Source organism: Arcobacter sp. ISO1, from assembly GCF_058105185.1.
In genome coordinates this window covers 980,287-1,037,957 of record NZ_CM176573.1, presented here as the reverse complement: position 1 = coordinate 1,037,957, position 57,671 = coordinate 980,287, and the positions used below count along the sequence as shown (strand labels likewise).

Genomic DNA, 57,671 nt, shown 5'->3' with positions numbered 1-57,671 from the left:
TTGTACCTTCTAGACTAATGATAAATATCTCAAATAATGCACATAGTTTAAGAAAATCTATATATTTTTCATACCTTTTTGAAACTATTGGTGAAGATGAAATATTAATGTTTATGGAAAACTATATGTTCTCAAATATGGAAGGTGAAAACTCATATAAAGATTTTCTATATTTACTTGAAGTTCCAATGTTAAAAGCAGCAACAAAAAAATACAAATCACAAGTGCAAATGGCAAAACATTTAGGGCTTAATAGAATCACTCTTCGAAAAAAATTAGACAGTCACAAGGAATTTTTAGATGGTTAGCGAACTTAATGTTGAAATTGAAGAACTTATATCTCAAGGAGCACAAGATTTTGAAATCTCAAAGATTTTTAGAAACTACTTTAAAAACTATGTAGACTCTATTGATACCACCCTTGAAACAACAGGGGGAAAAGACTTCTTTGTTCAACATACAAAACACACAGATAAATTTTTAATCGCTTTATACAAATACATATTAAGAAAACATTTTAAAAACTACCAACCAATGAGTACCTCAATACCTATTACCTTGATTGCCTTAGGAAGTTATGGAAGGGAACAATTATGTATTTACTCTGATGTAGATTTAATGCTTTTATATGAAGATATCCCAGGATATAATTTAAGAGCCATTATGGAAGACTTTATCACTTTAGCTTGGGATTGTGGATTAAAACTTGGTTCAAGGGTTCATGAACTAAAGGATATCGCAGAGGGAGTAAAAGAGGATATCACAATAAAGACCTCTATTATTGAATCAAGAATGATTTATGGATCAAAATATCTTTGGTATGGTTATGAAAATGTACTAAAAAAGATAAAAGAAACAGACCAAAAAGAGTTTGTGTTAGAAAAACTTGAAGAGCATAAACAAAGGCTTCTAAAATTCCCACTTAAAATGGAACCAAATATTAAAGATGGTTATGGGGGAATGAGAGAGGCTAATATGGTATTTTGGATGGCAACAGTTATCCATGGAGTTTATGATACAAAAGAGCTTATTGGCCAAGAGTTTACTGAAGATGAATATAAAAAATATAGAGCTGCTTTAGAGTATATTTTTCAAGTAAGAAACGCTTTACATAATATTTCAATGAAAAAACTTGATGTTGTAAATTTTGATGTATTACCAGAACTTAGTACAAAATTAGGTTTTAAACACACTCCACGTTTAACAAAAGAGCGTCAATGTATGTCTAGACTTACTGAGTGCTTACATAGAATCCATCATTTTTCATGCACCATGGTTAAAAAATTTACAAGACGAGTTTTATTTGAAAAAGAGAATATAAGTAAACTTAAAAAGTATCGATTTAAAAAGAATCTTTATATTATCAATGACAAACTATACTGCTCTTTTTCAAATAAGCCAAAAACTTTAAATACTTTAATTAAAGAGTTTATTGAACTACCAGATACAATAAAAACTTTTGATAGATCATATCTTTATTATGTAAGTAAAACTAAAATTCCAAGTAAACAAAGTAAAGAGTTAAAAAAGAATATAAAAACTTTATTACATAAACCAAATTTGTATCCACTAATAAAAATGATTTATAACGGTAGACTTTTCCAATCGATTTTACCAATTGGGAAAAAAATTGTAAATCAACCTCAGTTTGATGGTTACCACCAACACCCTGTTGATATCCACTCAATAAAAACACTAAAAAAACTAGAGGAGATAAAAGACCCTTATATTCAAGAAGTTTATGACTCAATGGATGAAAAGAATCGAGCTTTAGTTAGACTTGTTGCCTTATTACATGATGTTGGTAAAGGAAGGGTGGTAGACCATCATATTGTAGGTGAAAAACTATTTAAAAACATGACTAAAGCATTTGAATTTGACCCAATCCATATTCAAAGGGGTGCTTTACTAGTAAGATACCATAATATGATGAGTAAGTTTGCTACAAGTAAAGACATTTACTCTGAAAAAGTTATTCTTGCCTTTACTGCATTATTAAAAGATGAGATAACTCTAAAAATGCTTTATGTTGTAACCTATGCAGACATTTCTGCTGTTGGAGATAGTGTATATAAAAGTGCGACATCTTCACTTTTAAGACAATTATATCTTCAATCTTTACCTGCATTTGAAAATAAAAATCTATTAAATGAAAATGTAAGAAGACACAAAAAAGAAGAAACAATAAAAAAATCTAAAAGATATAAAGAGTTGTCTGCAATTAAAAAGAAAAAACTTATGTATATCTCTTCAAATCAGATTTTCTTACAACTTAGGGCAAGTGAAATTATGGATATTGCCCTTGATGCATATGCGGTTAAAGATTTCAAATATGAGATTGATAATACGACAAATCTAAGAATCAAGATTATTAGAGCGATACCTTTAAATCTAGGTTATATGCTTGGAAAACTAGAGTTTTTAAATATATCTACATTAAATATTTTCAAACTTTATGATGATAAAAAATACTTTGAAATCAGATTTGATGAAGGGGTTGATGAAGGCGATTTAATCTATATTGATAGTATTATTAGGGATTCATTTGATATGAGCAGAAAAACTAGACTTTTATCCCCTGAAATAAAAAAAGAAAATGTCACAATTGATTGTAATCACTCTGCATATCTTGCTTCTATGCATGTAGTGGCGAAGGATCAAAAAGGTCTTTTTGCTTACATTGCAAATGTATTTGATGAATTTGAAGTAGAAATTGAAAGTGCAAAATTAAGCTCTATGAAAAAAGTTGCAAAAGATTTATTTCTTATTGAAAAAGATGGAAACTTTTGTGCAAATCAAGATGAAATCATAGAATCCCTGTGTAGCAAATAATAATTTTAAAACAACTAAGTAAATAACTTAATTATTTATTAAGATTTATAGCATTATAATTTGATTAAAAGGTATCTAAGTATTATGATACCTTTTAAAAGGATTTGTGGTGAAGATGCAGCAAGCTTTTGGAGCAAAAGTAACTACTTTAAAGTTCGAAAATAGATTCGCAACATATGCTGTATTTTTAAAAAAGACAGCAAATAGGGATCAAAGAATATCACTATTTAACAATTTAAAAAAATTAGTATCAACTGAAATATGGACAAATGAAAATATTGATTTTATTATTATTGAATTGACTTTAGATAAAAAAAAGTATGTTCAAAATAATAATCTAATCTCTTATATTGGTGAAGTACAAATTGATTTAAAAAAATTAAATAGTCTAATGACAGGGGATTTCTCTTTAGCTGAAATGTAAAAAGGATATACAATGAGCGTAGGACAAGAACTCTTAGATGTACCATTACCACAGATGGTATCCGACTTAGCCATGGGTGTAGCTACAGCACAAGAAGCTTTAGACAAAAATTCACTACAAACAACACTAGAACTTGCAAAACCAGAAAATGCTATTAGTTTCGTACCAAAAATTGTAGGAACAATTAATCCTGATACAGGAGAATCAAACATAACACAAGTAGAGGCAAAAGATATTCCACTTATTGCATTTATACGACCTACTTGGTATCAATTTTCAGAAACATCCATTGAAGTTTCTATGGATATTAAAACTTCAATGCAAAGGGAAACTAATGTAAAAGTGGGCTTTAAAGCAAAAGCTGGATGGGGTCCATTTTCTGCTTCTATAAAAACAGATGTTGAACATAATAGAAAATTTGGTAAAGAGGTGCATGGAACAAGTAAACTTACAGTTAAAATGGTTCCAGTACCTCCACCACCTTTATTATTACCGGAGGTTGATATACAGGTTTTACAACCAGCTAATCCAACACCACCTGTTAATTAATAGTTTTATTATTCATAGTAGAGTTTTCTACTATGAATTAAAACCTTAACCATAGATATAAGGAATATATCATGCCTATACCAAAAGAATATAAAGAGATATCAGCAAGCTTATCTGATTTTGTGGAAGAGATGTCTTTAGCTATTGCTCAATCTAAAAAGAATTTAGATGAGACCTCATTAAATACATTAAAAGAACTAGCAAAAACTGATATTGAAATCCCCATTCTAAAACAAGAAGTAACTCAAAATGGAGTAAAAGACAAGATTTCATATGTAAAAGTTTCAGCTTTATCTTTAGGTATGAAACCAACTTTTTATGAATTTAGTGAAACTAAAATAGAGGTTTCGATGGATTTAAGTGTTGCAGAGGAAGTAACTTCAACTACAAATACTAAAAAGAAAAAATTGTTTGTTAATACAAAAGATATAAAAAATGAAAGGCGATTTGAATCAAATTTAAATGCTTTTAGTAAACTATCTATAACAATGGTTCCAGTACCAGCACCTAATAATATACCTGAGATAATCCAAGAATATGAAAACAAATGATTTCTTTGAAATAATTTCAGATTCTTTATTAGATGCCTATAAGATTAATAAAAAAATTGAAAAGGACAATCTTATAATAAAAGATATTGAACTAGAGATGAGTTTCTCTCCTGATTCTGAACTTAAGAATATATCTTTAGCAAAGTTGGAAAATAAATTCATGGATAAATATGAAGAAGTAAATTACTTTAATATTTATATAAAAGCATCTGCAAAAAGGAAATAAAATGCCAAATTTTGAAAGAATAACAGAAATAGAAAGAAAACTTAATACTATTGATAAAAAACAATTACAAAGTTTTAAAAAAAGTTATAAACTTCAGGAAACAAAGGCTACAAAATTAAATAATGAGAATAAAACTTTGAAAATGGAAGTTAGAAATATAGAAAAAGAAAAAACAAACCTTCAAAAACTTTTAGTAAAAAAAGAGATTCAATTAAAACAATTTGAAGAGTTAAAGAAAATCAAACCTCTATATCAAAATGATTTCAATAATTTCATAGCAAACTCAGTAAAAGCATTACAAAATAATCTAGAATCGGATGATGATAGTGATTATGAATTTATGATTAGAGATGTGCAGATTGAAGCTCTAGTTTCCACAGAAAATAGAAATGGTAAATTATCATATGTAATCCCAACTTCTACTCAACTAAAAGATATTGATGGAAATAAGTTACAGAAATTAAAATACTCTTTAAGTGTAGTACCCAAAACAAGATAGTTTTATAAAGGAGAAGACTAAAGATAAGATCTTCTCCAAGATAACTTGACTATTAACTTTCTAAAGCCATTTTAGAGGCTAATTTGAAATCTGTTTTTCCACTTCCTAGCTTTGGAACATTTTTAACAATTTTATAAATACTTGGTATCATTAATTTATTATCAAATTCATCTTTTATTTTCTTTTTCAAATTAAGTAATTCTTCTTCATTTATGTTTGAGATTAAAGCAACTATTTTTTCACCTTTTTTTTCATCTTTAATTGAGCTTGTAACAACATCTATCTCATCATTTGGCAAAACCCTTCTAATATTTTCTTCAACTGCTCCAAGACTAATCATTTCACCACCAAGTTTTGCGAATCTTGAATACCTATCAACAATTGTTAAAAAGCCATCTTCATCAAGTCTACCTTTATCTCCTGTTATATAATAGGTTTTACCATCTAATTTTTTTAATACCTCTTTTGTTTTTCCCTCATCTTTTAAATATCCTTTCATAACTTGAACACCAGAAACTAAAATCATCCCCTCTTCATTTGTTTCAAGTTCTTTAAATGTATCAGGGTTTACTATTTTAAATGTTGTTCCAGGAATTGGCATACCTACAGTTCCTACTTTTGCCCCAACTTGAATAGTTCCATCTTTTCCCTCCATCAAAGGTAGATTACAAGCTGCAACAGGAGTAGTTTCAGTAACACCATAACCTTCTAAAATCTCTTTTTCAAATTTTGTTTTAAAATCTTCCCTAACTTTTAATGATAACTTTTCAGCTCCAGCAACTGTAAGTCTTAAACTCTCAAACATTTGCTTTGTTACCTTTGTATTTCTTGTATAAAGTCTAAAAAAGGTGGAAGTTCCAAGCATAATTGTTCCTTTATATTTTGAAACTAAACTACCGATTGCATAACCATCAGTTGGGTCTGGATGTGATACACAACGAATCCCTTCTATAAGAGGTAAAAATAGAGTTACAACCGTGCCAAATGCATGGAAAAAGGGTAAGGAACCAACTATAATATCATCATCATTTACATTTAAAATTGCAGCGATTTGTTGAGAGTTTCCAACTATATTTTGATGAGTTAACTCAATCCCTTTAGGTATCCCTTCACTTCCACTAGAAAACATTATTAAAGCGGTATCATCTTTATCCTGTTTTTTAATATGCAGTTTTTTCAAAATAAAACTAGGGATTAATACTACACTTAAAAGTGTTACTAGCCCTTTTGATTTGGTAATTTTTTTCTTTAAATCTTCCACATATAAAACTTCACAACAAGCTAATACCTCATCAATAGCTACACCTTTTTCTTTTAGTTTTTCAACAAACTTTTTTGAGCTTATAATTGTTTTAATCTCCGCTTTCTCCACACTTCCTATTAATGCTTCAATAGAAGCAGTAAAATTTAAATTTACAGCAGTCTTCCCAAGCATAATAACGGAAGTATTAAAGAAAGCACCTCCCGCACTTGAAGGGAAAAGTAATCCAATATTTTGTCCTTTTATCTTATTTTTCAAAAGATTTTTAAAAAGAATTGATGTAGTTAAAAACTTATATCCAGATAACTCAACTCCTGTTGTATCTGCAAAAATCAAATCTCTTTTAATTTGTTTTAATCTATCAAATATCATTTCAGGAATAGTATCAAGAGTTTTAGTGTGTTCTTTCCATGATATTGTTGATAAGGTTTTAACAGCTTTTTTAACTGTAACTACATTTGCTTTTTCTTTTTTCATTGCCCTTGAAAAAGATACTGTAACACAATTCGTTCTTTTACTTTTTTTGTATTTTTTATTTGCTCTACTAAACATAGATTCCCATAATCCTCTAATATAAAAAACGATTACAGGTACATCTGTTTTTGTTTGTTTTAAAATTAGTTCAAAGCCTCTTTTAAATTCACCTAAATGTCCATTTCTAGTTATTCCACCTTCTGGGAAAAGTACTACTATACTTCCACTATCAAGCTCTTTTGCTACTGTTTTGATAGTCTCTTTACTGGCATCATTAGATATAGGAATTGCTTTAAAAAGTTTTAAAAGCCAATTTAAATACCATTTTTTATAGATTGGTTTATGCATTACAAATTTTACCTGTCTAGGACTACTCATTAAAATCACAGCCCAATCTATCCATGATACATGATTTCCTAAAAGTAAAGCTCCACCTGAAGATGGAATATGCTTAACCCCTTGAACCTCTAAATTATATTTTAATCCAACAACAAACTTCATAAATAATAAAACTAAAGATTGAGGCAATTTATAAATTGTATATGCCATTCCTACTATTGTTATAAAAAGTATTAAATATATTGTATTTAAAGGATCAAGATTGTTTAAAGATACAAAAGTTGTAATACTTAACATCAGAAACATTGCTAAAGAATGAAACCAATTGTTACCAGCTAAAATTGTCCCTAAGTTTTTCTTTCTGGCATTAAATTGAATCAAAGAGTTTAAAGGTACTACAAAGAGTCCACCAAAAATACCAAAAGTTAAAAAAACAAGAGCTAATAAGCTTGCACTATCAACCAATGTAGAAAGATACATCATACCAGCCATACCAATAGCTGCAAGAGGTATAGTTCCGGCTTCAATATAGTTTTTTGATAGTTTTGAATATATAATTGAACCAATTGCAATACCAATTCCTGAAGATGCTATTACACCATTTATTACAAATACATCTGTGATATTTAAATATTGTTTTGCAAAAGATGGGAAAACAGCCATAAGACCTTGAGATACTCCCCAAAAAACTGATAAACCAATAACCGATAAAAATATTACACTATTTGAATATATTGTTTTAATATTTTTCTTTAAAAGCTTCCCTTGTATAAGTGCCTTTCTATCAAAATCTAAACCTTCATTTTTAACATACAAAGTTTTTAATCTTCTCAAAACAACTAATGACACAGTCATCTCTAAAAAAGCAACGGGAACAATATAATAAGTTAATGGTAAAATTGCATCCATAAGTTGCTCTTTTGTTGTTAAAACTTGAAGATTATTTGCATTATAAAAAGATTCAAAAACAAAAGAACCACTTGCTATTGAAAATAAAATTGCTATTATCGATACTGCTTGTAAGCTAGCATTTCCTTTGGCTAAATTTTTCTTACCCCAAATATCTATAATAATACCAAATTTAGCAGGGGAATAAATTGCACTTTGTACTGCTAATAAAACAAGGTTTAACATAGCTATATAAAAGTTTCCACTTAAATAGGAAAATATCATTAAAATTGATAAAGAAAAAGATGAGATTGCACCATATATTAATATATTTTTTTTATTATATTTATCTGACAGATATCCACTTAGTGTAAAAAGAAGTAAAAAAGGGATAATTATCATGGCATTTATAATAGATATCCAAACAACTTGTGTACTTCCATCAAATATCTTAAATGCTATATTTTGTAAAAAAACTTTGTGTGCAACATCAACTATTACATTACAAAAGACTACAAATAAAAATGCTAATTTGATAAGTAGTAAATTACTTGATAATTTATTCATAATTAAACCTTCTTAAACTCAATAATAGTATGTCTGTTAAAAATATATGGCTTAAATGAATTTAAAATATTTAAAACTAAAACCTCTGGTAAGAAGCCTGTGTTTTCTAACACCTTTGTACTAAGTTCCCTTTCAAGCAAAGCTAATTTTTTACTTGTTTTTACATATTCATTTATAAGTTCACTAGCAATTTGATAATCTCTTAACTCTTCATACAACTTTAAAACTTCAACTTCTGTTTTAAAATATATATCTTTATCATCAAGCAAATCTAAGGCAATAGCCTCTTTTATAATCTCTTGATTTAAATCTTTTTTTGATATTGGGTTTTTAATCTGGCTTGATAGCATCTCAATTGATTGTAAAATAAGTTCAGACCTATCATTAAAATTTATATTATAGTAATCAAAAAGCTCTTTTATATAATCAATAGAAAAACTAAGATTATCTTTAAAATATTTAATCATATTTAAAACAGAAACTGTAATCTCAGGATAATACTTCATATTTTTTGAAGTATTTACTGTATTTGGAAGTAAACCTTTTTTACTATAAAAAGATATAGTATGATTAGAAAGATTAGTCTCTTCTACCAACTCACTCATTTTATAATATGGTTTTTCATCAATAATTTTCATCTTTAATCCCTAAAAGTGAAGAGTTATACTCCTTACTTTTGAAATTATAGAGAAATTTAAAATGAAAAACAAGAGTAAGACTCTTTACTTCTTAGTTTTGTAACTGTTTGGTAATTTATAAGTTTGAATTTTATGTAAATTTTACTATTATGCTAAGGCTTATATTTACTTAATAAATAGTGAATTAATATAAGAAAGGAAAAAGATGAAATTAAAAATGTTTCAAATAGATGCATTTACAGATACTATATTTAAAGGGAATTCTGCAGCAGTAATTATCTTAGAAGAATGGTTACCTGACGAAATCATGCAGTCAATTGCAATAGAAAACAATCTATCTGAAACTGCATTTGCAAAAAAATGTGATGATTCAACATATGAAATAAGATGGTTTTCACCTATTACAGAAATAGACTTTTGTGGACATGCTACTCTTGCTACTGCTTTTGTTTTATTTGAAGGAGATATAAAAGAAGTAACTTTTACAGCTAAAGCTGTGGGAAGTTTAAAAGTTACACAATTGGATGATGGTTATATAGAAATGGTATTTCCGAATAGAAAACCAAAAAAAGTTGATAATATTCCAAATGAATTGATAAAAGGCTTATCAATTAAACCTGAAGATGTTTTAGTAAATCAACAAGCATATTTTGTAGTTTACCCAAATGAAGAAGATATTTATAATATAGAAGTTGAATTAGATGAAATTAAAAAGCTAGGGCCTTTAGATGTTACAGTAACTTCAAAGTCAAGTAAATATGATTTTATAACAAGATATTTTTGGCCTGCAAATGGAGGGAAAGAAGATCCTGTAACTGGTTCAATGCATACTGGGGCAGCTCCTTTATGGGCAGAAAGACTAGATAAAAATAATTTACTTGCCTATCAAGCCTCAGAACGTGGTGGTGTTTTAAAATGTAAAGTTGAAGATTCTCAAGTTACTATTTTAGGAAAAGCTATTAAATATTTAGAAGGTTATATAACAATACCTTAGTAATGAAAGGATGCAAGTTCACATCCTTCTATTACAAAAAATGGTATTTTTCTTTTAACTTGCAAGATAGATTCTTTTTATAAATTATAGTCTTGAATTATCCCATTTAGTACTTTAATCTCCTTAATTAAATTAGCTTTTACTACTCTTACTAAACTCTTTTATCATTGCTAATATTTCCGATTCATTTGCGGCATCTTCCCTAGTAATAAGTCCTGATTTTAAAGTTTCTAATTTTGATAATGCATTATCTATTCTTTCTAAAAACTCTGTAGCTTCTGTTCCTTGAGTTTTTTTATCTTCTTGTTTTAAATTATCTCCTTCTGTTTTTACAATAGCTTGACCAGTAACTCTTTTTTCCATGGCAGCTATCTCTTTTTCTGTTTTACTTAATAATACTTCAATCTCTTTTTTTGAGTAGTTTCCATCTTCTATTTTCTCTTTTAGTTTTCGAAGAAGCTCTTGTAAAGATTCAAGTTCAGAAACTGTAAAACCAGTTTTCATTAAAGAGAAAATATCTTCAACCATAGCCCTTAACTTTTCTATATCTTCTTTTTCCCTTTTGTTAGAACTTGTGGTACTGTTTTTTTTGTTTTCATCATTATCACTAGCTTTATAATTGTCAAAAAAACTCAGAACACTATTTAAAAAATCTACCATTTCAGAAGGATCTCCCCCAAATTTTCTTGCACCCTCTTCAAGGTCATTGATTTCTTCTTTAAAATAATTTTTTATGCTTTCTAAAGATGCAAACTCTTTTTTAGGATTTTTCTCATGATTTCCTGGAACTATATTTCCATTTTCATCTTCCATAAGTCCACTTCCAAAAGAAGACCACAAATTAGCACTTAATTTCATATAGTCACTAACATCTAAATTTGATAAAAAGTTAACAAATTCATCTTTTAAATTTGCATCCTTTGAAAAAGCAGAATCTTCAAACCAGAAATCATTCCCTGTTTTAAAACTATTATATCTTTGTAAACCCGTGCTATATTTTTCATCTATTATAGAGCTATCATCTAAAGAGTTTTTATATGAAGTTAAAATATTTTTATAGGCATTTGCGTATGGCATTGCTTGTTCTTTACCCACCACACCTGAAAGTGATTCATGTGAATTAGACATTGTTGAGAAGAAAAAGTTAAACTCAGTTGCAGTCATATTTTTAAAATATTCCCTTGTATTAACATCATCTGAACCATGATTAATATAACCATTTTCAACATCAACACTATAACTTGCTTTTAACTCCTTACTCGAAAGATATCTATTGGCACTCATATGCATATCAAAAGAGAAAGTCAAAATTTCACTTTTTGACATAGTTGAAGTTGTTTCAAATACTGCTTTTTGCATATTTATATCTCCAAAATTAGCTGCCATCCCAAAAGCTATAGATTTTTCAAATCCAGACTCTTCACTAATAAATTTTAGATGGGCACTTTTTTCATCATCACTCAAACTATTGAAATACTCAAAATCATATAAATCAACTTCTTCAGAATTTGTAGACTTATCTTTTTTATTAGATGTATCAGCTAGTGTTTGTTGAAAACTATTTGTTTCATTTTCACTCTTAGAAACTTTTCTATAACTTATACTTTCATAGCGATTATATGATCCATGTGTTGATGAAATTGTCATGATTTCTCCTATATTAATTAGCGATTTCATATTTATAATCAAACTTTTTATTTATCCATATGAAATTATAACACTGATAAAACATCTAATCACTTTTTTTTTAACATAAAAAATTATATTTTTTTTAAATTTAAAAAAACACACTAAAAAAGCGTAGATAAAAGAATATAATAAAAATGTGTATTTTTAAAAAAGAGAACAATTTGTGACAGAGGGTGTGACAGATAAAAATTCTATTAAACTGATTATTTTAAAAAACAGGTGTTAATTTAAATCCTTGAGGAGGAACTGCTTCTATTAATTTGTGCTCTAATTTTGCTCTTAACCTATAAACTAGAGTTCTAATTGCACCATTTGTTACTTGTGAATGGGGCCAAATAATATACTCTATTTCGTAAAAAGAAACAGGACTTCCCTTTGCTTCGACAAGTATACTTAAAAGTTTTCTCTCTTTTACACTAAGTTTTATAGGTGTTGTTTTTAAAAAAAGTGATTGGGTTTCCATATCAAAATAATAATCAAACCCTAAGGGTGTACATCTTTTATCTATTATTACTTGATTTGATCTATTTATTTTGAATATTGCCAAAAGTAAAGCAGACTTTAGTTCATTTTTATTAATTGGTTTTAAAAGATAACTTATTGGATTGGTTTCAATTGCCCTTGTCATAGTTTCATCATCATCGCAAGAAGTAAGATAAATAATAGGTATATTCTTAAATTTCTGAACCTCTTTTGCAAGTTCAATTCCATCTTGACCATTTTCTAAATTTATGCCAATTGTTATAATATCAGGTAATTTTATATCTATAACTTTAAGAGCATCATTATATTTTGATACTACATCAATAACTTCATAACCAAATTCAAGAATAGTATTTTTTATATTAATAGCTTCTGCATTTTCTTTTTCAACAATTAAAATCTTTGTTTTATTCATATTAGACCTAAAAAAATATAATAAAATTATAGTAAAATAATCTTACTCTTTATACTTTAGATTCCTAAAATTCAAAAAATTCTAATCTAGGCACTTAAGAATAGAGTCTAAAAATTTAGAAAAATTAAAACCGTGACTGTACATGTGACACTCTTTTGGTATACTTTTCTTATAAGTAATATAAAAATGAAAAGGCTTTTTAAATGCAAATTAAATCATACCTTGATAGATTAAGTCAAAACTCCTTTAATACACAAGACATTAATAAAAAGGTAGAAAACACCTCTTTTAATACTATGCTAATAGAAGAAAGCTTAGATAAAACAACCAAAAGTAGTGTTCCTGTCCATTTAGAAAAGTATGATGATTCAACACTAAGCCAAGAGCAATTTGATAAGCTAATAGATAAACTTGATTTAAATGATTTATCACAAGAAGAAAAAGAACTTTATAAATCAATCATTGATAATGGGTATATCAGTAATGATGAAATTGAAGACTTATCTTATGAACAAATGAAAACCTTGGGTAAATTTGTTTTAAAAAAAGATGACTCAGGTGAATATATAGATGAAACCCTTTTAAATAGTGATATGAAAGCAGGAACTCTTTTAAGTACTGCTGTTATTAGCGATGATGATGATTTTAATAAATCAGTATTTAAAATGGTTGAAAACCTTGAAAAAGATGAGGATATAACAAACTTCATGTATCTAATTACTGGAACTTTTCATAGTAATAAGCTTATTGCATTTCCCCAATTACAAGAGATAGACTATGAGGGAAAAGATATTAAAGAGTTTTTAGAAGACAAAATCTCTACTTTTGAAGATATGCTTGAAGTTTCTGCAAGTAGTGAGCTAAGTAAAGTACTTACAGGTGTTATCAATCAATTTGATGATTTATTAAATCTTTTTAATAGTATCTCAAAAAATAAAGATGAACCAACTACAAAGAGTTCTTATGAAGTTGATATTACCCAAAAACTTATTGATGATTTATTCTCTTTAATGGAAACAGGATTAACTAAAACAGAACTTGAATCCATAGAAAAACTAATGAATCAAATAAAAGAAAAAATAGAAGATTCAAAAGAGAAAAAAGTATCAGAGGATAAAATAAGAGAACTTCTTAAAGAACTAGAAGACAAAATAAAAGAGATACAAAAAAGAGTAATAGGTAACGATAAGATTGAAATTGAAAAGGACTCAAAAAATATAAAAGATGATGAATTATCAGTAAATATGCAAGAGTTTAAATCTACTCTACAAAGTCTGAAAATTGCCCTTGAAGAAACAAAAGAAGAGGGTATAAATAAAACTAACTCTATTTCTAGTCATGAAGAGTTGAGCTTAAGAGAACAATTTAATCAAAACTAATAGTGGATAAGAGTTTACCCACTATATAGATATAGCTAATTCCCTCAAATTAAACAAATACTTTTCTAAGTGCTGAAACCCTAGACAAAATTAAAAAGTCAAAGGCTAAGACAGCTATTAAAGTAAGTCCTACTAGTGGGAAAAACAAAGATACTGCTAGCATTAAAAGCATTGCATTTTTCCAGTGGGGTAAATTTTTTGGCATTGGTGGAGCAACTAGTTTAAATCCTGCACCAGTTGGTCTTCTTTTCCACCACATTATAAGTCCTGTGATACTTAAAGCAATTACAGATAAACAGATTATAGTATTTATAAGTAGATTCCAAATAGTCACTAATCCCATATGTAAAGGAATAGATACAGCCATTGTCTTTCCAGCAAAAGAATAATCATCAAAGGTAACTTTTGCAAGAACTTTTCCCGTATACCTATCCACATGAACAGTTTTATCATCAAATGGATTTTTTGCTTCGCTATTCATAGTATCTTGATTTAAAGTCCATACTCCTGTTTCACCTTTAGGAAAAGAGACTCTATATCTTCCTTCAAAACCTAATCTTGAAGCTAATCTATCAATACTATCTATATTTAATTTTTCACCTTTTAAGGTTCCCTCTATTCCTTCTTTTGAACCTGAAGCTGGCAATGGGGTATGTTCAATCGCCCATGGCATACCTTCACTAGGACCATGATTTAAAGAGGCATGAGTTTTATTTGATAATGGAATTTTATCCCATTTTTCAGCAGGGAAAGTACTCCATGCTTGTACAATCTTAGCTCCCCATACTCCTGTCCATGACATACCAGAAAGTAAAAATAAAAAGAAAAAGATAGCAACATAAGTCCCTAAAACTGAGTGAAAGTTCTTAAAAAACTCCCTACCTTTTAAAGAAAAATCAAAAGCTAAAACCTTATTTACTTTTTTACCTCGAGGCCACCAAAGATATAAACCAGTAATAATTAAAATAATAGCAAAACCAGCAGCAATCTCTAATATCCTATCTCCAGTTTTACCTATGAGTAAGTCACTATGGATATTGTCTGCTAAGTCATACCAACCTTGCCTTCTTTTCCAATCATTTACAATCTCTCCTGTGTAAGGATTTACTGCAACCATTGTTTGAGAGTCATCTTTTAACTTTAATCTAAAAACATTTACTCTATCTTCACTTGGAGCTTTTATTAACTCAACAACATTTGAACCAAGAATAGAAGATTTTGCAATTTCTGATTGTTTTTCTAAACTAATTATTGTATTATCTTTAGGAACAGGGATTGTAATTCTTTCCCCATCTCGTCCATCAAAGAAACCTATATACATCATCATAATACCAGTTGTAGCCAAAATAAGCATAAAAGGGATTACAAAAACACCAGCATAAAAATGCCATCTCCATACCGCTTTATAGAAAATACTATCTTTGTTTTCTATAACTTTTTTTTGATTTAATTTCATCTGCACATCCAATTAAAAAAATAACTGGGAAGTTTATAAAGAAAGTGTTAATTATCTATTAATTAATACTTTTTTTATAGAATTATATGAAAAAAATATCAATGCAATCCAAATTAGAGTAAAGGTAATAAGTTTATCAATATTAAACTCCTCTTTATAAACAAAAACTGCAAGAAAAAAAGCTACTGTGGGTCCTATATACTGGAAGAAACCTAAAGTTGTAAGTTTCATTCTAGTTGCTGCTCCATTAAATAAAAGCAAAGGGATAATAGTGATTAGTCCTGCTAAAGTTAACATAAAAGAGGTATAAGAGTCACTATTTTGAATAAATGCTATTCCGCCATTAAAATAGTTATAAAAAAGATAAATAAATGCAAATGGGAGTAAAAGTAAAACCTCAACAAAAAGACCAACTATTGAACCTACTTCAATTTTCTTTCTAAGCATCCCATAGATTCCAAAACTAACTGCTAAAACCAAAGAAACAACAGGAATATATCCAAGTGAAATAAACTGATATAAAACAGCTAATAGTGCAAGAATAATAGCTATATATTGATTTTTATCCATTTTTTCATTGAATACTAAAAAGCCAAGTAATACATTAACAAGCGGATTTATATAATACCCCAAGGCTGTCTCGAGAATCTTTTCATTTGCAATTGCCCATATAAAAACTAGCCAATTTAATGAAATGAAAAATGTAGATATAAAAAGATAGTAGATTTTTCTTTTATCTTTTAAAACAAAAAATAGCTTTTGTGTCTCTTTTTTATAAAAAATCAATGGTATTAAAAAAATTACTGAAAAGATTACTCGATAAACCAAAACCTCAAAGGAGTTTACAGATGCAACTTCTTTAAAATATATTGGTGATAAACCTCCCCAAAATAGGAAGGCTAATACTGCATAAAATTGACCTAATTGCTCTTTATTCAAATATAACATCCTTAAAAAAGATGCTATAGTATCAAGATTTCAATTTAAAATATAGTAAAAAATTGCTTTTTTAAAAAAACTTTTTAATCTCTTCAGAATTTAGTAGTTTTCCTGTACTTTTTACTTCACCATTGATAACAAGACCTGGTGTACTCATCACTCCATATTCCATGATTTTTACCATATCTTCTACTTTTTCAACTTGTGCAAAAACTCCAGCTTCAGCTACTGCTTTTTTTGCATTTTCAGTTAAAGCTTGGCACTTTGAACAACCTGTTCCTAAAATTTCTATTTTCATTTTCTCTCCTTCTTTTATTATTCCCACTCAAGTTGGTTATAGTATGTTGTAATATTTAAACCATTTAATTGTTCAAAATAATTTAAATATTCAAATTCTTGAGTATTTACATGTTTTTTAATTTCAAAAATATCAATATCATTTTCATAAGCTCTTTTAACATCATCCCTTAAAATTCTAAGATACTCTAAACTAGGTTTATAGGAATCCTTATCAAAGTTTTTTCCATGACCTCCTAAAAAATACTTAGCTTGAATATTCGAAAGATTTTCAATAGCTTCAATCCAACCATCGATATTTGAACTTTTTTTATAACTTAACAATCTTCCATTAAATACAATATTCCCAACAAACAAAAAGCTATCATCTTTACTATAAATCGCTATGTCACTTTTCTCTTCACTTACTTCACTTGGTTTTACAATCTCTAAGATTTTTGTACTACCTTTAATCTTATAACCACCATCAACTAAAGTATCAGCATGAATAACTTCTGTATTTTTATAAACCTCTTTCTCTAAGATGTTTTTCATTCTTTCGAATTTACTTGGGTTTTCATCAATATCATCATTTATTGTTTTATGTCCTACAATCTTTGCACCTATTTCTTGAAAAAAAGATGCCCCTTGGATTCTATCATCATGATAGTTTGACAATATTACATGGGAAACATCAAGAGTTGGATACTCTTTTTTCATCAAATTATAAAACTCTTTTGCAAAGATATATGTAGGACCTGCATCGAGGACAACTAAGCTATCTCCCATATTTACATAACACATATTTGAAACAAAACCTTTGTTTTGTTTTGTTGGTGGATTTATATCTCCAATTACACAACTAATATCTTTTGTGATTTTTATAGGGTTTAAACCATAAAAATCTCCAAAAGCTAAAGAGCTTAAAAAAAATAAACTTATGAAAAATTTTCTAAACATAAAATCCCTTTTATAATATTGCATTAAATACAAATCCAACTAGTAAAATTGCAAACCCAACTATACCAAAAAATATACTAATTAATTTTATACTTAATACTCTTTTTAATATCATTGCTTCAGGAAGACTTAGTGCAACTACAGCCATCATAAAGGACAAGGCAGTTCCAAGCAACATTCCCTTTGAAGTTAAAACTTCAACAAGTGGTATCATCCCAGCAGCACTTGAATACATAGGTATTCCCATAATAACAGCCACAATTGGTGCATACCAAACATCACCACCTGCATATTTAACAATGGTTTCAGATGGAATATAACCATGAATAAATGCTCCAATTGCAATACCAACTATTACATATAAATATATCTTTTTTAGTATATCTAAACTATCAGCCCAAGCTTCATTTGCTCTTTGACTAAAACTTATTGTTTCAGTATTTGAAGGGTCTCCACAACAACTAACAGGTTTAACTTCTAATAAAATCTCTTTTTCTAAATTTAAACTTCCAATTACAAGCCCTGCAATAATTGCAATAATCAAAGCACACGCAATATATAGTAAAGTGATTTTAATCCCAAAAAGTGAAAAGAGTAATGCAATAACAACAGCATCACTAAGTGGTGCTGAAATTAAATATGAGAAGGTGACTCCAAGTGGAATTCTAGCTTGTAAAAAACCTAAAAATAAAGGAATTGCACTACATGAACAAAAAGGAGTTATTATTCCAAAAAGTGCAGCAAAGATATGACCTAAAAGTTTATGTTTTCCACTTAAATAATCTCTAATTTTTTCAACAGGGAAATAACTTCTTAAATAAGTTACAATATAAATAATTGCTACTAAAAGTATTAAAATCTTTACAGTATCATATATAAAAAAATGAACTGCACTACCGAAAGTACTATCACTACTCATTCCAATGAATTGATAAACTAAATTATCAACAATTTTTTCCCACCAAGTAAACATTATTTATCCTTTTTTAATTCTTGCAAAAATTCTACTGCATTATCACCTCTTAGGAAATCTGCAACTTTTAATAAACCATCACTTAAGTATCTAACATTGTAACCTTTAGTTTTCAGATAAATTCTAGCTATGTTTGCTCTATCATTGTGGGGACAAGCAGTTATTATTAACTTATCTTTTGGTAGTTCATCAAGTCTAATTGGTAACTCATTTAAAGGTATATTTTTTGAAAAAGGCATATTCCATACTTGAAACTCCTCTTTAAATCTTATATCAATAAGAACAGCTTTTTCTTCCTCAAGAAGAACCAACATTTCTGCCGTTTTTACCTTCATATTTGTTCGCTCTTTTAAATCAAAAGACTTTACATATTTTTCTAAGTTTAATGGCTTTAATTCATTCGCTATTAATGATGATACTAACGATGTTAATGCTAGCATCAATACAATCGTTTTTTTCATAATTTACTCTTTCGTCTTATAGACCAAGTTCTTCTTTTACTTTAGGAAGTAAAGTTTCATAAATCTCTTCATATGTTGCTTCAAATGCATCAAAACCTTTTCCATCTGGATCTTCAAAACCAACATGAATAACTTTCACTGCATTTGGGAACATTGGACAAGTTTCATTTGCATGGTCACAAACTGTTACAACTAAATCGTATTTATTATCAATAACTTTATCAATAGTTTTTGAATGATACTCCTCTTTCCAAATCCCTTTTTCTACTAATAGTTTTTGTGCATTTGGATTAACTCTTCCACTTGCCTTTACACCGCTTGAATCAGATATGGCACCTTCAATAAATGCATTTATTTGAGCCTCAGCTATAATACTTCTACAAGAGTTCCCTGTACATAAAATCAATACTTTTTTATCCATCTTTTTTCCTTTAAAATATGCTTTAAACTATTTGGCTACCAAAAGATTTTATTGAGTTTATTTGAACGATTCTGGAACTTTAGGGTCAACATCTTTGATGTTGGGGTACCCAAAGTGAAGCTCTAGTGAAAATAAACTACAATAAAATTCTATTAGCCTTATATTAGTGTCAACAACACAACAAACAGAACTGGTGGTGTCACAATTAGTCCAAACTTACTATATTGCCAAAAACCAATTTTCACACCCTTTTGACTTAAAACATGAAGCCAAAGTAAAGTTGCTAAAGAACCAAATGGTGTCATCTTAGGACCTAAGTTACACCCAATTATATTTGCATAAGCTAAAGCTTCATTTGGTATATCTTTCATTGCAATATCCATAACCATGATTGTTGGCATATTGTTCATAATAGCACTTAATATAGCGCTTAAGAAACCTGTTCCAATTATTGCTATTGCATCACCCCTTTGAACTAAATCATTTAAAATCAAGGTCAAATAGTCTGTCAAACCTTCATTTTTAAGTCCATATACAACAATATAAAGTCCAATTGAGAACCAAACAACCTGCCAAGGGGCTGTTTTGATTATCTCTTTAGCATTTGCATGTTTTGTAACACTTGCAATGATTAAGAAAAGTAATCCACCACCTAAAGCAAATACTGAAACTGGTAAATTAAATCCATCACCAACAAAATATCCAACTAATAAAAGTACTAAAAATATCCATGAAAATTTAAATAGTGTCTTACTTTTTAATACATCATCAGGGTTTTTAAGTAAACTTACATCAACCATTTTTGGAATATCTTTTCTTAAAATAAGCCATAAAACAACAATAGAAACAATTGTACTTACTATATATGGAATAATCATATTTGATAAATATTCTAAAAATCCTATATCAAAATAGTTTGCCGTTACAATATTTGTAAGATTTGAAAAGACAAAAGGAAGAGAAGCAGAGTCACTAATAAATCCACCTGCTAATAAAAAAGCTAAAATAGTTTTTGTATTTAATTGTAAAATTCTCATTTTTGCAAGTAAAATTGGAGTTAAGATAAGTGCTGCTCCATCATTTGCAAAAAGTGCTGATACAAAGCTTCCAAGTAATAAAGCATAAACAAACATTAGATGCCCACTTCCCTTTGATAGTTTTGCCATTTTAATTGCACACCATTCAAAAAATCCAATCTCATCTAAAACCATCGATAAAATTATAATCCCAATAAATGCTAAAGTTGCATCCCATACAATATCTGTAACGATTAAAACATCATCTAAACTTACAACACCTACTATTAAAGCAATAATTGCTCCAATTACAGCTGTTGTTCCTATTTGTAAACCCTTGGGTTGCCATATTACAAAAATAAGTGTTATCAAAAATATAGCACTAGCTTGTATCATTTTTTTAATCTCCTAAGTTTCTAATATATCAAGATATATTGATGTATTTTATAAAAAAAGAGTAACTAACTAGTTACTCTTCAGCTAATTCATAAATCTCTGGTTTTAAAGTATAGATGAATGTATCAACTTCAAGTTCATCATATCTTTCAACGGTAACTGGTGTTCTAACAAACTCTTCACCTTCAAACTCATCTAAAAATTCCCAATGATTAATCAAGTTTGATGAATAAAAAAGATACCCATGAATAGTATCTCTATCAATATCAAGTCTAATTCCAGGATATCCCATACCTGCAGACCATCCAGCATCTATTAGTTTTCCACGTACCGTTGCTGGTACAAATTTTCCAACAATATTTTCCAAAACATGTCCATTTGGACAGTTTGGCATCAATGTTCCATATACAAAAAGTGTTTCAGTCAAGTGTAATTACTCCAATAGTAAATATATTATTAATAGAAGTTTTAATCCTCAAAATGATGTTTAAAAAAATTTTAGACGTACATTGTACTTCGAAATTTTTTTATATATTAGTTTGAGAGATGAAAAGTTAAACTTTAATCTCTCAAAACTATTGCAAAATTATAACTCTCTTTTAAACACTATCTTCAAGTATTTTTTTTCATTACCAATAGGTAATTTCAAAAAACTTCTTCTTGATATTGCTTAAAATAAAGTTACTATTAATAGCATATTTACTACTGGCGTAATTACTGACAAGCCTTTACTAAATTTGGTAATTCAATATTTAAAGTCATAATCTCTCTTATGGCACCTTGACGAAACTCATCTAAAGGTGTTCTAATAGTATAATATGCCCATCGCCCTTCTCTATCAACTCTTAAAAACCCTGCTTCTTTTAGAATTTTAAGATGTCTTGAAAGTCTAGATTGAATCATATCAAAAGAGTTTTCTAAATCACATACGCAACATTTTCCATGGATATTTAGAAACTTGATTATTTTTACTCTTGTTTCGTCATTTAATGCGGAAACAGATTTTAAGAATATATCCATCGATTTTTTCCTCTCTTTTGATTTTGAAAGTATATCATAAAAATTCTAATATATCAATATATCTTGATATATTAGAATAAGAATGTCAATTTGGTTTCATTAAAAGTTTTGTATAATTTATAATGAGTTATAAAAATGAAAAACAACTATTAATTTTTATTAGGTTCACCTTACCTATATTAGCATTATTATTTGCTATTGCTATAACAACTTTTTTATATATTGAAAAGAAAACAAAAGTTAATAAATTGAAAGAAGAGATTCAAGCCACTTTTATAAAAAATAAAAAACAAACAATAAAAGAACAAATTGATAATCTTTATTATTATATAGTGTCTGAACAAAAAGATTTAGAAGACAATCTTCAAAAATCTCTTACTTATCAGGTTAGACAAACTCACAAAATTGCAAGAAGTATCTACTATAGATATAAACATAATCACTCGAAAGATGAAATAAAAGAGATGATTAGAGCTGCCCTTAGAGAGATTAGATTCAACAACGATAGAGCTTACTTTTTTGTTTTGGATAAAGAGGGTAAAAATCAATTGCATCCAATGATGCCAGAACTAGAGGGGAAAAATGTTTATAGTACAAGAGATTCAAAAGGTTCATATATTGTAAAAGAACCCCTTGAATTATTGAAAAAAGAGGATGAAGTATTCTATAACTGGTATTGGATAAAATCACAAAAGAATAAGAAAGAATATAAAAAAGTAGGATTCCTTAAAAACTTTCATGAATTAAACTGGGTTATTGGTACAGGTGAATATCTTGAAGACTTTTCTAAAGATACTCAAGAAAAAATTTTAAAACAGATTGAAAGATTAAGATATGGAAAGAATAGTTATTTCATAGTAACAAATAAAGAGAAAAAATATATAAGCCACATAAATAAAGATTTTATTAATAAAAGTGTTTTTAAAATTCTTGAAAAAACAAATACCACTGAATCAATTGAGACAATTAAAAAAATAACAAAAACTAAAGAGGGTTTTGTTACTTTAGATTTTTTTAAACCAAACTCTAATATCGTTTCATCAAAAATAATATATCAGAAAAAAATTCCAAATTGGAGATGGACTATTAGTACTGGTTTTTATATAGATGATGATTCTAAAGCTATTGCATATGAGAAAAATAGAATTGAAGAAGAATATCAAGATAATTTGAAAAATCTATTTTTTATTTTTTCAATTTCAATTATTATCTTAGTGCCACTATTCTTTTATATCTCACTTATTATTGAAAAGAAATTTAGAAAATACAAAGATAGTATTCAAGAATATATTAATGAAAATCAAAAACAATATGAACTATTAGCTCAAAAAAGTAAATTGAGTGCCATGGGTGAGATGTTAGCAAATATTGCTCACCAATGGAAACAACCTTTGTCTCTTATTACTACTGCAACTAGTGGTATAAAATTGAACAAAGAATTAGAAATCAAAGATGATGAGTTTTTATATAGGGCAGTTGATGATATACAAATTAGTGCTAATCACTTAGCTGAAACAATAAATGATTTCACGGACTTTTTTAAGCCAGATAAGAAAAAAAATCAATTTTTACTAAAAGATGTAATCGATAAAACACTTAAACTTTTATCTTCACAATTTCAAACTAAAAGTATAGAGATAATACAACAAATACAAGATATTTCTATTTTAAACTATGAGAGGGAATTGCTACAAGTTTTATTAAATATTATAAATAATTCAAAAGATGCAATCTTAGAAAACAAAATAGAAAATGGCTTAATTTTTATTGAGGTATATACTCATGAAAATAGTGTAATAATTGAGATAAAAGATAATGCAAAAGGTATAAATAAGAATATAAAAGAGCGTATTTTTGAGCCTTACTTCACAACAAAACATAGCTCCAAAGGAACGGGGATAGGCTTATACATGTCCCAAGAGATAATTACTAAACATATGAATGGTACAATTGAAGTGGATAATATTGAGTATAACTATAATCAAGAGATTCAAAAAGGTGCCATTTTTAAGATAACTCTTCCTCTATCAAATTAGAAAAATTGTCATAATCACTTAACACATGTATATTTGATATTTTAGAATCTATGATACAATCTATTTATTATATTTTTTAGGATTTATATATGGCAAAAATTACTGACAAATTAGATAAAAATGATATTGAGTTTATTAAAAAACAAAAAATGTTTTTTGTTGCAACAGCTCCAAAAGAAGGGAAAATAAATCTATCTCCAAAAGGGTTAGATGATACTTTTAAAATCATTGATGAGAATAAAATATTATGGTTAAACTATTTTGGTAGTGGGAATGAAACTGCGGCACACCTATTAGAAGATGAAAGAATGACTATAATGTTTTGTGCCTTTGAAGGAGAAGCAAATATATTAAGACTATACTGCACTGCAAAAACCATTCAAGAAAAAGATAAAAAGTGGGATGAATATATTAAAGAGTTTCCTATTAAAAGAGCGGCAAGACAAGTTTTTGAAATAAATATCTTAAATGTAAATAATTCTTGTGGAATGGGTGTTCCTCTTTTTGACTTTGTGCAACAAAGAAAAGAGTTAACAAACTTTTATGACAATTCAACAAAAGAGCAACATATAGAGTATATGAAAAAGAAAAATCAAATAAGTTTTGATGGAAAATCAACAAAACTATTTGAAGACTAATTAAGTTTAAAATATAGGTGAGAGATAACTCCCACCTATTTAAGTATTATAAATCGTTTTTGATTTTTGCTTCTAAAGCTTCAGTTGTGAAACCGAAGTGTTCAAATAATTTTCCAGCAGGAGCACTTGCTCCAAATGTATCCATACCATAAACTACATCAGCAAATTTATAGTATTCTAAACCTCTTGCAGCCTCAACTGCAAATACTTTTGTATTTGGTTTAATAATTGTATCAATATACTCTTTGTCTTGTTCAATAAGTAAATCAAAACAAGGAACAGAAACAATATTTGCTTTAATTCCAGCTTTTTCAAGATTACAAGCTGTTTGAAGGGCTAACATAACTTCAGAACCTGATGCCATAATTGTTATAGTTGCATCTTCTCTTTCTTTTAATAAATATCCACCATTTGACACTTCACCATATGCTTTTTCAGATTTTAAAACTTCTAAATTTTGTCTTGAACAAACAAAGGCAGTTGGTGCATTCATTTTAAGTGCAACTTTCCAAGACTCAACATTTTCATTTGCATCAGCAGGTCTAAATGTATAGAAGTTTGGTAAAGCTCTAAACTGAGATAAATGTTCAATTGGTTGGTGAGTTGGTCCATCTTCACCTACACCAATAGAATCATGTGTCCATACAAAGTGTTGTGGGATTCCTGCTAGTGCTGCAATTCTAGCACTTGGTTTTAAGTAATCTGAGAATACAAAGAATGTAGCAGAGAATACTCTATATAATCCATAAAGGTTCATTGCGTTTGTCATTGCTGCCATTGCATGTTCTTTAATACCAAAGTGAATATTTCTTCCTTGTGGAAAATCACCTTTACCAGAAAGTTCTGTTTTGTTTGATGGAGCAAGGTCAGCAGAACCACCTAAGAAACCAGGAATTGCATCTGCTATTGCATTTAAAATTTTATGATTTGATGATCTTGTAGCAACACTAGTACCTGCATCAAATACAGGATATTTAATTGCATCAAAATTTGGATTTTGTAATTTTTCAATTTTTTCTTTTGTTTCAGCAGATAATGAAGCATTCCATGCATTTTCAGCTTCAATTCCAACGATTAATTTGTCAAAAGAACCTTTTATATCATAAGGTACTACAAATTTCTCTTCTGGATCAAAACCAGCCTTTTTCTTAGAAGCTTTAAGTTCATCTTCACCTAATGGAGCACCATGTGTATGGTGACTTCCCTCTAAAGTTGCTGCACCTTTTCCAATTGCTGTTTTTGCAATAATTAAAACAGGTTTGTCAGAAGCTTTTGCAGTAACAATAGCTTTATCAATTTGATCAAAATTATGTCCATCAATCTCTAATACTTCAAAATTAATTGCCTGAAATCTTTTCTTAACATTTTCAGACCAAGCAATAGAAGTATCACCTTCAATTGTAATATCATTTGAATCATAAATTACAATTAAGTTATCTAATTCTAAGTGTCCTGCAGTTGCACAAGCCTCATATGAAATACCCTCTTGTAAATCTCCATCACCACAAAAGCAATAAACTTTATGATTGATTACATCTTTTCCTAAAGTGTTTTGTGCATATTTTGAAGCCATAGCAAAACCAACTGCATTTGCAATACCTTGACCTAAAGGACCAGTTGTAATTTCAACACCATGAGTGTGACCATATTCTGGATGCCCTGGAGTTTTAGAGTTATATTGTCTAAACTCTCTCATATCTGGGATACTAACGTTAAATCCCCAAAGGTGTAAAAGTGAATATACTAAACCTGTAGCATGTCCCCCAGAGAAAACTAATCTATCTCTGTTTAACCATTTTTCATTTGTTGGGTTTAAATTTAAGTGAGAACTTAAAACTGTAGCAATATCTGCCATACCCATTGGAGCACCTGGGTGACCTGAATTTGCTTGTTGAACCATATCAGCTGCTAAAAATCTAATTGTATCAGCTTGCTTTTGAAGTAATTGTTTTGACATAATGTTCCTAATTATCGAAGTTTCGTTGTTGTAAATTTTGTGGATTATAGCTAAAAATAGTTAAATAGTTTTTGAAATAAAACTTATATTAAAGATTGAGAGAAAAGGAATATTCCTTTTCTCTTCATATTTTAAAGGTCTGGGTCAATAGATACATCTTCATCTATTAAGATTTTGATATTTGAAGTTCCATCTGTCCCTTGGTAAACATTAAATATGTCACCATTTATCTCCTCTTTACCTTGAGAAGTCCAGTTAGAATCTCCACCTTCAAGTGTTACTTTGTCATCGCTATCACCAAAGATTTTTAACTCTTGGTCATCATCAATAACTAAATCATCTACATTTATTTCTAAATTATTTGCATGTGAATTAGTCATATCAACTGCATCAGTATTTGCTGATAAAACTCCACTTAAATCAATAGTATCCGCATCTACTAAATCAATTACATTTTCAGTTTGTGTTGGTGTAAGATCAACTTCAATTGTTACATCTACTGTTGTACTATCTCCATCTTCATCAGAAGCAGTTACACTAAACAGTTTTGATGTGTCAGTACTAAATTCTGAAGATTTAGCAGTGTATGTATAATCTCCTGATGTAAAATCAAATGTTAATGTACCATCTCCATCTAGCTCTATTCCTGAAGAAGGGAAGTTAGTACTTGTATATGTATTTCCATTAACTTCAATACTATCAATAGAAATTTCACCATTTCCTTCTGAAATATTTTCTAAGACATTTCCATTAACAGAAGCTGTAACTGTCCCTGCTAGTACATTTCCTAGTGTTGAATCATCAGTTACCATAAGAACTTCATCTCCATCTTGAACCTGAACTATTTTAAGTGGTGCCTCTGTTGCTCCTGAACCTACTCCAATTACATTTAATTTATCTATATTATTTGATACATAATTAGACCATTCAACTATTGTATGGTCAGAATCTTCATCAATTTTCCAACTATCGTTATTTGGATTACCATCAGATAAGAAATATGCAATAGTAGAAGCAGCATCATGTCCATTAAAATCAACATCCATAGTTTTTTCTAAACCTAAATAGTAATTTGTAGCATGTTCAGATAAATCATCATCAACTAAGTCTTCAAATGTATGATTTGAACCAGAATATACTAAATCATCATGATGATTCATTGATAAATCATTTAAAAATTCAATAGCTTGAGAAGTACTCATCCATCCAAAGTTTGCAGAACAAGAGTTAAATAATGTTAAGTTAACTTCAGTTTCGCCATTTGCTGCATAAGCTTGAATTGTTGAAATAACTGATGCTTTTGCAATTTCAAATCTTGTAGTCCAATTATCATTGCTATCTTTTACCCCATCATTCATCGAACCAGAAACATCTAAAGTAAATAATAGATTCGTTGTAGCATCACCAAATACTAAACTATTAGTTTCGTCATAACTCACTGGTAAACTATCAGGAACAATCAATTTAAACTCACTACTTATTTGTGCTTCAAGCGGGCAATTGTCTGGATCTGCCGGAGTAATTTCTCCATTTAAGCTCTCTTCTGATTTAGCAGTAATTGTTAAAATATACTCGTCAGGAGTAATTCCATCAGGTACTGAAACTTTAATAGCATCCATATCCCAAGATTTTACATCTACATAATCAAGTGCTGCAGTTGCAGTAAAGGTATGGGCTCCATCAGAAATTGTAAACCCTTCAGGTAAATTATCAACAATTATACTTTTAAAGCTTTCTGAGCCATCTAAATCAACTAGTTCTGAAGAGATTGCAAAATAAGCATCATTACCACTTTCAATAGTCAACTCAGTTTGACTTGATACTAACTCAGTAAATCTTACATCATGAATTAAAAAGTCATCACCCTCTTGTTTTGCAGAAATTCTAATTTCATCAAAACTTCCTCCATTTGGCAATGCAAAAGTATATGGACCATCAACTTCATCAGTTTGTGCTGCATCATAGTGTTCTTGAGAATCTATTTTTATGCCATCTTTATAGAACTCTACAATTGCAACTTCTCCATCACCGTCACCATTGTCATAGCTATGTTTCCATGCATAACTAACATCTACACTAGTTAATGCATTTTCAAACTCAATAGCAATAACCTCAGAACCTTCTCCTGGATAATAGTTTATCTCTGTATCATTACCTGGATTTTCACCACTTGGAACAGTTGATTTAACACCAAAGCCATCATGAACTGTACCTGTTACAATTGAAATTGGTGCTTCATCTAATTCTCCATCTCCATCATTGTCATAATGGTAATATGCTTTAACTGTATATCCACCACTTGTATCATTTACATTAGTTAAATCAATTGTTGTAGTATTTTCCGTACTTCCTAAAACATTTAACGTTGGAGCATCTGCAACAGGTGAAACATCAATAGTCATAACTGAAGAAGTTGAAGTCCATGTTGCATTATTATCTGTAGATATACTAAAGTTAAACTGTGCGTAATCATTTTGTTGATCACCAGTTCCTGCATCATGATATTCATCTCTTCCAGATTGATGTAAATCAGGTAAATATGTAAGTTTTCCATCATCTATATCAGCTGAACTAATCTCAATTGGTGTAGATATTGCTACTCCATTTAATAATATAGTTCCAAGTACTGGTAAAGAATCTATTCTTACTGTTGTTGCATCACTATCGAAATCATCTAATGTAAATGTATAGCTTATATCTTCACAAGTTATTACATTTGTATCAATTGGTGTATTAATTGTGATATTTAGATTAGCAGTTGCACTATCTCCATCTCCATCTGTAACAGTATAAGGAATAGTTAATGTCTCAATTCCAGAATCTTTATCAAGCTGTGAAACTGTATACCCTGGTGTTGCTGTATCTAATCCTGTAGCTGTAAGTTTAATAATTGTTTCACCTAAACTATTTTTACCAATTAAAGTTGTAAGGTCATCAGATACTCCATCATTTGCATAACTCCAAGTAATTGTTCCAACTGAACCACTTATAATTATCTCATCAAAACCATCAGATAAGTTTTCATCTCCCCAATTAAAGGCTTCTTTGTCCCCATCAAGTTTAATTCCCGTTCCATCAGCTGCTCCATCTGCACCGAAACTAAAATCAAATGTTCCAGATGCATTTACTACAGTTCCTTGTAAAGTAGCCGATAAATCTGCTGGATTATCAACTTCAAGTACATTTGACGAAACTAATGACAAGTAAGTTGTACTTACATTTGTTCCTATTCCTACAGAATAAACTCCTGCAATATTATTTGATGCATCATTTACAAATGTATTCCAAGTATTTAATGTAGGAGAATCTACATAAGGTGTGCCATCATGATCTTCAAATCCATCTACATGGTTACCACTTGTATAATCGTTTGGATTATAAGTTGTAGAGTCATTCATCTCTACAGTTGGGTAACCATCTGATAAGAAATAAACATATGTATCTCCACCATTTGGTGAAACTGAATAGCTACCTACTGTTTCTTGTAGTGCGTCTTCATAGTTTGTCCAACCACCATCACTTAAATTAGTTAAATATGTAGTAACTTCAGATGCGCTCATCCAAGTTCCATTTCCAAATGCAGTTGTACTAAATGTATTAATTTGAATCAATACATCTCTTCCTTGTGATTCATACTCTGAAATTAGATCTTCAATTGACTCTTTTGCAATCTCTAATCTAGTTTTAGATGTTCCTGCTACATCATTATCCATACTTGATGATACATCTAATGTAAATACTAAATTAACAGGTTTTGAATCTACTTCAACTGTTTTGGAAACATCATTAGCAGATGCGATATCATCTGCGATCTCAATAGTAATTGTATCTGTTGCTCTAGTTCCATTCCCATCTATTATCTCTACTTCTAGAGATAAATCTGATAATAAATCTTCTACATTCATTTGTGGATGATCTACATTTTCATGTAACGTAAATGTATACTCACTATTTGTTGGGTCTAAAGAAATAGTAAATATTGGTGTCCCATTTTCATCTACTCCTATTATTGTTTGATTATTATTAGAATATTCTAATGTTATATCAAGACCTTCTGCTGTTAATGTTGTAGTTTGATTCCCTGTAAATTGTATACTTCCTGCTCCATCATCTCCAAAGTCATATGTCAATGCTTTTGTTTCTGTATATACATTATTATATCCATCTGTATCAGTTGTATTGATTGATGGTAATGCATCTTCATCTACAAGTGCATCTTCTACTGTAATCGTTGGTATATCATCTACTGGAATAATTACATCTATTTCTAAGTTAGCTGTTACACTATCTCCATCTCCATCTGTAACTGTATATGGAACTTTTAAACTTTCTATTCCACTATCTTTATCTAACTGTGTCACTACATATTTTGGAGAATTTGTATAAATATCTGTTGCTTCTATTTTTACAACTACTTCTCCATTACTATTTGTCCCTGTAATCAATGTTCCATTAGCTGAAACTACCCAAGTAATATTTGTAATATCATTATCATTTGAATCTTTTGCTATTGGTGATTCCCATGTAAATGCTAATTTATCCCCATCTAGTTTTGTTGCTGTTACAGTTGTAACAACTGTATCAATAAGAACATCTCCTAATGTAGATGTGTCTGTTACCATTAATACTTCATCACCATCTTGTACTTGTACAACTTTAAGTGGAGCTTCAACTGCTCCTGTTCCAATTCCAATTACATTTAATTTATCAATATTACTTTCAACATATGCTTTCCAATCTTTTATAGTTTGGTCACTATCTTGGTCTATTTGGTCAGAATTGTTATTTGGCTCACCATCTGATATGAAATAAGCTACCGTTGTATCAACATCATGACCTGCAAAATCAATATCCATTGTTTTAGTCAATCCACTGCCATAATCTGTTCCAGCAACATCAAAACCACTAAGTTCAGTTCCATTTGAAAATACTTTCCATGTTGTAGAATCCATTGTTAAACCATTGATAAATGAAACTGCATCAGTTGAACTCATCCAACCATAGTTATTCGCTCCACCATTAAACAATGTTAAGTTTACTTCTGTTTCACCATTTGCAGCATATGCTTCTATTGTCGAAATCATTGATGCTTTTGCAACTTCAAATCTCGAAGTTGTATTTCCATTACTATCTTTAGTATCAAAAGTCATTGAACCTGATACATCTAATGTAAATAATAAGTTTGCTGTTCCTGTATCAGTTGTGGTATAAGTACCATTTATTCCATCAGCTGCTTCATCTGCTCCAAAGGCAAAGTCTAAAGAACCAGTCTCATAAACAACTGTCCCTTGTAATGTTGAAACTAAATCTGCTGGATCATCTACAATTGTTACATCATCAGAAACTTGTTCTAAATAAGTCTCACTTACATTTGTTCCTATCCCTACTGCGAATACTTCTTCTATATTATTTGCTGGATTTGATACAAATGCATTCCATGCATCTAATCTTGCTGCATCTATATATCCTGTATCTGCTGTCGCTCCATCTACACCATCTTGGTCATTACCATCTGTTACATCACCTACTGTTGAAGTTGAATCATCCATCTCTACAGTTGGGTAACCATCTGATATAAAGTAAGCATAAGTTGTCCCTGTTGGAACTGTTGAACTTTCATAAGCTGTTTGAGTAACTGCTAATGCATCTTCATAATTTGTCCAACCATTATCATTTAATGTATTTAAAAAGGTTGACAATTCACTTACTGTCATCCATTTCCCATTTTCTGCTGAATTAGCACTTGTACTAAAAGTATTTACTTGTATCAAGACATCTCTTCCTTGTGCTTGATAATCTGCTACTACTTGTTCCATAGCTTCTATTGCAATCTCTAATCTTGTTTGTGATGTCCCTGATACATCATTCCCCATACTTCCCGATACATCTAATGTAAATACTAAGTTTACTGCTTCTGGATTTAAATCTATTGTTGTTTCTGTATCATTAGCTTCTGGCATATCATCTTCAACAACAACATTTAGTGTTCCTGTATCAGTTGCACCTTTTGCATCTTCTACATATACTCCTACATTAAACCCTATTACATCTTCCACTGAATTTGTTGGATGATCTACTTGATTTGATTGAGTAACTGTATAATCTCCATTGCTATCAACTTCGATTTTAACAACCTCTTGCCAATCTGGATTTGCAGATGTTCCATTATTAATTTTACCAATTAATGTATCTGTATCCTCTCCACTCCACTCTACAGTTTTACCTTCTGAAGTTAATGTCGATGTTGGTGCTGTTAATTTAACTGTTAAGGCATCACCATCTGGATCGGATGCAACACTTCCTGTTTTTACAACTTTATTTGTTGTATCATCACCTACATTCTCACCTGTTGTATCTTTTAATCCACCAGCTAAACCTTCATCAGAAACTCTTACACTTGCATCTGTTACAACTGGTGGCTCGTTATCTGTTTTACCATCAATTGTAATTGTTAATGTAGTTGTACTTGTATCCCCATCACTATCTGTAATAGTATATGTAAACTCTTCTGTTAATGTTTGTCCATCATCTAATGCTAATACTCTTGAGTCTGCATTATCTAAATCATATGTATATGAACCATCTTGGTTAAGAGTAATTTCACCATACTCACCATCAAATGAACTTCCTACATTTCCTGATACTGGATTTGATGTATCATTACCTTTTGCAACTCCTGTTACATATACTGGGGCATCATCACTATCTGCTCCAATATCATCTGCTACATCTCCTGTTTGTCCATTTCCATAAACATTACCACTCAATGTATCTGTTTTCTCATTCATAGATCTTACGTCTGCATTTGCTACTGGTACATCATCTACAATTGTTACTGTTAATGTTCCTGTTGCTTCATCGCCATCTGGATCTACAATTTTTAATGAAATTTCATCTTTTATCTCATTATTATTTGTTGGATGATCTAGGTTATCTTTTAATGTATATTCATAGCTAACTAATCCTGTATTCTCATCAAATCCTGTAATAATTAGTGTTCCTTTTACAGTATCAATTGGTGAAGAATTCGTATTATTTGTATCTAATAATTCTGCTTTTGTAAATGTTGTTCCACCAATTTCTACTTGAGTAATTCCATCAGGAGAAGTGATTTTAAATACTCCTGTATCTTTTTCACTATCATCACTTGAATCATCTAAACCTTTTTCATATACAATTGATGAAGGATCATTTAAATCTGGATTTGGATCAATTGTTGGTTTATCATCAATTCCTATATTTAAGTTAGCGCTTGCACTATCACCATCTCCATCTGTTACAGTAAATGGCATTACTAAATCATCAATCCCACTATCTTTGTCTAATTGCGTTATTTCATATTTTGGATCAGTTGTAATATCTTTTGCTTCTACTTTAATTACTACATCACCATTGATTTTTCCTATAATTGTCTGCCCATCTAACGATACTGTCCAATCTACACTTACATCATTCCCATCTACATCTTTTGCTGTTGGTGTATCCCACGTAAATGCTAATTTATCACTATCTAGTTTAATTCCAGTTCCATCTGCTGCACCATCTGCACCAAAGTTAAAATCTAAGTCTCCTGATTTATTAATCATTGTTGATAATAATTGTGTAGATAAATCATCTGAATCTACTATTGTTGTATCTGAAGAGATTTGTTTTAAGTATGAGTCATCACTCATCTCAATACCAACTGCATACACACCTTGAATATTATTCGCAGGATCAGAAACAAATGCATCCCATGCATCTACTCTTGCTTGGTCTAAATATGTGTCTTCATTATTAAAGTAGGTATTTGGATTATCATCTACATCATCTAAGTTATAACTTCCTGTTGTATCATCTGGATCTACTGTTCTATCATCTAACTCTGTTGTTGGAACTCCATCTGATAAGAAATAAACATATGTATCACCCTCTACTGGTGTTGTATAATGCTGCTGTGTTTCATATAATGCATCTTCATAGTTTGTTAATCCTGTTGCAGTTAAGTTTAATTTACTATTTAAATCTGCAGAATCGAACCATCCTGAAGTAGAATTTACTTCTGAACTAAATGTATTAATCTGTATATTTACATCTCTTCCTTGGTTCTCATACTCACTTACTAAATCTTTAATTGCATTAATTGCTTTTTCTAATTTACTTCCTGAACCATTCCCCATACTCCCTGATACATCTAATGTAAATACTAAATTGATTGGTTCTAATGTTGTATCTATTGAAACATTAGTATCATTAGCAGATGCGATATCATCTGCGATCTCAATAGTAATTGTATCTGTTGCTCTAGTTCCATTCCCATCTATTATCTCTACTTCTAGAGATAAATCTGATAATAAATCTTCTACATTCATTTGTGGATGATCTACATTTTCATGTAACGTAAATGTATACTCACTATTTGTTGGGTCTAAAGAAATAGTAAATATTGGTGTCCCATTTTCATCTACTCCTATTATTGTTTGATTATTATTAGAATATTCTAATGTTATATCAAGACCTTCTGCTGTTAATGTTGTAGTTTGATTCCCTGTAAATTGTATACTTCCTGCTCCATCATCTCCAAAGTCATATGTCAATGCTTTTGTTTCTGTATATACATTATTATATCCATCTGTATCAGTTGTATTGATTGATGGTAATGCATCTTCATCTACAAGTGCATCTTCTACTGTAATTGTTGGTATATCATCTACTGGAATAATTACTTCTATTTCTAAGTTAGCTGTTACACTATCTCCATCTCCATCTGTAACTGTATATGGAACTTTTAAACTTTCTATTCCACTATCTTTATCTAACTGTGTCACTACATATTTTGGAGAATTTGTATAAATATCTGTTGCTTCTATTTTTACAACTACTTCTCCATTACTATTTGTCCCTGTAATCAATGTTCCATTAGCTGAAACTACCCAAGTAACATTTGTAATATCATTACCATTTGAGTCTTTTGCTGTTGGTGATTCCCATGTAAATGCTAATTTATCTCCATCTAGTTTTGTCCCTGTTCCATCTGCTGCTCCATCTGCTCCAAAAGCAAAGTCTAAAGAACCAGTCTCATAAACAACTGTCCCTTGTAATGTTGAAACTAAATCTGCTGGATCATCTACAATTGTTACATCACTAGAAACTTGTTCTAAATAACTTTCATCTACATTTGTTCCTATCCCTACTGCGAACACTTCTTCTATATTATTTGCTGGATTTGATACAAATGCATTCCATGCATCTAATCTTGCTTCATCAATATATCCTGTATCTGCTGTCGCTCCATCTACACCATCTTGGTCATTACCATCTGTTACATCACCTACTGTTGAAGTTGAATCATCCATCTCTACAGTTGGGTAACCATCTGATATAAAGTAAGCATAAGTTGTCCCTGCTGGAACTGTTGAACTTTCATAAGCTGTTTGGGTAACTGCTAATGCATCTTCATAATTTGTCCAACCATTATCACTTAATGTATTTAAAAAGGCTGACAATTCACTTACTGTCATCCATTTCCCATTTTCTGCTGAATTAGCACTTGTACTAAATGTATTTACTTGTATCAAGACATCTCTTCCTTGTGCTTGATAATCTGCTACTACTTGTTCCATCGCTTCTATTGCAATCTCTAATCTAGTTTGTGATGTCCCTGCTACATCATTCCCCATACTTCCTGATACATCTAATGTAAATACTAAGTTTACTGCTTCTGGATTTAAATCTATTGTTGTATCTGTATCTTTCGCTTCTGGTGTGTCATCATCAATATTAATATTTAAACTTCCACTAACTGTATCTCCATCTGCATCTTTTACATCATATGTTATGGCAAAGTTTACATTGTTTTCTGTATCATCTCCAACTAAACCATCTAACGTAGGATGAGATATTGGTGCTTCTTGTGTAACTGAATAATCACCTGTTACAGAATCAACAGTTATAGTAGCAACTAAAACAGGATTTGCTCCACCTTGATCTTGATAAATTGATAATAAAGATCCGTCAGCATTAGGAGTTGCTGTTAATCCATATGAATTGATATCAATACCTGTAAGTTCTACACTCCCTGCGCCATCTGTTCCAAAATCAAAATTTAATGTTCCAGTTGCATTTGAAGAGTTTGTATCATCTTCAACTCCTCCAGCATTTCCGTTTGGCATAGTATCATCATCTAATTTCACTAATTTATTTAACTCTGCTTCTGGTCCATCATCTTTTATATTAAATACACCTACATCTACACTTGTATCACTTGATGCTAATGCTACTGTTGCGGTATCTGTATCTCCATCTGCATCTGTTACTGTTTGTGTTAAGTTTATTGATACTTCTTCATTATTTAGTTGTCCTAGTACTAGGCTCTCTGTATCATTATCACTTGTTGTATCTGAATGCCATACATTCTTTGTTTGTGTAAATGTTACTGTTGATCCTGTATTACTAATTGTAAAGTATGTTGTTGTTCCTACTTTACCAACTATCAATCCATTCTCTTCACTTAATAAAATCTCTGCACCTTTTGCACCATTCACACCTAATGCATATAATCCTGATGCTACCCCTGATACTGTTGTTCCTGTCGCATTTGTTAAGCTTAGTGAGTAACTTGTACTTCCTGCTCCATCTGTTCCATATACTTCTGATGCTGTTACTCCGCCTACTCCTACTACTTTAAATAAGCTTGAGAAGTCTGCTTCTGATGAGTTCGCGCTTACATTATCTGCTGGATTCGCTTGTGCTCCTGCACTCTCATCTACTGTTAATGATATATTTGTAACTTTTGCGGCATCTACTGCTGCATCATTTAAATCTGCACTTGGTCCATCATCTTTTATATTAAATACACCTACATCTACACTTGTATCACTTGATGCTAATGCTACTGTTGCTGTATCTGTATCTCCATCTGCATCTGTTACTGTTTGTGTTAAGTTTATTGATACTTCTTCATTATTTAGTTGTCCTAGTACTAGGCTCTCTGTATCATTATCACTTGTTGTATCTGAATGCCATACATTCTTAGATTGTGTAAATGTTACTGTTGATCCTGTATTACTAATTGTAAAGTATGTTGTTGTCCCTACTTTACCAACTATCTCTCCATTTACTTCACTTAATAAAATCTCTGCACCTTTTGCGCCATTCACACCTAATGCATATAATCCTGATGCTACCCCTGATACTGTTGTTCCTGTCGCATTTGTTAAGCTTAGTGAGTAACTTGTACTTCCTGCTCCATCTGTTCCATATACTTCTGATGCTGTTACTCCGCCTACTCCTACTACTTTAAATAAGCTTGAGAAGTCTGCTTCTGATGAGTTCGCGCTTACATTATCTGCTGGATTCGCTTGTGCTCCTGCACTCTCATCTACTGTTAATGATATATTTGTAACTTTTGCGGCATCTACTGCTGCATCATTTAAATCTGCACTTGGTCCATCATCTTTTATATTAAATACACCTACATCTACACTTGTATCACTTGATGCTAATGCTACTGTTGCTGTATCTGTATCTCCATCTGCATCTGTTACTGTTTGTGTTAAGTTTATTGATACTTCTTCATTATTTAGTTGTCCTAGTACTAGGCTCTCTGTATCATTATCACTTGTTGTATCTGAATGCCATACATTCTTAGATTGTGTAAATGTTACTGTTGATCCTGTATTACTAATTGTAAAGTATGTTGTTGTCCCTACTTTACCAACTATCTCTCCATTTACTTCACTTAATAAAATCTCTGCACCTTTTGCGCCATTCACACCTAATGCATATAATCCTGATGCTACCCCTGATACTGTTGTTCCTGTCGCATTTGTTAAGCTTAGTGAGTAACTTGTACTTCCTGCTCCATCTGTTCCATATACTTCTGATGCTGTTACTCCGCCTACTCCTACTACTTTAAATAAGCTTGAGAAGTCTGCTTCTGATGAGTTCGCGCTTACATTATCTGCTGGATTCGCTTGTGCTCCTGCACTCTCATCTACTGTTAATGATATATTTGTAACTTTTGCGGCATCTACTGCTGCATCATTTAAATCTGCACTTGGTCCATCATCTTTTATATTAAATACACCTACATCTACACTTGTATCACTTGATGCTAATGCTACTGTTGCGGTATCTGTATCTCCATCTGCATCTGTTACTGTTTGTGTTAAGTTTATTGATACTTCTTCATTATTTAGTTGTCCTAGTACTAGGCTCTCTGTATCATTATCATTTGTTGTATCTGAATGCCATACATTCTTAGATTGTGTAAATGTTACTGTTGATCCTGTATTACTAATTGTAAAGTATGTTGTTGTTCCTACTTTACCTACTATCTCTCCATTTACTTCACTTAATAAAATCTCTGCACCTTTTGCGCCATTCACACCTAATGCATATAATCCTGATGCTACCCCTGATACTGTTGTTCCTGTCGCATTTGTTAAGCTTAGTGAGTAACTTGTACTTCCTGCTCCATCTGTTCCATATACTTCTGATGCTGTTACTCCACCTACTCCTACTACTTTAAATAAGCTTGAGAAGTCCGCTTCTGAAGAGTTCGCGCTTACATTATCTGCTGGATTCGCTTGTGCTCCTGCACTCTCATCTACTGTTAATGATATATTTGTAACTTTTGCGGCATCTACTGCTGCACCATTTAAATCTGCACTTGGTCCATCATCTTTTATATTAAATACACCTACATCTACACTTGTATCACTTGATGCTAATGCTACTGTTGCGGTATCTGTATCTCCATCTGCATCTGTTACTGTTTGTGTTAAGTTTATTGATACTTCTTCATTATTTAGTTGTCCTAGTACTAGGCTCTCTGTATCATTATCATTTGTTGTATCTGAATGCCATACATTCTTAGATTGTGTAAATGTTACTGTTGATCCTGTATTACTAATTGTAAAGTATGTTGTTGTTCCTACTTTACCTACTATCTCTCCATTTACTTCACTTAATAAAATCTCTGCACCTTTTGCGCCATTCACACCTAATGCATATAATCCTGATGCTACCCCTGATACTGTTGTTCCTGTCGCATTTGTTAAGCTTAGTGAGTAACTTGTACTTCCTGCTCCATCTGTTCCATATACTTCTGATGCTGTTACTCCACCTACTCCTACTACTTTAAATAAGCTTGAGAAGTCCGCTTCTGAAGAGTTCGCGCTTACATTATCTGCTGGATTCGCTTGTGCTCCTGCACTCTCATCTACTGTTAATGATATATTTGTAACTTTTGCGGCATCTACTGCTGCACCATTTAAATCTGCACTTGGTCCATCATCTTTTATATTAAATACACCTACATCTACACTTGTATCACTTGATGCTAATGCTACTGTTGCGGTATCTGTATCTCCATCTGCATCTGTTACTGTTTGTGTTAAGTTTATTGATACTTCTTCATTATTTAGTTGTCCTAGTACTAGGCTCTCTGTATCATTATCATTTGTTGTATCTGAATGCCATACATTCTTAGATTGTGTAAATGTTACTGTTGATCCTGTATTACTAATTGTAAAGTATGTTGTTGTTCCTACTTTACCTACTATCTCTCCATTTACTTCACTTAATAAAATCTCTGCACCTTTTGCGCCATTCACACCTAATGCATATAATCCTGATGCTACCCCTGATACTGTTGTTCCTGTCGCATTTGTTAAGCTTAGTGAGTAACTTGTACTTCCTGCTCCATCTGTTCCATATACTTCTGATGCTGTTACTCCACCTACTCCTACTACTTTAAATAAGCTTGAGAAGTCCGCTTCTGAAGAGTTCGCGCTTACATTATCTGCTGGATTCGCTTGTGCTCCTGCACTCTCATCTACTGTTAATGATATATTTGTAACTTTTGCGGCATCTACTGCTGCACCATTTAAATCTGCACTTGGTCCATCATCTAAGAATCTAATATCTAAAGATTGTTCACTTGTTGCAGAAACAGTATCTTTATCTGCATCTGTTATTGTTAATTTTACTTTAATTAAATCATCTAAATTTAAAGGGGTCTCTTCATGATCTAAAATACCATCATTATTTACATCTGCATTTACATCTGCATCATCAGAGTGTTCCATAGCTTGGTATTGAGTAACTGTAACTTCACCTGTAGAACTATTAATTGAAATTGTAAATACAGGATTTGTAGTTGTGTCTCCATCAACATACCCAGAGAAAGATCCATCATTATTCTCTTTTAATAAGATTTCAGTAGTATCTCCAGTTAAATACAATCCTGTACTAACTCCATCATTCGCTGCTAGGCTATATTCTTCTGTTACACTACCTGTATCATCAGCACCTATAGAATAAGTAAATAAACCGGATATTGCACTTGCTGAAATTGTTGCACTTGTTTGTCCTACAATACCAGTATCAAAATCAGATTCATCAAGCTTAACTAACAAATCACTTTGATTATTTTTTATAGTTGGTACATCATCTTCAAATTGAAGAGCATTACTAATATCAACATTAGCCGCTCCTGTAGCAGTATCTTCATCACTATCAGTAACTACTGCCGTTGCATATAAAACTACATTTCCATCAGCTAATCCAATAATCTCATCAGTACCACCTACAATATTATCTGGAGCATTATGATCTATCTCTTCATATTGAGTTAAACTAACTTCACCTGAAGTTTCATCAACACTTACTTTGAATACTTCTATACCAGAAGTTGTTGTACCTATAATATCTCCATTAGAATCTACTGATACTGTAATTGATTCACCAGCATGTGTTAAACCAGTAGTTGCAGTTTTAACTGCTAAAGTATAAGTAATTGTACTGCTTGCAGAAGCATCATTATCAGCGCCAATACTTACATTGCTAATATCAAAAAGAGTTGAGAAAGAAGCTTTTGCAGTACTTTCATTAGATCCAATTGTTTCTTCATCTAAAGTTGTTAATGTTGGGATATTTTCTTCATTATACTGAATATCTGCGCTTGGAGTGTCATCAACAATATTAAGATTTAACTCTGCATCAGCAATATCACCATCATTATCTCTTACTGAAATAGTAATTGATGAAGTAGGCAAAATATTTGAACTATTGTTTGTTGCATCACCATCATCTAGCTCTCCAGTATGATCTACATTATCTAATAAAGTGTACTCATATTCAACTTCATACAAATTTGTAGATATTTGAGTAAAGCCTGTAATTACAATTTCTCCTTCTCCTACATTAATTGCATTTGAAGGAGTAGTATTTGTTGCAAGTAACTCAGTTAATGTAAAGTCTACACCAGCAACAGTTACCAAAGATATCCCATCTGGAGAATCGATTGAAAAACGCCCATTGTAAATATCACTATCATCAGATGAACTTAAAAGTCCAGCTTCATAAACAGTTCCAGCATCTCCAATAATCAATACTGGAGAAAGATCACCCTCTGCAGCATCAACTTCCCCACTTGGGTTTGCTGGATCAAAAGTTGTACCTCTACCTCTTCCAACAACACTATTTACTTGTCCAGATGGATCAATAGGATCATTTGTTAAACCTCCAGTATCACCAACTTCACCTCCAGCTGCTGCTGCATCTAATTGTTCTGCTAAAGAACCGAAGCCATCAATAACAATACCATCAAGGAAAGTAGGATCAGGATTATTCGTATCAGCTAATAATTCTTTTAATTGGCTAATAACATTGTCACCTTCAAAGTCATAATTTAAGGCAGTTTCATTAAGTTCTTTTAGTCCATCCTCGTCATTCATAATACCAAGAACAGTTTTCTCTTTTTCATTGGCAATGCCATCAGAGGCCTTGATGAAATCTGCCATATTTTCTAAAACTATAACAATTCTTTCACCATTAGCAGCGAAGATAAGTTCAATAGAACTTTCACCATCTTTTAGATCTAAAGTATATTGTCTACTTCCATCTGAGTTATCAAAGTAAAACTGTTGCCCAGCACTAGGAGAGAAGGTCGTATCCTCTGAAATTACTTTTGTTTCAACTAGACCGTTTGGATTTTTTATTATTAACTTAATCATGACTTTTCCTTTAAGTATTTTTTTATACTATATTCTATAAAAAAAAAGTCTCTATAAAGTCTCTTAAAATGAATTGTTTTATTTTTTTGAATAATTGAAGAAATTACTTATTAGTAATTATTTTAAAAAGTGCCCCATCTTTTTTATTTTCTACCCAAAGTCTACCATTCATATTGTTTTCAATTATCAATTTTGACATAAATAGACCTATACCTGTACCATTAATTTTTTCATAGGTGAAAAATGGTTTAAATATATCCTCAATAGGTTTTACTCTTACTCCTCCTGCATTATCTTCTATACTAATAATAACTGCATCTTCTGTTTCATCGATAGTTATTATGACCTTCGGATTTTTTATTTTTCTTTGGATTAGTATATCTTTTGCATTATTAATAATATTAATTAAAACCTGAGTATATTCATTTTTATAACCATAAATTGTTGGATTTTTTTTAACAATGATATCTAACATAATATTGTTGTTTTTTATACTAGTACTTAAAATATTTAAAGAAGCATTTATTTGTGAGGATAGTTTAAACTCCTCTTTTTCTTTTGTTGTAGCGAAAAAATTTTCAAAATCATCAATAGTATTTGACATATATTTAGTTATTTCATTTAAGTTACTTATTGTTTCTTTTAACTCTTTTTTATCAATATCTAAATCAAAATCTATTTTTGCTTGTATCGGAATAAATAAAGAAGAAAGTTCCATTAATGGTTGTCTCCATTGATGAGCAATATTGTTAAGCATCTCTCCCATAGCTGCCATCTTATTTTGTTGGAACATAATTTTATCTTTTTGACGGTTTTTTTCAACCTCTAAACTTACAAGTTTTTCAAGTTCTTTATTTTGTTCTTCTAATTCAAGAAATTCATCTAGTTTTGTTTGTCTCATGATAGATTACTCAATCTTTAGGGGAGGGAGAACCCCTTAAAGACTAAAAATTTTCACCTCTAGAAAAAATAGACTTTGTAATCTCTTTTCCCTTAGAGTTTATATATGCTGTTTTTCCATTAAGAATTACCTTAGCAAATCCTTTTGAAAAATCAAATGCATAATCATATTTTGGCTGAGCTAGAACATTACAAGATTCATCAATATAACCCCATTTACCATCTTTAAAAGTTCTTGCAAAACCATCAATATAATTGTAAATTTCATCATATTCATCATTGATTTTAAGATTCATATCTTTTGTTATACAACCCCATTTCCCATTTGCATTAGATTGTACAAAAGTCGCATCTGCAAAGAATTCCCTTGCTTTTTTAAATATAGGTTTTTGAACAACTTCAAACTTTTTGTTCATATATCCATACTTATCGTCAATTTTGATAACTGAAAATCCATTAAATAATTTTGAAATAGCATCATAAATAGGTTTTACAACCATTTCATTTTTTCTATTTATAATTCCATATTTTCCATTATATTCAACTACTGTATACTCATCACCATAATAATTGTGTAACCAATGTAAGTTTAGAACATTTGGATGTTTAGTTTTAATGTTTTTATTTTCTACATCATCAAAACTTGACATCTCATCATAAATTGGTTTTATTACTACTTCACTATTATTTTCTAAAGTTCCATACTTACCATTTTCATTGATTATTGCTAAACTATTTTCGCTAGAGCTTGAACACCCAGTAAAAATTAACAATAGTAATGAACTTAAGAATAGTATTTTTTTTGCCATAATTTATCCTTATTTATTTGGATCTGTCTCAATTCTAAACTCAACTCTTCTAGATAATACATAGTTTTCAGTTCCGTCTTCATTCATAACAGATTGTGATGAAGATTTACCCTCAGCTACAAAAGCTTTTTCAACAAACCCTTTATTTTCTAAAACTGCATCATCATTATTCCCTGTGATATAGTCTAAGACTTTATCTGCTCTTTTTTGAGAAAGAACTCTATTTTTCTCAAATTTTTCTTCAGGAGTTTTTGCAGTTCTATATCTAGATGAAGTGTGTCCTTCAACATGTACAGAAGTAATTTCATCACTATAATCTTTTAAAATATTTACATATCTTGGGAAGAAACTATTTAAAATCTCTTTATAGTTAGTAGATATTTTACTACTTCCTCTTGTAAACATCATTGCTGGGTTTTTAAATCTAAAAGTTAAAGTGTCTTCATCAATTTCTGCATTCCATTGTTCAAAATCTGGTGCAAACTCTGCTTTTAAAGCATTATATAAATCATTTAATACATGAATAGTTAAATCATCTTGGGCTTTACCTCTTTGGTTTGCTGAGTTAATTGCCATTGCCATTGCAGTATAATCACCGTTTGCAATTTTTTTCTCAACTTGCGCACACCATCTATCTCCATCAATAACACCTTCAGTTATTGTCTCACCACCATCAAATGATAATTGAACTTGTCTTACATCAGCATCTAAAACATCACCACAAATTTTTGGTGTATTATCATTGATTACTTCATAATCATCTATTGTAATTAAGTTATAAAATTGTTCAGCTGGAACTGCAACTTCTTCTGGTCCATTACATTCTGCTTCAACATTTTCAGCTCTTAATAATTTTGCAATTAAAACATCATTTGTTTTTGAAGCATAGTGAAGTGGAGACATCTCATATTTATCTAATACATCTCTTTTTGCGCCATTACAAATTAACAATTTAGACATTTTTGTATATCCATTTCTTGTTGAATCTATTAATGGAGTATCACCATATTTATCAACACTATTAACAATTGCACCATTTTCAATAAGTTTTTCAGCAATATCAAGATGATTGAATCTTGAAGCTAAATGTAAAGGTGTGTAACCAAATTTGTCTTTCTCATTTAAATCAATTTTCTCATTAATAAAAAAATCAACTAACTTCATATCATTTATTCTAACAGCATCATGAATAGATGATTCTGTTAAAATATCCTTATGCTTTAAACTTGTAACACTATCTCCATTAACTGTAGTACTAGAATTAGCTGGAACAGAAGTTGTAGAAACTTCTTTACTAGAACAACCACTTAAAACAATTAGTGTAGCAACACTAAAACCAATCAAATATTTTTTCATTTTATTCTCCCTTTATTTATTTATTTTTATCTTTCATGTAACGAATCTTGTTTTACTTTTAAAATAGGTTTTAAAATAAAATCTAGTATCGTTTTCTTACCAGTTACAATATCAACACTTGCAATCATACCTGGAATAATTGGAAGTTTTTTCCCATTTCTCTCAAGGTGATTTTTATCTGTTTTTACAATAACTCGATAATAACTTCTATCTTCTTTTGAATTTTCTTCGACAATTGAATCAGCCGAAATTTCTACAATTTTACCAACCAACCCACCATAAATTGAGAAATCATATGCTGTAATCTTTACAATTGCCTTTTGACTAGGATTGATAAAAGCAATATCTCTTGGATCAATCTTAGCCTCCACAAGAAGAATATCACTTTGAGGAACTATCTCAACTAAGTCCATACCTGACTTTACAACACCCCCAATTGTGTTAAAATTAAGTTGTTTTATAATCCCATCAACAGGTGATAAAATCGTAGTTTTAGCAACCTTATCCTCTTCACCAACTAATTTCGCTCCAAATTTATTTATCAAACTTGCAGTTTTTTGTAATTCATCTGATGCTTGTGCCCTAAAAGAGTTTAATTTTTCTGATATTCTATTATTTGCTTCAGATATAGCTAGTTGCGATCTTCTTACTGATAATAAAGATGCTTCTAATTCTGCACTTACATCAGTATACTCTTTTTCAGTATTTAATAAATCATATTTAGACCTTACACCCCTTTGAACTAATTTTTGAATAGTTGCTTTTTGCTCTTTGATAAGTAAAAAGCTTTTTTTCAAATTCTTGATTGTATTTCTAATCTCTTTTAATTCTTGTTTCTTTTGACCTAGTTGAGTTTCTAAAACTCTAATTGAAGATTTCAATTCTTTATATCTATTTTCTAATAGATTTTTTTCCAATCTATCATATCTTGAAGAGTCTTCTAAAACCTCTTTTGGAAAATCTATTTTAGGTAATTTTTTTCTAATATCTATTTTTGATTCAATTTCAAGTCTTTCTTTAACTGCTAATAAACTCAAATACTCTTGTTTGTTTTCCTCTAATGTTGCTTGGAACCTTGTAGTATCAATCTTCATGATAGGGGTTCCTTGTTTTATTATCTCCCCTTCTTTTACTAATATTTCTGAGATAATACCCCCATCTAAAGATTGAACTCTTTGTATTTTATCAGAAGGGATTACCTTTCCATTACCCCTAGCAAGTTCATCAACTTCTGCTAATGCAGCCCATGTTATAGCTCCAGTTATAAAAATAAAAATAAAAATAAATGCCAAATTAGAAAACTTACTTGGATTTTCATTTGCATGGGCATAATTAGAATATATAAATTCTAAATCCTCATCCTCTTCATCTTTTAAACCATATAATCTACCAAACCACCCAATTTTTTTCTTTGATTTCAAGTTTTGAGAAGCTTCACTATAAGATTCATTGTAATCTTTATTAAAAGTTTTTAAATTATCTTCTTGTAATAATGTTTCTTTATTTTCCATTATTACCACCTAAATTTGTTTTAAATAACTCCTCTTTAGAACCATCAAAAGCAATTTCTCCATCATCTAAGATTATAACCCTATCAACAAGTTGAAGAAGTGAAGTTTTATGGGTAACGATTACTAATGTTTTATCTTCAATAATTTTTTCAATTTTAGATATAAAAGCTTTTTCTGTCTGTCTATCCATTGCATTTGTTGGTTCATCAAGCATTAATATACTTGGATTTGAGACTAATGCTCTTGCAAGGGTCACAGATTGTCTCTCCCCTCCACTTAAGCCTTCACCTCTTTCTCCAACCATTAAATCAAAACCAGCTTCATGTTTCCCTAAAAACTCATTAAGTCCTGCAATTTTTGATACATTTATAAGCTCTTCATCAGATACATATTGTTCACCAATAGTTATATTATCTTTAATTGTTCCCATAAATAAAAATGGCTCTTGGGGTACACATCCAACAGCATGTCTTAAATCAATTGGATCTATTTGTCTAGTATCAACTCCATCAATTAAAACAGAACCATTAGTTGGTTCGTAAAGATTCATTATAATTTTTAATAGAGTAGATTTTCCAGAACCTATTTTCCCTAAAATTGCAATTTTTTCACCTTCATTTATTTTCAGGTTTAGATTTTTTATTGTTTGATGATTTTGTTCTCTATATGAAAAATTTAAATTTTTTAATACAATTTCACCCTTTAAATTTGGTCTACTTATATATGTTTTATCCTCTTTTTCAAGAGGCATTTTCATAACTTCATCCAAATTTTTCAAAGATAGCATTGTTTTATCAAATCTTATTAACAAACCAACTAATTGAGAAACAGGGGAAATAACTCTTCCATTTAATATCATGGCTGCAATAATAGCACCCATTGTAATTTCACCTTCAGCTGCTAAATATACACCACCTGCTACTATTGCAATATTTGAGAACTGCGAAATAAAAGCTGTAAAAAAAGTAATACTTTGAGATAAAAAATGACCTTTATCGGCATAATGAACTGTTTTAGTAACTGATTGATCCCAGTTTGTTCTCATTCTATTTTGAGCTCTTACACTTTTAATTATCTCTAAACCAGTTACAGATTCAATCAAGGTTGTTTGCTTGATTTGCTCCTCTTTAACTGACTTTTCAATTAATTGTTTTAGAGGTCTTTGCATATACCATGAGGTAATCAATGAAATAATCACAGTTGCAACAGTAATATAAGCTAAAGGGCCACCTATATAAAATATTACACCAATAAATATTATTACAAAAGGAAAGTCTACAAATGTAGCAATAGTTGCACTTGTAAAAAACTCTCTTACTGTTTCAAAAGATTGTAATCTACTTACAAATTGACCTGTAGAAGCTGGTTTTGAATCCATTTTTATATTTAATACATGGTTGAAAATTCTATTAGCAACTAAAGTATCTGTTCTTTTACTTGCTACTCCTAAAAAGTAAGACCTTAAAACTTTAAGAATAAAATCAAAAAACATAACTAGAGATATCCCTATAAATAAAGCCCACATCGTTTCAATTGCATTATTAGGAAGTACTCTATCATATACATTCATTGTAAAAAGAGGTGTTGCAAGAATAAAGAGATTTATAAAAAGTGAAACCATAATCACTTGCTTATAAATCCCTTTGTTTTTAAATAAAGTTCCCCAAAACCACTCTTTTGGGTTTTCAACAAGAACCTCTTTTTCAACTCTATTATTAAAATTAAATTCTGGCTTTATAATTATTAATTCACCTGTATATTCAGAATTTAATTTATCTAAAGCAATAGTTGTTTCTCCAGAACTTAATCCTGGCATTATAACTTTTGCAAGTCCTTCTTTTTCATCATAATCCAATAATATACAAGATCTGTCATTATCTAATAAAAGAACAGATGGTAAAGCTAACTTTGTAAGTTTAATAATCTTTCTTTTTACAATTTTACTGGCAAGTCCAATTCTAGTAGCAGACTCTACAAACATATCAATGTTTAATGATCTATTATGAACTGGTAAATTAAACTTTAAAGATTCAGCAGAGGTTTCCCTTTTATGATATTTAGCAAGAAAAAGTAAACACTCAAGTAAAGTGTCTACTCTTCTTCTATCTTTTAAATTATTAAGGTTTTGTTCTAAGCCATTTTTATCTTGCAAATTTAATCCAATATTTTAATTATATTTTACGTATAAAGCCTGGTGTTTACTTATATTATCAACATAAGGTTTACCAGATAAAATATTTGGACTTAATGATTTAAGTGCCTCTTTTGCTTCTTTTACAGAACTGTAAACTCCATATAAAACTTTTGCACTTTTCATACTAGGTCCAAATTCAAAGGCATAAGCATTATCTCCTAGGTTGTTTTCTTTTATAAAATTACTTGCTTCAACAATTCCATTTTTTGTAGCAATATTTATTGTAAAGAAATTTTTTGGAGCTTCTAGAAAAGATTTATATTCTGAAGTTGCCATTTTCATTGCATCTGATGATGCTTTTTTAGTAATTTCATTATCCATTGAACTTGCAACAGCTGTAGTATCTAATCCTAACTCTTTTCTAATTAGTTTACTATCAGAAGTACTAATTAAACCATTTAACTCTAATTCTGTTTCTTTATCTTGTTTTTTAGGGCTGTAATCAATAACTCTTGGTTGAATATTTGCACAATCTTGATTAGGATTAGACAAAATTGTGTCTGTTAACATAGATAGATTAAACATTAAGTCATAGTAATTATTTAATGATGCATACTCCATATTTATTAAACTTTTTGAAGAATTATAAAGTTCGCTCTCTGCATCTAAAATATCAACAAAAGTTCTAGTACCTGCTTCAAATTCATTTCTATATGCTTCCACAATATTTACATTTGCATCCACATATTTTGTTAATGCTTCAACTCTTTTTTTATACTTAAAATATTTATTGTATGTAGATTTTACATCTGCAACTACTTCATTAGTAATATTTTCTAATGTCTTTTTTCTTTCTTGTAAGAATATCATTTCTTGCTCTGACCTAATTGAATCTCTATTACCATTATATAAATTCCAATTTAGGTTTAATCTAGCATAGGCATCTTTTTGTGTACCATTTTCATTTAACTCTAAATCATCATCAATAGATGCTTTTAATTCTAAGTTTAAATTTGGAAGAAATTTTGAATCATATTGAGCGATTTTTTCTCTTTGTTGTTTTATATTTTCAATCTCTTCTTGAATTCTATAGTTTCTTAAAATAGCTATTTCGATTGCTTCTTTTAATGTTCCTGGTATTTTTGATTCATCTATAGTTGGTCTACAAACATTATTTTTTGGTTCAGAACCAACAAATTTAACATAATTTGCAATACCTGTATCTTTTAAATCTTGTTCTTCTATGTAACTATCTGTAACAAAATGTAGTTTTGAAGAAACTTGGTATGTTTCTAAAACTTCACCACTAATCTCTTCTTTTTCTTTTGCCGTAACTAAATTGTCTTCATGAACTTGAAGCATACTTTGAGATAGAACAAGTCTTTCATCGAATTTAACTAAATCATTATATACTCTAACAGTATCTAAAATAGTATTTTCAATCGAATATAAACTTCTAAATTTATTTGCAAAATTTTGATGTTTCATTTCACTAACTTGAGAAGGGGTTTCTCCACCATCATATAAATACTGTCTGAAAATAATCGCTGCATTGTAACCATCTTCACTAGTGTTAACATCAGGAGTTGCATCATCAAAGTCTTTATCAATTTTAGCAGTTTCTAAATATGATTGAAAATCTAATGTTGGTAGATATAAACCTTCCCTATCATCAACATACATTCTATATGCTTCTTGATTCTTCCTTTCAGCTATAACATCTGGATTATTATTTAATGTTAACTCAACTGTATCTCGTAAACTATTTGCAGAAGAAGAAACAGATAAAACTGCTAATCCTATACCTATACCAATAAATGCCATACCCCGTTTCATATATTACCCCTTAAATAATTCTTAAAATTAATTTATAATTTACTATTTTAAAGTTTCTTATAAATTATTTTATTATCTTATATTTCACTTATTCTAGCATAAAAAGATTAAAAATGTATACATTTGATAAAAATAATAAAAAAAATTTTAAATTTGTTCTAAATTACTTAAATATCTTATATATTGAAGATGAAAAAAACATAAAAGAAAACATCGAAAAAACCTTAAAACTGATGGTTTCAGATGTTTTTTCATGTGAAAACATTGATGAAGCAAAAAACATACTTAAAAATAAAAGAATTGATTTAATTATTTCTGATATTAGTTTACCAGGACAAAATGGCCTTGATTTTGTTGAAATGTTAAGAGAAAGTAAAAACAATACTCCAGTTATTTTATTATCTGCATATACCCAAAAAGATTATTTATTAAAAGCAACAAGATTAAAGCTTGTTGATTACCTAGTTAAACCCATAAATTTTGATGATCTAAAAAATTGTTTATATAAAGCTTGTGAAGAGATAATTGAAAAAGGTTTATTTATTATAAGTTTTGAAGAAGCTATCTCTTATAATGTTTTACAAAAGAAACTTTATTCAAAAGATAAAGAAATCATCGATTTAACACATAAAGAGATTTTACTTCTTGAATACTTGATTCAAAATAACAATAGAGTTATAGCCCACCAAGAGATTAAAGATCATATTTGGGAAGATAGTTTTGAAGCAAGTGACTCTGCATTAAAAAATTTGCTTAATAAACTTAGAAAAAAAATTGGTAAAAACAGTGTTGAAAATATTTCAGGGGTTGGATTTAGAATACATTTAAGTTAAAATACACTTTTTATATATAAAAGGTTTAATCATAAAAAAGTTTACTAGCTATACACTTATTACAGTTTCAATTATCATAATTCTTTTTGTTGGTGGATCAAACTACTTGCACTATAAAATGAAAAAAGAATATCTTACTTATTCATTAATAAATAGTGAAATACAAACTTTAAATGATATTTATTCATTATGTTCTGGATTAGTTTTAGTAAATCCTACAAAAGAAAATGTTGGTAGTTGTAATCTTGTTTATAAAAAAATTGAATATAAAATTGAAGAAGTAAAAGAGAAATCTCCACATATTTATTTTTATACTAAATATATAAGTGAGTAAAAAAAAGAGCATCATAAGGAAACCTTATAATGCTCTAATAGATATGCATGAAATTAATCAATGTAATAATAACCCGTATATCATTAATATATACTTAATTTTGTATAATATTTACTTATAATACTATTTTAATATACTTCTTATTTCTTTCATATAACTTGAAATAGTACATTTTTCTATTATAATATTTATACAGTTTAGTAATAATCTTGAAACTAAAACTTACTATACTATTAACTTAAATTATCAAAACAAAGGATAAAACTTGCTTGCTACTATTCCAAATGATGACCGCTATAAAATGGTTGAAAAAACAATGAAACGACTTAGTTATGATAGAAGTGCATTAATTGAAACACTACATACGGCACAAGAAACTTTTGGCTACTTAGAAAATGAAACTCTAAAATTTATAGCCAGAAGACTAAAACTTCCATATTCAAAAGTTTATGGAGTTGCAACTTTTTATCATTTTTTTAGACTTAAACCAAAAGGAAAGCATACAATTGTAGTTTGTATGGGAACTGCATGTTATATTAAAGATGCAAGTAAAATTCTAGCAAAACTAGAAAATAAATTTAATATAAAAGCAGGGGAAACAACAAAAGATGGTTTACTTTCCCTTATAAGTGCAAGATGTGTTGGTTCATGTTCTTTAGCTCCCATAGCAATTTATGACAATAAAGCAATAGGACATTTAAATATTGAACAATCTATTGAAGAAGCACAGGAGGTAGTAACATGTTAAACTCATTAGAAGAATTAATTGAACTTGCAAGTGAGAAAAGAGATTTAAAAAGAAATTCACACGAGGAACTAAGAGTTTGTATAGGAAGTTCATGTGCAGCACTAAATGCAAATGACCTATTAAAAGATTTAAAAAAAGAAGTTAAAGAAAGTAACCTTGATAAAAGATGTAAAGTAAAAGGTGTAGGATGTAATGGACTTTGCTCTGAAGCTATTATGGTTGCCCATTATCACAAAGTAGGTGAAAGAGAATCTATTTATAGTTTTATTGATAGTTCAAATACAAAAGATTTTATTGATACTTTAAATAATGAAACTCCAATAGAAGAAAAAAAATGTGATACATCTAAACCATTTTTTACAAGACAAGAAAAAATTGTTTTGGAAAATGCAGGAATAGTAGACCCAGATGATATTGATGATTATATTGCATATGATGGGTATCAAGCATTTTACAAAGCTTTAGATGATATGAGTCCTCAAAAAGTAATCAATGAAATAAAACTTTCAGGACTTCGAGGTAGAGGTGGTGGTGGTTACCCAACAGGATTAAAATGGGATTCCGTTGCAAAAGTAGATGCAGATCAAAAGTATATAGTTTGTAATGGAGATGAAGGTGACCCAGGTGCCTTTATGGATAGAGCAATAATGGAAGCAGATCCACATAAAATAATAGAGGGTATGGCATTAGCAGGATATGCATGTGGTGCGACAAAAGGTTATATTTATGTAAGAGCTGAATATCCAATTGCTGTTCAAAAACTCAATAAAGCAATCAAACAAGCTAGACGAAAAGGAATTTTAGGAACTCAGATTGCTGATAGTGGTTTTAGCTTTGATTTAGAAGTTAGACTTGGTGGAGGAGCCTTTGTTTGTGGAGAAGCAACAGCCCTTGTTACATCAATTGAAGGAAATCGTGGGAACCCTAGACAAAAGCCACCACACTTAAGTGATTATGGTCTATGGAAATCTCCAACAATCTTAAACAACGTTGAAACCTTTGCAAATATAGCTCCTATTATTAGAAATGGTGGAGAATGGTTTAAATCTTTCGGAACCGAAAAATCTCCAGGAACAAAAGTATTTGCCTTAACCGGACATATTAAAAATACTGGATTGGTTGAAGTTCCTATGGGGATAACACTAAGAGAACTTATTTTTGAAGTAGGAGGAGGATTACCTGAAGGAACAAATCTAAAAGCTATTCAAACAGGAGGGCCAAGTGGTGGTTGTATTCCAATTGAGTTACTTGATACACCAGTTGATTATGAATCTTTAAAAGAGATAGGTTCAATCATGGGAAGTGGTGGACTTATAGTTATGGATGATAGTTCAAATATGGTTGAAGTAGCTAGGTTTTTTATGGATTTTTGTCAAAGTGAATCTTGCGGGAAATGTGTTCCATGTAGAGTTGGGACTTTAGAATTAACACAATTACTTGATAAATTTATTGCTAAAAAAGCAACAAAAAGTGATTATGAATTATTAAAAAATATGTGTGCAGTTGTTCAGGATACAAGTCTTTGTGGACTTGGACAAACAGCACCAAATCCAGTACTTAGTACAATAAAATATTTTGAAGAAGAGTATTTAGAAGGGATAATAAATGATTAAAGAAAAAGTTAGAGTAAAAACCTTTAAAATAAACGATATTGATGTAACAGGAAAATCAAACTCTTCAATACTTGAAGTAGCAACTGAACATGATATTAAAATACCAACTTTGTGTTATATGAAAGGTTTAAGTGCCGTTGGGTCTTGTAGAATGTGCTTAGTAGAAGTAAAAGGAAGTGATAAACTAATTCCTGCATGTACTTCAAAAATAAAAGAAGGAATGGAAGTTATTACAAACTCTCCAAAGCTTGAAAGCCATAGAAAAATGGTTTTATCTATGATATTTGCAGAAAGAACTCACACTTGTAGTGTTTGTGTATCAAATGGTCATTGTGAACTACAAGATCAAGCAATAGAACTTGGACTTGAACACTCACATGTTCCATATATTAATAAAAACTTTGAAATTGATGCATCCCATAAAGATTATGTTTATGACCCAAATAGATGTATCTTATGCACTAGATGTGTTAGAGTTTGTGACGAAGTTGAAGGTGCCCATGCTTTAGATATCTTTGGTCGAGGAATTGATGCTAAGATTATTCATGATATGGATGAACCATGGGCAGATAGTGAAAGCTGTACTTCTTGTGGAAAATGTGTTCAGGTATGTCCAACTGGATCATTATTTGAAAAGGGTGTAAGTTCAACAGAGATGGTCAAAAAGAAAAATATTGTAACAAACCTAATTCAAATGAGGGAAAATAGATGAAAAAGATAAAAGTAGGAACAGTTTGGCTTGATGGTTGTTCTGGTTGCCATATGTCTTTTTTAGACATGGATGAAAGAATTGTTGAATTATCTCAATATATGGATGTAGTTTATTCTCCTTATGTTGATGCAAAAGAGATTCCCAATGAACTTGATTTATTCATAGTTGAAGGGGCTTTAAGTACAGACCATGATATTAAAGTTATAAAAGAGATTAGAAAAAATTCTAAAAAAATCTTAGCATTAGGAGATTGTGCAATTACAGGAAATGTATCTGCGTTAAAAAACCTAGCAGGAACAGAGGCAGTTTTAGAAAAAGGGTATTTTGACCTAGCTGATTTTAATAAAGGTAAATATCCAGATAAGATAATTCCAAAACTTTTAGACAAGGTTATTCCTCTTAATGAAGCTATAGATGTTGATTATTTTGTTCCTGGCTGTCCAACTCCAGCAGATGCAATTTATGCAGTGTTAAAAGGTCTTATTGAAGGTGTTGAAGTTGATGTTAGTAAATATACAAGATTTGGCTTATAGGAGAGATTTATGGGAAAAGAAAAAATTGTAATTAGTCCAGTAACAAGAATAGAAGGACATGCAAAAATCACTATTGATTTAGATGAAAATAAAAATGTTGAGGATGCGAGATTACATGTAACTCAATATAGAGGCTTTGAAAAAATGTGTGAAGGAAGACCATATTCTGAGATGCCAGGACTAACTGCACGAACATGTGGAATTTGCCCAGTGAGTCATGCAATTTCATCTTCAAAAGCCTGTGATAATCTATTAGCCGTAAGACCTCCAAAAGCAGGGAGAAACTTAAGAAGAATAATAAACCTTGCTCAAATCATTCAATCACACGCTTTAAATTTTTATCATTTAAGTTCTCCTGATTTTGTATTTGGTTTTGATGCAGCTCCTGAAGATAGAAATATTTTTAAGCTTATGCAAACCCATCCTCAAATGGCAAAAGATGGAATAAAATTAAGAGCTTTCGGTCAAAAAATAATCGAAACACTTGGGGGGAAAAGAATACATCCAACATGGATTGTTCCAGGTGGTGTTAGTCACGAAATAAGTGTCGAAACAAAAGATTCAATTTTAGCTTCAATTCCAGAAGCTTTAGAGATTGCTCAAACAGCCTTAAAGTATTTCACTGGAAATCTACATAAATTTCAAAAAGAGATTGATTCTTTCGCAAACTTCCCATCACTATTTATGGGATTAGTAAACAAAAAAGGTAATCTTGAACACTATGATGGGTTTTTAAGATTTATAGATAGTCAAGGAAATATCTTAGAAGATGGAATTGATCCAAGATTTTATAAAGATTACATTGGTGAAGCAGTTGAAGAGGATAGTTATTTAAAATCTCCATATTATAAACCACTTGGATACCCAAATGGTATGTATAGAGTAGGTCCTCTTGCTAGACTTAATATCGCAAATGCTTGTGGAACTCCTCTTGCTGATATTGAATTTGAAAAGTTTAAAAATATAAATAATGGTAAACCGGTACTTAATACTTTTTATTACCACTATGCAAGATTAATTGAAATTATCTATGGAATTGAAAGAATTGAACAACTATTAAATGAACCTCAAACACTTGATACTCAAATTAGAGCCCATGCAAACATCAATAGGAACCAAGGTGTTGGATGTTCCGAAGCTCCAAGGGGAACATTATTCCATGATTACCAAAGTGATGATAATGGGATAATTACAGGTGTTAATCTAATCATTGCAACAGGGAACAATAACCTAGCAATGAATGCAGGGGTTAAACAAGTTGCCCAAACTTTTTTAGATGGAAATGATATAAAAGAGGGAGCACTTAATAGAGTTGAAGCTGTTATTAGATGTTTTGATCCATGTCTTAGTTGTTCTACTCATGCTCAAGGGATTGTATCTTCAACGATTGAAATTAGAGATGAAAAGAAAAATATCATTGAAACGATAAAAAGAGGATAAATCAGAAAATGACAATAATTGTAGGTTTTGGAAATGATTTAAGGGGTGAAGATGGTTTTGGAATTGATGTAATAAAAAGATTGCAAAACTATAATTTACCTGATACTAAATTGATTTCTACCTTTCAATTAACACCAGAGTTAAGTCTTGAGTT

The 57,671-nt window shown here is 30.1% G+C and carries 41 protein-coding genes (2 of these 41 only partly in view); 19 read left to right on the top strand and 22 right to left on the bottom strand.

Features of this window, described 5'->3' with window-relative positions; all coding sequences use genetic code 11:
• From AC2TY9_RS05150 to AC2TY9_RS05120, 7 genes are all read left to right on the top strand, one after another.
• Positions 1–308, top strand: the 3' portion of a protein-coding gene (locus AC2TY9_RS05150) for a Fis family transcriptional regulator (protein ID WP_489779862.1). It extends 451 nt beyond the left edge of the window; the window shows 308 of its 759 coding nt (coding positions 452–759); its start codon lies off the left edge, out of view; the stop codon is at positions 306–308.
• Positions 301–2,832: a [protein-PII] uridylyltransferase family protein gene (locus AC2TY9_RS05145; protein WP_489779861.1), complete on the top strand. Its 2,532-nt coding sequence runs from the start codon at positions 301–303 to the stop codon at positions 2,830–2,832. Before AC2TY9_RS05150 ends, AC2TY9_RS05145 begins: the two co-directional genes overlap by 8 nt.
• Positions 2,833–2,941: 109 nt before the next feature.
• Positions 2,942–3,256, top strand: a complete 315-nt coding sequence (locus AC2TY9_RS05140) for a hypothetical protein (RefSeq protein WP_489779860.1) — start codon at positions 2,942–2,944, stop codon at positions 3,254–3,256.
• A gap of 12 nt (positions 3,257–3,268) precedes the next feature.
• Complete coding sequence (locus AC2TY9_RS05135; protein WP_489779859.1) at positions 3,269–3,805, top strand: hypothetical protein; 537 nt, start codon at positions 3,269–3,271, stop codon at positions 3,803–3,805.
• 71 nt (positions 3,806–3,876) lie between these two features.
• The gene (locus AC2TY9_RS05130) at positions 3,877–4,356 is read left to right on the top strand and encodes a hypothetical protein (RefSeq protein ID WP_489779858.1); all 480 of its coding nucleotides are present in this window, start codon (positions 3,877–3,879) and stop codon (positions 4,354–4,356) included.
• Positions 4,343–4,582 carry a hypothetical protein gene (locus tag AC2TY9_RS05125; protein ID WP_489779857.1) on the top strand — a complete coding sequence of 80 codons (240 nt, stop codon included), beginning with the start codon at positions 4,343–4,345 and terminating at the stop codon, positions 4,580–4,582. Before AC2TY9_RS05130 ends, AC2TY9_RS05125 begins: the two co-directional genes overlap by 14 nt.
• Position 4,583: 1 nt before the next feature.
• The gene (locus AC2TY9_RS05120) at positions 4,584–5,081 is read left to right on the top strand and encodes a hypothetical protein (RefSeq protein ID WP_489779856.1); all 498 of its coding nucleotides are present in this window, start codon (positions 4,584–4,586) and stop codon (positions 5,079–5,081) included.
• Between the two features lie 52 nt (positions 5,082–5,133).
• Here AC2TY9_RS05120 and AC2TY9_RS05115 read toward each other — a convergent pair whose 3' ends face one another.
• Entirely contained in the window at positions 5,134–8,610 is a 3,477-nt protein-coding gene (locus AC2TY9_RS05115; RefSeq protein WP_489779855.1) for an acyl-[ACP]--phospholipid O-acyltransferase, read from the bottom strand.
• Positions 8,611–8,612: 2 nt separating this feature from the next.
• On the bottom strand, positions 8,613–9,248 hold the full coding sequence (locus AC2TY9_RS05110) for a MerR family transcriptional regulator (protein WP_489779854.1): 636 nt from the start codon (positions 9,246–9,248) through the stop codon (positions 8,613–8,615).
• Between the two features lie 205 nt (positions 9,249–9,453).
• On the opposite strand from AC2TY9_RS05110, the gene AC2TY9_RS05105 reads away from it, so the two are divergent.
• Positions 9,454–10,242 carry a PhzF family phenazine biosynthesis protein gene (locus AC2TY9_RS05105; RefSeq protein WP_489779853.1) on the top strand — a complete coding sequence of 263 codons (789 nt, stop codon included), beginning with the start codon at positions 9,454–9,456 and terminating at the stop codon, positions 10,240–10,242.
• 132 nt (positions 10,243–10,374) lie between these two features.
• Here the strand turns inward: AC2TY9_RS05105 and AC2TY9_RS05100 are convergent, their stop codons facing one another.
• Both AC2TY9_RS05100 and AC2TY9_RS05095 read right to left on the bottom strand, forming a co-directional pair.
• Positions 10,375–11,889 (bottom strand): hypothetical protein, encoded by a 1,515-nt coding sequence (locus tag AC2TY9_RS05100; protein ID WP_489779852.1) that lies wholly within the window; start codon positions 11,887–11,889, stop codon positions 10,375–10,377.
• A 250-nt stretch (positions 11,890–12,139) separates the two neighbouring features.
• Positions 12,140–12,829: a response regulator gene (locus AC2TY9_RS05095; RefSeq protein WP_489779851.1), complete on the bottom strand. Its 690-nt coding sequence runs from the start codon at positions 12,827–12,829 to the stop codon at positions 12,140–12,142.
• A 203-nt stretch (positions 12,830–13,032) separates the two neighbouring features.
• On the opposite strand from AC2TY9_RS05095, the gene AC2TY9_RS05090 reads away from it, so the two are divergent.
• Entirely contained in the window at positions 13,033–14,208 is a 1,176-nt protein-coding gene (locus AC2TY9_RS05090) for a hypothetical protein (RefSeq protein ID WP_489779850.1), read from the top strand.
• A 49-nt stretch (positions 14,209–14,257) separates the two neighbouring features.
• Here the strand turns inward: AC2TY9_RS05090 and AC2TY9_RS05085 are convergent, their stop codons facing one another.
• The 10 genes from AC2TY9_RS05085 to AC2TY9_RS05040 all read right to left on the bottom strand — a co-directional run bounded on the left by AC2TY9_RS05085 (position 14,258) and on the right by AC2TY9_RS05040 (position 22,126).
• Positions 14,258–15,664, bottom strand: a complete 1,407-nt coding sequence (locus AC2TY9_RS05085) for a PepSY-associated TM helix domain-containing protein (protein WP_489779849.1) — start codon at positions 15,662–15,664, stop codon at positions 14,258–14,260.
• Between the two features lie 51 nt (positions 15,665–15,715).
• Complete coding sequence (gene rarD / locus AC2TY9_RS05080) at positions 15,716–16,612, bottom strand: EamA family transporter RarD (RefSeq protein WP_489779848.1); 897 nt, start codon at positions 16,610–16,612, stop codon at positions 15,716–15,718.
• A gap of 61 nt (positions 16,613–16,673) precedes the next feature.
• Positions 16,674–16,901, bottom strand: coding sequence for a thioredoxin family protein (locus AC2TY9_RS05075; protein WP_489779847.1), 228 nt, complete (start codon positions 16,899–16,901; stop codon positions 16,674–16,676).
• A gap of 17 nt (positions 16,902–16,918) precedes the next feature.
• Positions 16,919–17,839 carry an MBL fold metallo-hydrolase gene (locus AC2TY9_RS05070; protein ID WP_489779846.1) on the bottom strand — a complete coding sequence of 307 codons (921 nt, stop codon included), beginning with the start codon at positions 17,837–17,839 and terminating at the stop codon, positions 16,919–16,921.
• 10 nt (positions 17,840–17,849) lie between these two features.
• The gene (locus AC2TY9_RS05065) at positions 17,850–18,812 is read right to left on the bottom strand and encodes a permease (protein ID WP_489779845.1); all 963 of its coding nucleotides are present in this window, start codon (positions 18,810–18,812) and stop codon (positions 17,850–17,852) included.
• Entirely contained in the window at positions 18,812–19,273 is a 462-nt protein-coding gene (locus AC2TY9_RS05060; protein WP_489779844.1) for a rhodanese-like domain-containing protein, read from the bottom strand. Before AC2TY9_RS05060 ends, AC2TY9_RS05065 begins: the two co-directional genes overlap by 1 nt.
• Positions 19,274–19,289: 16 nt before the next feature.
• The gene (locus tag AC2TY9_RS05055) at positions 19,290–19,694 is read right to left on the bottom strand and encodes an arsenate reductase ArsC (RefSeq protein ID WP_489779843.1); all 405 of its coding nucleotides are present in this window, start codon (positions 19,692–19,694) and stop codon (positions 19,290–19,292) included.
• Positions 19,695–19,852: 158 nt separating this feature from the next.
• On the bottom strand, positions 19,853–21,106 hold the full coding sequence (locus AC2TY9_RS05050) for an arsenic transporter (RefSeq protein ID WP_489779842.1): 1,254 nt from the start codon (positions 21,104–21,106) through the stop codon (positions 19,853–19,855).
• A gap of 73 nt (positions 21,107–21,179) precedes the next feature.
• Complete coding sequence (locus tag AC2TY9_RS05045) at positions 21,180–21,533, bottom strand: gamma-glutamylcyclotransferase family protein (protein ID WP_489779841.1); 354 nt, start codon at positions 21,531–21,533, stop codon at positions 21,180–21,182.
• A gap of 287 nt (positions 21,534–21,820) precedes the next feature.
• Positions 21,821–22,126, bottom strand: coding sequence for an ArsR/SmtB family transcription factor (locus AC2TY9_RS05040; RefSeq protein WP_489779840.1), 306 nt, complete (start codon positions 22,124–22,126; stop codon positions 21,821–21,823).
• Between the two features lie 122 nt (positions 22,127–22,248).
• Between AC2TY9_RS05040 and AC2TY9_RS05035 the strand changes: the two genes are divergently transcribed.
• Positions 22,249–24,162: a sensor histidine kinase gene (locus AC2TY9_RS05035; RefSeq protein ID WP_489779839.1), complete on the top strand. Its 1,914-nt coding sequence runs from the start codon at positions 22,249–22,251 to the stop codon at positions 24,160–24,162.
• Between the two features lie 89 nt (positions 24,163–24,251).
• Positions 24,252–24,800, top strand: a complete 549-nt coding sequence (locus AC2TY9_RS05030; RefSeq protein ID WP_489779838.1) for a pyridoxamine 5'-phosphate oxidase family protein — start codon at positions 24,252–24,254, stop codon at positions 24,798–24,800.
• A 46-nt stretch (positions 24,801–24,846) separates the two neighbouring features.
• Here the strand turns inward: AC2TY9_RS05030 and tkt are convergent, their stop codons facing one another.
• From tkt to AC2TY9_RS04990, 8 genes are all read right to left on the bottom strand, one after another.
• Positions 24,847–26,757, bottom strand: a complete 1,911-nt coding sequence (gene tkt, locus AC2TY9_RS05025; protein ID WP_489779837.1) for a transketolase — start codon at positions 26,755–26,757, stop codon at positions 24,847–24,849.
• A 131-nt stretch (positions 26,758–26,888) separates the two neighbouring features.
• Positions 26,889–42,758: a DUF5801 repeats-in-toxin domain-containing protein gene (locus tag AC2TY9_RS05020; protein WP_489779836.1), complete on the bottom strand. Its 15,870-nt coding sequence runs from the start codon at positions 42,756–42,758 to the stop codon at positions 26,889–26,891.
• A 103-nt stretch (positions 42,759–42,861) separates the two neighbouring features.
• Positions 42,862–43,659 (bottom strand): sensor histidine kinase, encoded by a 798-nt coding sequence (locus AC2TY9_RS05015; RefSeq protein ID WP_489779835.1) that lies wholly within the window; start codon positions 43,657–43,659, stop codon positions 42,862–42,864.
• Between the two features lie 43 nt (positions 43,660–43,702).
• The gene (locus AC2TY9_RS05010; protein WP_489779834.1) at positions 43,703–44,467 is read right to left on the bottom strand and encodes a WG repeat-containing protein; all 765 of its coding nucleotides are present in this window, start codon (positions 44,465–44,467) and stop codon (positions 43,703–43,705) included.
• Between the two features lie 9 nt (positions 44,468–44,476).
• Positions 44,477–45,823 carry an ankyrin repeat domain-containing protein gene (locus tag AC2TY9_RS05005; protein WP_489779833.1) on the bottom strand — a complete coding sequence of 449 codons (1,347 nt, stop codon included), beginning with the start codon at positions 45,821–45,823 and terminating at the stop codon, positions 44,477–44,479.
• A 26-nt stretch (positions 45,824–45,849) separates the two neighbouring features.
• Positions 45,850–47,334, bottom strand: a complete 1,485-nt coding sequence (locus AC2TY9_RS05000) for an HlyD family type I secretion periplasmic adaptor subunit (protein WP_489779832.1) — start codon at positions 47,332–47,334, stop codon at positions 45,850–45,852.
• A complete protein-coding gene (locus tag AC2TY9_RS04995; RefSeq protein ID WP_489779831.1) occupies positions 47,324–49,486 on the bottom strand; it encodes a type I secretion system permease/ATPase in 2,163 nt (720 codons plus the stop codon). Before AC2TY9_RS04995 ends, AC2TY9_RS05000 begins: the two co-directional genes overlap by 11 nt.
• A gap of 15 nt (positions 49,487–49,501) precedes the next feature.
• Complete coding sequence (locus AC2TY9_RS04990; protein ID WP_489779830.1) at positions 49,502–51,304, bottom strand: TolC family protein; 1,803 nt, start codon at positions 51,302–51,304, stop codon at positions 49,502–49,504.
• Between the two features lie 113 nt (positions 51,305–51,417).
• On the opposite strand from AC2TY9_RS04990, the gene AC2TY9_RS04985 reads away from it, so the two are divergent.
• From AC2TY9_RS04985 to AC2TY9_RS04950, 8 genes are all read left to right on the top strand, one after another.
• Positions 51,418–52,137 carry a response regulator transcription factor gene (locus tag AC2TY9_RS04985; RefSeq protein WP_489779829.1) on the top strand — a complete coding sequence of 240 codons (720 nt, stop codon included), beginning with the start codon at positions 51,418–51,420 and terminating at the stop codon, positions 52,135–52,137.
• Between the two features lie 118 nt (positions 52,138–52,255).
• Entirely contained in the window at positions 52,256–52,471 is a 216-nt protein-coding gene (locus AC2TY9_RS04980) for a hypothetical protein (RefSeq protein ID WP_489779828.1), read from the top strand.
• Positions 52,472–52,736: 265 nt separating this feature from the next.
• Complete coding sequence (gene hoxE / locus AC2TY9_RS04975) at positions 52,737–53,219, top strand: bidirectional hydrogenase complex protein HoxE (protein WP_489779827.1); 483 nt, start codon at positions 52,737–52,739, stop codon at positions 53,217–53,219.
• Positions 53,213–54,832, top strand: a complete 1,620-nt coding sequence (locus tag AC2TY9_RS04970; protein WP_489779826.1) for a NuoF family protein — start codon at positions 53,213–53,215, stop codon at positions 54,830–54,832. Before hoxE ends, AC2TY9_RS04970 begins: the two co-directional genes overlap by 7 nt.
• Positions 54,825–55,544 (top strand): bidirectional hydrogenase complex protein HoxU, encoded by a 720-nt coding sequence (hoxU, locus tag AC2TY9_RS04965; RefSeq protein WP_489779825.1) that lies wholly within the window; start codon positions 54,825–54,827, stop codon positions 55,542–55,544. Before AC2TY9_RS04970 ends, hoxU begins: the two co-directional genes overlap by 8 nt.
• Entirely contained in the window at positions 55,541–56,077 is a 537-nt protein-coding gene (locus tag AC2TY9_RS04960) for an NADH-quinone oxidoreductase subunit B family protein (RefSeq protein WP_489779824.1), read from the top strand. Before hoxU ends, AC2TY9_RS04960 begins: the two co-directional genes overlap by 4 nt.
• A gap of 9 nt (positions 56,078–56,086) precedes the next feature.
• A complete protein-coding gene (locus tag AC2TY9_RS04955) occupies positions 56,087–57,517 on the top strand; it encodes a Ni/Fe hydrogenase subunit alpha (RefSeq protein WP_489779823.1) in 1,431 nt (476 codons plus the stop codon).
• Between the two features lie 8 nt (positions 57,518–57,525).
• Positions 57,526–57,671, top strand: partial view of a hydrogenase maturation protease gene (locus AC2TY9_RS04950; protein WP_489779822.1) — the start only. 274 nt of this gene lie beyond the right edge of the window; the window shows 146 of its 420 coding nt (coding positions 1–146); its start codon is at positions 57,526–57,528; its stop codon lies beyond the right edge, outside the window.

Bases quoted from the DNA above. Each gene is read 5' to 3' on its own strand.
- AC2TY9_RS05085 (WP_489779849.1), bottom strand. From the start codon at position 15,664: ATGAAATTAAATCAAAAAAAAGTTATAGAAAACAAAGATAGTATTTTC.
- rarD (WP_489779848.1), bottom strand. From the start codon at position 16,612: ATGTTATATTTGAATAAAGAGCAATTAGGTCAATTTTATGCAGTATTA.
- AC2TY9_RS05070 (WP_489779846.1), bottom strand. From the start codon at position 17,839: ATGTTTAGAAAATTTTTCATAAGTTTATTTTTTTTAAGCTCTTTAGCT.
- AC2TY9_RS05020 (WP_489779836.1), bottom strand. From the start codon at position 42,758: ATGATTAAGTTAATAATAAAAAATCCAAACGGTCTAGTTGAAACAAAA.
- AC2TY9_RS05130 (WP_489779858.1), top strand. From the start codon at position 3,877: ATGCCTATACCAAAAGAATATAAAGAGATATCAGCAAGCTTATCTGAT.
- AC2TY9_RS05015 (WP_489779835.1), bottom strand. From the start codon at position 43,659: ATGAGACAAACAAAACTAGATGAATTTCTTGAATTAGAAGAACAAAAT.
- AC2TY9_RS05145 (WP_489779861.1), top strand. From the start codon at position 301: ATGGTTAGCGAACTTAATGTTGAAATTGAAGAACTTATATCTCAAGGA.
- AC2TY9_RS05035 (WP_489779839.1), top strand. From the start codon at position 22,249: ATGAGTTATAAAAATGAAAAACAACTATTAATTTTTATTAGGTTCACC.
- AC2TY9_RS05050 (WP_489779842.1), bottom strand. From the start codon at position 21,106: ATGATACAAGCTAGTGCTATATTTTTGATAACACTTATTTTTGTAATA.
- AC2TY9_RS05135 (WP_489779859.1), top strand. From the start codon at position 3,269: ATGAGCGTAGGACAAGAACTCTTAGATGTACCATTACCACAGATGGTA.
- AC2TY9_RS05040 (WP_489779840.1), bottom strand. From the start codon at position 22,126: ATGGATATATTCTTAAAATCTGTTTCCGCATTAAATGACGAAACAAGA.
- AC2TY9_RS04980 (WP_489779828.1), top strand. From the start codon at position 52,256: ATGAAAAAAGAATATCTTACTTATTCATTAATAAATAGTGAAATACAA.
- AC2TY9_RS05115 (WP_489779855.1), bottom strand. From the start codon at position 8,610: ATGAATAAATTATCAAGTAATTTACTACTTATCAAATTAGCATTTTTA.
- hoxU (WP_489779825.1), top strand. From the start codon at position 54,825: ATGATTAAAGAAAAAGTTAGAGTAAAAACCTTTAAAATAAACGATATT.
- AC2TY9_RS05060 (WP_489779844.1), bottom strand. From the start codon at position 19,273: ATGAAAAAAACGATTGTATTGATGCTAGCATTAACATCGTTAGTATCA.
- AC2TY9_RS05105 (WP_489779853.1), top strand. From the start codon at position 9,454: ATGAAATTAAAAATGTTTCAAATAGATGCATTTACAGATACTATATTT.
- AC2TY9_RS05075 (WP_489779847.1), bottom strand. From the start codon at position 16,901: ATGAAAATAGAAATTTTAGGAACAGGTTGTTCAAAGTGCCAAGCTTTA.
- AC2TY9_RS05120 (WP_489779856.1), top strand. From the start codon at position 4,584: ATGCCAAATTTTGAAAGAATAACAGAAATAGAAAGAAAACTTAATACT.
- AC2TY9_RS05005 (WP_489779833.1), bottom strand. From the start codon at position 45,823: ATGAAAAAATATTTGATTGGTTTTAGTGTTGCTACACTAATTGTTTTA.
- AC2TY9_RS05125 (WP_489779857.1), top strand. From the start codon at position 4,343: ATGAAAACAAATGATTTCTTTGAAATAATTTCAGATTCTTTATTAGAT.
- AC2TY9_RS04955 (WP_489779823.1), top strand. From the start codon at position 56,087: ATGGGAAAAGAAAAAATTGTAATTAGTCCAGTAACAAGAATAGAAGGA.
- AC2TY9_RS05030 (WP_489779838.1), top strand. From the start codon at position 24,252: ATGGCAAAAATTACTGACAAATTAGATAAAAATGATATTGAGTTTATT.
- AC2TY9_RS05100 (WP_489779852.1), bottom strand. From the start codon at position 11,889: ATGACAATTTCATCAACACATGGATCATATAATCGCTATGAAAGTATA.
- AC2TY9_RS05095 (WP_489779851.1), bottom strand. From the start codon at position 12,829: ATGAATAAAACAAAGATTTTAATTGTTGAAAAAGAAAATGCAGAAGCT.
- AC2TY9_RS05010 (WP_489779834.1), bottom strand. From the start codon at position 44,467: ATGGCAAAAAAAATACTATTCTTAAGTTCATTACTATTGTTAATTTTT.
- AC2TY9_RS04990 (WP_489779830.1), bottom strand. From the start codon at position 51,304: ATGAAACGGGGTATGGCATTTATTGGTATAGGTATAGGATTAGCAGTT.
- AC2TY9_RS05055 (WP_489779843.1), bottom strand. From the start codon at position 19,694: ATGGATAAAAAAGTATTGATTTTATGTACAGGGAACTCTTGTAGAAGT.
- tkt (WP_489779837.1), bottom strand. From the start codon at position 26,757: ATGTCAAAACAATTACTTCAAAAGCAAGCTGATACAATTAGATTTTTA.
- AC2TY9_RS05065 (WP_489779845.1), bottom strand. From the start codon at position 18,812: ATGTTTACTTGGTGGGAAAAAATTGTTGATAATTTAGTTTATCAATTC.
- AC2TY9_RS05090 (WP_489779850.1), top strand. From the start codon at position 13,033: ATGCAAATTAAATCATACCTTGATAGATTAAGTCAAAACTCCTTTAAT.
- AC2TY9_RS04970 (WP_489779826.1), top strand. From the start codon at position 53,213: ATGTTAAACTCATTAGAAGAATTAATTGAACTTGCAAGTGAGAAAAGA.
- AC2TY9_RS05110 (WP_489779854.1), bottom strand. From the start codon at position 9,248: ATGAAAATTATTGATGAAAAACCATATTATAAAATGAGTGAGTTGGTA.
- AC2TY9_RS04985 (WP_489779829.1), top strand. From the start codon at position 51,418: ATGTATACATTTGATAAAAATAATAAAAAAAATTTTAAATTTGTTCTA.
- AC2TY9_RS04960 (WP_489779824.1), top strand. From the start codon at position 55,541: ATGAAAAAGATAAAAGTAGGAACAGTTTGGCTTGATGGTTGTTCTGGT.
- AC2TY9_RS05000 (WP_489779832.1), bottom strand. From the start codon at position 47,334: ATGGAAAATAAAGAAACATTATTACAAGAAGATAATTTAAAAACTTTT.